The sequence below is a fragment of the Pseudomonas sp. GW456-L12 genome (assembly GCF_059424045.1).
The window spans coordinates 1-47,373 of the sequence record NZ_JBWKZA010000040.1 but is presented as its reverse complement, the minus strand read 5'-3'; the positions used below and the strand labels follow the sequence as shown (position 1 = coordinate 47,373).

Annotated in this window: 44 protein-coding genes and 1 tRNA gene; 20 read left to right on the top strand and 25 right to left on the bottom strand. The window is 62.4% G+C overall.

The annotated features are described in order from the left end of the window. Window positions 1-9: 9 nt before the first annotated feature. The 3 genes from AC07Y9_RS29345 to AC07Y9_RS29335 all read right to left on the bottom strand — a co-directional run bounded on the left by AC07Y9_RS29345 (window position 10) and on the right by AC07Y9_RS29335 (window position 4,412). Window positions 10-2,847 (bottom strand): TonB-dependent receptor, encoded by a 2,838-nt coding sequence (locus tag AC07Y9_RS29345; protein WP_102681351.1) that lies wholly within the window; start codon window positions 2,845-2,847, stop codon window positions 10-12. Window positions 2,848-2,943: 96 nt separating this feature from the next. Further along, complete coding sequence (locus AC07Y9_RS29340; protein WP_102681352.1) at window positions 2,944-3,909, bottom strand: FecR domain-containing protein; 966 nt, start codon at window positions 3,907-3,909, stop codon at window positions 2,944-2,946. Next, window positions 3,906-4,412: a sigma-70 family RNA polymerase sigma factor gene (locus AC07Y9_RS29335; protein ID WP_007922932.1), complete on the bottom strand. Its 507-nt coding sequence runs from the start codon at window positions 4,410-4,412 to the stop codon at window positions 3,906-3,908. Before AC07Y9_RS29335 ends, AC07Y9_RS29340 begins: the two co-directional genes overlap by 4 nt. A 283-nt stretch (window positions 4,413-4,695) precedes the next feature. Between AC07Y9_RS29335 and AC07Y9_RS29330 the strand changes: the two genes are divergently transcribed. Both AC07Y9_RS29330 and AC07Y9_RS29325 read left to right on the top strand, forming a co-directional pair. After that, a complete protein-coding gene (locus AC07Y9_RS29330; RefSeq protein WP_007922930.1) occupies window positions 4,696-4,998 on the top strand; it encodes a hypothetical protein in 303 nt (100 codons plus the stop codon). A 270-nt stretch (window positions 4,999-5,268) separates the two neighbouring features. Next, the gene (locus AC07Y9_RS29325) at window positions 5,269-6,021 is read left to right on the top strand and encodes a carbonic anhydrase (RefSeq protein ID WP_102681353.1); all 753 of its coding nucleotides are present in this window, start codon (window positions 5,269-5,271) and stop codon (window positions 6,019-6,021) included. 125 nt (window positions 6,022-6,146) lie between these two features. On the opposite strand, the gene AC07Y9_RS29320 is transcribed toward AC07Y9_RS29325, so the two are convergent. Beyond that, window positions 6,147-6,419, bottom strand: coding sequence for a hypothetical protein (locus AC07Y9_RS29320; protein WP_028682239.1), 273 nt, complete (start codon window positions 6,417-6,419; stop codon window positions 6,147-6,149). 670 nt (window positions 6,420-7,089) lie between these two features. On the opposite strand from AC07Y9_RS29320, the gene AC07Y9_RS29315 reads away from it, so the two are divergent. Beyond that, a complete protein-coding gene (locus tag AC07Y9_RS29315) occupies window positions 7,090-7,641 on the top strand; it encodes a hypothetical protein (protein ID WP_146021813.1) in 552 nt (183 codons plus the stop codon). Between the two features lie 252 nt (window positions 7,642-7,893). On the opposite strand, the gene AC07Y9_RS29310 is transcribed toward AC07Y9_RS29315, so the two are convergent. The 7 genes from AC07Y9_RS29310 to AC07Y9_RS29280 form a co-directional block, all read right to left on the bottom strand. Further along, complete coding sequence (locus tag AC07Y9_RS29310; RefSeq protein ID WP_102681355.1) at window positions 7,894-8,511, bottom strand: hypothetical protein; 618 nt, start codon at window positions 8,509-8,511, stop codon at window positions 7,894-7,896. A 114-nt stretch (window positions 8,512-8,625) separates the two neighbouring features. After that, window positions 8,626-9,492: a hypothetical protein gene (locus AC07Y9_RS29305; protein WP_173679818.1), complete on the bottom strand. Its 867-nt coding sequence runs from the start codon at window positions 9,490-9,492 to the stop codon at window positions 8,626-8,628. An 82-nt stretch (window positions 9,493-9,574) separates the two neighbouring features. Then, window positions 9,575-10,306: a hypothetical protein gene (locus AC07Y9_RS29300; RefSeq protein WP_102681356.1), complete on the bottom strand. Its 732-nt coding sequence runs from the start codon at window positions 10,304-10,306 to the stop codon at window positions 9,575-9,577. Between the two features lie 645 nt (window positions 10,307-10,951). Beyond that, window positions 10,952-11,500, bottom strand: coding sequence for a cupin domain-containing protein (locus AC07Y9_RS29295; protein WP_007922919.1), 549 nt, complete (start codon window positions 11,498-11,500; stop codon window positions 10,952-10,954). Between the two features lie 338 nt (window positions 11,501-11,838). Further along, window positions 11,839-13,119: an NAD(P)/FAD-dependent oxidoreductase gene (locus AC07Y9_RS29290; protein WP_173679819.1), complete on the bottom strand. Its 1,281-nt coding sequence runs from the start codon at window positions 13,117-13,119 to the stop codon at window positions 11,839-11,841. 210 nt (window positions 13,120-13,329) lie between these two features. After that, window positions 13,330-14,820, bottom strand: a complete 1,491-nt coding sequence (locus tag AC07Y9_RS29285) for an aldehyde dehydrogenase (protein ID WP_102681357.1) — start codon at window positions 14,818-14,820, stop codon at window positions 13,330-13,332. 33 nt (window positions 14,821-14,853) lie between these two features. Beyond that, entirely contained in the window at window positions 14,854-16,230 is a 1,377-nt protein-coding gene (locus AC07Y9_RS29280) for a glutamine synthetase family protein (protein ID WP_007922908.1), read from the bottom strand. Between the two features lie 265 nt (window positions 16,231-16,495). Between AC07Y9_RS29280 and AC07Y9_RS29275 the strand changes: the two genes are divergently transcribed. The 8 genes from AC07Y9_RS29275 to AC07Y9_RS29240 all read left to right on the top strand — a co-directional run bounded on the left by AC07Y9_RS29275 (window position 16,496) and on the right by AC07Y9_RS29240 (window position 23,519). Next, on the top strand, window positions 16,496-17,257 hold the full coding sequence (locus AC07Y9_RS29275; protein WP_087089293.1) for a gamma-glutamyl-gamma-aminobutyrate hydrolase family protein: 762 nt from the start codon (window positions 16,496-16,498) through the stop codon (window positions 17,255-17,257). A 249-nt stretch (window positions 17,258-17,506) separates the two neighbouring features. Then, a complete protein-coding gene (locus AC07Y9_RS29270; RefSeq protein WP_102681358.1) occupies window positions 17,507-18,649 on the top strand; it encodes an ABC transporter ATP-binding protein in 1,143 nt (380 codons plus the stop codon). A 41-nt stretch (window positions 18,650-18,690) separates the two neighbouring features. Further along, complete coding sequence (locus AC07Y9_RS29265; protein WP_173679820.1) at window positions 18,691-19,572, top strand: ABC transporter permease subunit; 882 nt, start codon at window positions 18,691-18,693, stop codon at window positions 19,570-19,572. Further along, a complete protein-coding gene (locus tag AC07Y9_RS29260; RefSeq protein ID WP_102681360.1) occupies window positions 19,569-20,465 on the top strand; it encodes an ABC transporter permease subunit in 897 nt (298 codons plus the stop codon). Before AC07Y9_RS29265 ends, AC07Y9_RS29260 begins: the two co-directional genes overlap by 4 nt. A gap of 164 nt (window positions 20,466-20,629) precedes the next feature. Next, window positions 20,630-21,742 carry a polyamine ABC transporter substrate-binding protein gene (locus tag AC07Y9_RS29255; RefSeq protein ID WP_101337460.1) on the top strand — a complete coding sequence of 371 codons (1,113 nt, stop codon included), beginning with the start codon at window positions 20,630-20,632 and terminating at the stop codon, window positions 21,740-21,742. Window positions 21,743-22,312: 570 nt separating this feature from the next. Continuing rightward, entirely contained in the window at window positions 22,313-22,753 is a 441-nt protein-coding gene (locus AC07Y9_RS29250; RefSeq protein WP_007930897.1) for a CBS domain-containing protein, read from the top strand. Between the two features lie 209 nt (window positions 22,754-22,962). Continuing rightward, window positions 22,963-23,193 (top strand): type II toxin-antitoxin system ParD family antitoxin, encoded by a 231-nt coding sequence (locus AC07Y9_RS29245; RefSeq protein ID WP_007930895.1) that lies wholly within the window; start codon window positions 22,963-22,965, stop codon window positions 23,191-23,193. Next, complete coding sequence (locus tag AC07Y9_RS29240) at window positions 23,190-23,519, top strand: type II toxin-antitoxin system RelE/ParE family toxin (RefSeq protein WP_102681361.1); 330 nt, start codon at window positions 23,190-23,192, stop codon at window positions 23,517-23,519. The genes AC07Y9_RS29245 and AC07Y9_RS29240 overlap by 4 nt, the downstream gene beginning before the upstream one ends. Window positions 23,520-23,630: 111 nt before the next feature. Here AC07Y9_RS29240 and AC07Y9_RS29235 read toward each other — a convergent pair whose 3' ends face one another. Next, window positions 23,631-24,533, bottom strand: a complete 903-nt coding sequence (locus AC07Y9_RS29235) for a LysR family transcriptional regulator (protein WP_102681362.1) — start codon at window positions 24,531-24,533, stop codon at window positions 23,631-23,633. A 128-nt stretch (window positions 24,534-24,661) separates the two neighbouring features. On the opposite strand from AC07Y9_RS29235, the gene AC07Y9_RS29230 reads away from it, so the two are divergent. The 3 genes from AC07Y9_RS29230 to AC07Y9_RS29220 all read left to right on the top strand — a co-directional run bounded on the left by AC07Y9_RS29230 (window position 24,662) and on the right by AC07Y9_RS29220 (window position 29,156). Beyond that, window positions 24,662-25,738, top strand: coding sequence for an AbrB family transcriptional regulator (locus tag AC07Y9_RS29230; protein ID WP_102681363.1), 1,077 nt, complete (start codon window positions 24,662-24,664; stop codon window positions 25,736-25,738). Window positions 25,739-25,960: 222 nt separating this feature from the next. Beyond that, window positions 25,961-28,186, top strand: a complete 2,226-nt coding sequence (locus tag AC07Y9_RS29225; protein WP_102681364.1) for an LTA synthase family protein — start codon at window positions 25,961-25,963, stop codon at window positions 28,184-28,186. Between the two features lie 130 nt (window positions 28,187-28,316). Continuing rightward, complete coding sequence (locus AC07Y9_RS29220) at window positions 28,317-29,156, top strand: NAD-dependent protein deacetylase (protein ID WP_102681365.1); 840 nt, start codon at window positions 28,317-28,319, stop codon at window positions 29,154-29,156. On the opposite strand, the gene AC07Y9_RS29215 is transcribed toward AC07Y9_RS29220, so the two are convergent. Further along, entirely contained in the window at window positions 29,153-30,058 is a 906-nt protein-coding gene (locus AC07Y9_RS29215) for a LysR family transcriptional regulator (RefSeq protein WP_102681366.1), read from the bottom strand. The two genes, AC07Y9_RS29220 and AC07Y9_RS29215, sit on opposite strands and share 4 nt — an antisense overlap. A gap of 267 nt (window positions 30,059-30,325) precedes the next feature. Between AC07Y9_RS29215 and AC07Y9_RS29210 the strand changes: the two genes are divergently transcribed. From AC07Y9_RS29210 to AC07Y9_RS29190, 5 genes are all read left to right on the top strand, one after another. Beyond that, a complete protein-coding gene (locus tag AC07Y9_RS29210; RefSeq protein WP_007920583.1) occupies window positions 30,326-31,024 on the top strand; it encodes a CoA transferase subunit A in 699 nt (232 codons plus the stop codon). Between the two features lie 32 nt (window positions 31,025-31,056). Further along, on the top strand, window positions 31,057-31,716 hold the full coding sequence (locus tag AC07Y9_RS29205; RefSeq protein ID WP_007920581.1) for a CoA transferase subunit B: 660 nt from the start codon (window positions 31,057-31,059) through the stop codon (window positions 31,714-31,716). Window positions 31,717-31,730: 14 nt separating this feature from the next. Beyond that, entirely contained in the window at window positions 31,731-32,909 is a 1,179-nt protein-coding gene (locus AC07Y9_RS29200) for an acetyl-CoA C-acetyltransferase (RefSeq protein ID WP_087088263.1), read from the top strand. 347 nt (window positions 32,910-33,256) lie between these two features. Continuing rightward, window positions 33,257-33,847 carry a hypothetical protein gene (locus AC07Y9_RS29195; RefSeq protein ID WP_102681436.1) on the top strand — a complete coding sequence of 197 codons (591 nt, stop codon included), beginning with the start codon at window positions 33,257-33,259 and terminating at the stop codon, window positions 33,845-33,847. A 22-nt stretch (window positions 33,848-33,869) separates the two neighbouring features. Further along, window positions 33,870-34,610 carry a hypothetical protein gene (locus AC07Y9_RS29190; RefSeq protein ID WP_102681437.1) on the top strand — a complete coding sequence of 247 codons (741 nt, stop codon included), beginning with the start codon at window positions 33,870-33,872 and terminating at the stop codon, window positions 34,608-34,610. A gap of 20 nt (window positions 34,611-34,630) precedes the next feature. Here AC07Y9_RS29190 and AC07Y9_RS29185 read toward each other — a convergent pair whose 3' ends face one another. Beyond that, window positions 34,631-35,836: an MFS transporter gene (locus AC07Y9_RS29185; RefSeq protein WP_102681438.1), complete on the bottom strand. Its 1,206-nt coding sequence runs from the start codon at window positions 35,834-35,836 to the stop codon at window positions 34,631-34,633. Between the two features lie 75 nt (window positions 35,837-35,911). Further along, complete coding sequence (locus tag AC07Y9_RS29180) at window positions 35,912-36,835, bottom strand: LysR family transcriptional regulator (protein ID WP_007932667.1); 924 nt, start codon at window positions 36,833-36,835, stop codon at window positions 35,912-35,914. Window positions 36,836-36,971: 136 nt separating this feature from the next. Here AC07Y9_RS29180 and lysA point away from each other — a divergent pair, with 136 nt between their 5' ends. Next, complete coding sequence (gene lysA / locus AC07Y9_RS29175; protein ID WP_007932666.1) at window positions 36,972-38,210, top strand: diaminopimelate decarboxylase; 1,239 nt, start codon at window positions 36,972-36,974, stop codon at window positions 38,208-38,210. Between the two features lie 159 nt (window positions 38,211-38,369). Here the strand turns inward: lysA and AC07Y9_RS29170 are convergent, their stop codons facing one another. From AC07Y9_RS29170 to AC07Y9_RS29125, 10 genes are all read right to left on the bottom strand, one after another. Then, complete coding sequence (locus AC07Y9_RS29170; RefSeq protein ID WP_007932660.1) at window positions 38,370-38,786, bottom strand: fascin domain-containing protein; 417 nt, start codon at window positions 38,784-38,786, stop codon at window positions 38,370-38,372. A gap of 347 nt (window positions 38,787-39,133) precedes the next feature. Next, on the bottom strand, window positions 39,134-39,427 hold the full coding sequence (locus tag AC07Y9_RS29165) for a DUF3144 domain-containing protein (RefSeq protein WP_007932658.1): 294 nt from the start codon (window positions 39,425-39,427) through the stop codon (window positions 39,134-39,136). 128 nt (window positions 39,428-39,555) lie between these two features. Then, window positions 39,556-40,185: a glutathione S-transferase family protein gene (locus tag AC07Y9_RS29160; RefSeq protein WP_007932656.1), complete on the bottom strand. Its 630-nt coding sequence runs from the start codon at window positions 40,183-40,185 to the stop codon at window positions 39,556-39,558. A gap of 43 nt (window positions 40,186-40,228) precedes the next feature. After that, window positions 40,229-40,447 (bottom strand): hypothetical protein, encoded by a 219-nt coding sequence (locus AC07Y9_RS29155; RefSeq protein WP_256581007.1) that lies wholly within the window; start codon window positions 40,445-40,447, stop codon window positions 40,229-40,231. Window positions 40,448-40,490: 43 nt separating this feature from the next. Continuing rightward, complete coding sequence (gene rtcA / locus AC07Y9_RS29150) at window positions 40,491-41,522, bottom strand: RNA 3'-terminal phosphate cyclase (RefSeq protein ID WP_102681439.1); 1,032 nt, start codon at window positions 41,520-41,522, stop codon at window positions 40,491-40,493. Window positions 41,523-41,530: 8 nt separating this feature from the next. Further along, a complete protein-coding gene (locus tag AC07Y9_RS29145) occupies window positions 41,531-42,319 on the bottom strand; it encodes a nucleotidyltransferase domain-containing protein (protein WP_102681440.1) in 789 nt (262 codons plus the stop codon). A gap of 71 nt (window positions 42,320-42,390) precedes the next feature. Next, entirely contained in the window at window positions 42,391-43,734 is a 1,344-nt protein-coding gene (locus AC07Y9_RS29140) for a HEAT repeat domain-containing protein (RefSeq protein WP_102681441.1), read from the bottom strand. 4 nt (window positions 43,735-43,738) lie between these two features. Beyond that, the gene (locus AC07Y9_RS29135) at window positions 43,739-44,965 is read right to left on the bottom strand and encodes an RtcB family protein (RefSeq protein WP_101337451.1); all 1,227 of its coding nucleotides are present in this window, start codon (window positions 44,963-44,965) and stop codon (window positions 43,739-43,741) included. A gap of 124 nt (window positions 44,966-45,089) precedes the next feature. Then, window positions 45,090-45,226 (bottom strand) — tRNA-OTHER (locus tag AC07Y9_RS29130). 433 nt (window positions 45,227-45,659) lie between these two features. Beyond that, complete coding sequence (locus tag AC07Y9_RS29125; protein ID WP_102681442.1) at window positions 45,660-47,210, bottom strand: TROVE domain-containing protein; 1,551 nt, start codon at window positions 47,208-47,210, stop codon at window positions 45,660-45,662. Window positions 47,211-47,373 lie beyond the last annotated feature (163 nt).

Below are 47,373 nucleotides of genomic sequence, written 5' to 3'. Positions count from 1 at the left end.
ACCCTGCCCTCAGAACTTCGTCAGCACCCCCACCCGCAGCGTCCGCCCCGGCGCCGGCATGAAGCTCTGCGCCAGCGGGTCCAGGTAGTAGCGGTCGGTCAGGTTCTGCAGCGAAACGTTGAGGTGGGTGTGCTCCTTCAACTTGTAGTTGAGGAACAGATCGAACAGCGCCACCTCGCGGTAGAGCAGCTGCGGCGTGGTCGCACCGGTCTGCCAGTTCTCGTCGGCCTTGACCGTCGGCCCCGAGCTGTAGGTGGCGCGCCCGCCGACGGTCAGGGACTGGTCAAAAAAGCGCAGGCCCGAGGTCAGGTTCGCCGAGAACCGTGGCGGGTTCTGGGTGTTGGAGTACGAGCCCATGAAGCTGCCCGGCGTGCAGTCCGGCGTGTTGCTCAAGTCCCGATAGCGATTGCTGCTGGCCCGCAGCCGCGCGGCGAAGGCCGAGTCGCAGGTTTCGGTCTTCAGGTAGTAGGTGGACGAAAAGTCCGCGAACACCCGGCCCGCGTCGTAGTACGATTGCAGCTCCAGGCCGCTGGTCTTGTAGCTGTCGGTATTGCTGAAGCGCATCTGGCCCATCAGGCCCGGGCTCGGGTCGTAGTAGCGGGTGATGTAATTCTTGATGCTGTTGTTGAAGTAGGCCAGCTTGATCGCCGCCGAGTCGTTGTCCAGCAGCAGGCCTTTGTGCAGCGTGCTGGCGCCGATTTCCCAACTGCTGGAGCGCTCGGGCTTCAGGCCTTTGCCCGGCGTGGTCTGCAACACGCCCTGGCTGGTTTCGAACAGCGAGGGCATGCGCAGGCCCTGGGTGTAGGACGCATAGACGAAGGTGTCCGGCAGCACCTCGACATTGATGCCGAAGGCCGGTGCAAAGGCGCCGCCGCTGTTGCTCTGCTTGCCGGAATAGTCATAACCGCTGACCACCTCGCCCACCTGCGACGGATAGACCGTCGAGTCGGTCGCGCCGAAGTCGTTGTAGCGGATGCCCTCGAACGGAAAGTTGGTGTTGTTGAAGACAATGCCATTGTTCCGGCGCGGGTCCGTGGCGTCGGTGTACTGCCCGTTCGAATCCGGGAACCACAGCATGTTGCCGGAGGTGTCCGCGTTCGAGACCCGCAGGTACCTCAAGTCACGCTCCTCCCAGCGCGCCGTCGCTTGGGCGACGTGGTCCTTGCTGCGGTAATAGGTATAACGACCGCCGCCCCACAGGGTCAGGCTGTCGACCGGTTTGTACTCCAGTTTGCCGTTCAGGCTGAACTCCTGCCGTTCTCCTTCGCGCAGCATGCGGTTGGCGTTGATGTCGTGCTGGGTGGTGACCACGCCCTTTTGCGGGCGCAAGTCTTCGACCTGGAACGAGCCACCCAGGTCCAGCTTGAAATCGCCATAGTCGCTCTGCAAATGCGAGGTGTTGGCCAGGTCGCCGCCGATGCGGCGGTCGGCCTGCCGGCTCCATTTGCGGTCCGAGCGATAGGCTTGTGAAGCCGGGGCCGCCACCGAGGTCAGCTGGCTGGTTTGCGCGTCGGTCATCCACAGGCTGGCCGTCAGGTCCACCAGCGGATTGCCGTCCGGCAGGTAGTGGTAGCGCGCGGTGTAGGTGTCGATCTTGGTATGGCCCAGGGGGTACTGGTAGATGCCGCCGGTGCCGAAACGGAAAATGTCCGACGGCATGATTTCGCCGATACGCCCGTCGTAGCGGCGGTAGCCGAGGTCGAAAGTGTGGCCGTCCACCGGGCGCAGGGTGGTCTTGAGCAAGAAGGACTCAGTCTCCGAAGAGGAGTTCAGCACCTCCTCGCCGGCGTTATAGGTGGTGGCCACACTCGTCTCTTCGTCGCCGTAACGGTCATAGGTGCGATAGCGGTCCTGGCCCTTCTTGCCGGCGAAATAGTTGCCCTGGTTGCGGTGGGCGTAGGCCGCCACCAGGTCAAAGAACTCATGGCTATAGGCGAACGCGGCACTGCCGGACTCGGCCTTCGAACCGAACAGTCCACCACGGCTGCGATGCGGCTCCGAGAACAGCTCCTCGGTCATCGAATGGCTATCGCGCGAGGCGGGAGCGACGCCGTTGTTCCACAGGTCGCCCTTCAAGCGCAGGCCGATGTTCTTGCCGTCCTGCAGGATGTCGTCGACGCCGAGGGTGCGCATCTTCACCGTGCCGCCGATGGCGCTGGAGGTCAGGCTCGGGCCCTTGTCGATGGCGATGTCGCTGATCAGGTCCGGGTCGATGTAGCTGCGTTGCTGGGTGCCGGCGTACCCGCGATAGACATCCAGCGCCTGCTGCGAGCCATCCACCGTCACCGCCACCCGGCTCTGGCCCTGGATGCCGCGGATGTTCACATCCAGGCCGCCGCCGTTGCGGCTGTCGCCGACCTGCACCCCAGGCTGGCCCTTGAGCACGTCGCCGACCGAGATCACGCCAAAGCGCTGCATGTCCTCGCCGGAGATGTACAGCGAGGAGCGCGGCGCCGAATACACCTCCTTCTGCTCCAGGTCTTCGCCGACGACTTTCTGCGACGGCAGCACCATATCCCCGCCCGCCCGATACAACTCGAAGCTGCCGTCAACCTGGCGCTGATAGCCCAGGCCGGTTCCCGCCAGCAACCGCGCCAGGCCCGCCTCGGTGCTGAAATCGCCTTGCAGGCCCTGGCTGCGCTTGCCTTCTGTCAGCGTGGCGCTGCCCGCCATATTGATGCCTGCCTGCACGCCAAAACGCGACAGCGCCTGGTCCAGCGGGCCGGCGTCGATGCTGTAGTGCTGGCGCTCGCCAGCCGCGAAAACGGCCGCGCCGCAGAGCGGCGGCAGGCTGAGGAAAAGCAGGCCAAAGGTGCGGGCACACAAGGCTCGGGCGGGGAAAATCATGCAAGGCTCCTAGGGGTTGGCACCCACCTGTCCCGGTGGGTCATACCTGAAGGCCAAGCCAGATCGAAAAAACTGCGCCCCGGGGAAAAAATATTTTCAGGCCGGCACCACAGTCACCCAGTAACGGGTTCGTCGCTCGATGCGCACCGGCAGCGTATTGGCCACCAGCGCCAGCGCGGCATCGGTGTCGTCCAGCTGAAAACTGCCGGTCACGCGCAAGGCCGCGACCGCTGCGCTGCAACGCAAAAAGCCCGGGCGGTAGCGCGAGAGTTCAGCCAGCAAGGTATCCAAGCGCATGCGTTCGGCCGGCAAGATGCCGCGCAGCCAGGCCTGGGCCATAAACGGATCAACACGGCTCGGCGCCGCGACGCCCTGGCTCTCGACCCGGGTTCGCCAACCGGCCTGCAGCGGCACCGGTAGCCAATGACGCCGCGCACTGACCTGCGCCAGACCGCGCAGCACCGTCACCTGGGTGCCCAACCGGTCATGGCGCACCAGCCAATGGGCGCCACGGCCGTACAACACCGCGTCCGGGGTCAGCAGTTGCAGCGATGCCGATTCCGCCGGCGTATCCAGTGCCAGCTCGCCCTCGACCAACTGCACACTGCGCCGCTGCGCGTTCAGCTCCAGGTTCACGGCGCTGGCGGTGTTCAGCCACAGCGAGCCACCGTCCGCCAGGGCCCAGCGCCGACGCTCGCCGATACTCGTGCGGTAAGCCGCCAGGGCCGAACGCATCAGGGTGGAATCCGCGCCTTGCCAGGCAACCCCGCCGAACAGTCCCAGGGCGAGCAGACACTTGAGCACCTGCCGACGCCGCTGCGGATCGGCCCCGGCCGACTCCAGTGCCCGCCGCGCCGTGGCATCGGCCAACAGACTGGCCCCAGGCTGCAGCATCAGCGGCAAGCTGCTGACCCGCTGCCAGGCGTATTCATGCTCGGCGCTCGCCTGCCGCCACTGCTGCAAAGCCTGATGCTCGACATCGCTCATCAGCCCGGACTGCGCGCGGACCATCCAGTCGATGGCGCTGTCCCGCACCCGCGGATCAACCACAGCGCCACTCATTCAAAACGGCTCGCGTAACAGACACTGAACGCCTTGCCCATGGCCCGCTGCACCTGGGCCACGCTCAGGTTCAACCGCGCGGCGATCTGCGGGTAGGTCAAGCCGTCGAGCTGAGACAAGAAGAAAATCTGCCGCACCCGCGACGACAGCCCCACCAGCAGCGAATCCAGCTGCAACAGGGTTTCGATCATCAAGTGCCGCTCTTCCGGCGAAGGCTCCTCGGCCACCGGCCGCGCCGCCAGCGCTTCCAGGTAAGCCCGCTCGATCGCCTGGCGCCGCCAGCGATTGATCAGCAAGCCATTGGCAATGGTCGCGAGAAACGCCATGGGCTGGCGCAGCTCGCGCACATCCTCTTGCGAGCGCATCACGCGGACAAAGGTGTCGTGGGCCAGGTCCTCGGCATCGGCACTGTGCCCCAGCCGCCGATGCAACCAGCCGCGAAGCCAGCCGTGATGGTTCGCATACAACCGGGCGACGGGCGAGGCAAAGCTGTCGTCGTGCATGTCAGATCCGCATTAATGATAATGCTTCTCATTTTAGAGTTTGACGCCAGGCGTTGTACAGCGCTGAGAAAGTGGCCCGGGTTTTAGCAGGGCCCTGAAATGCCCTCGGCATAGCACATTTGCCCTATATGCCCCCCCTCCAACGCCATGCTGAAATAAATCCCCCTATTGAGTCAGATTTAACAGGGGCCGGCCGTGCCAGATTCCCTGACTCCACGTTTCTGACGTGCCCCGTTGAGGATCGCTGATAACCAGGGCGAAACACTATTAAGGAAGATATGCCATGAACAAAAACCACCTCTTTGCCCCCGCGTTACTGCTTCTGGCGGGTACCTTGGCCGGTTGCTCGACCAATCCCAATGTCTTGCAAATACACAAAGTCACCGCGGAAACCATTGGCCTGGCCTCCACCGACGAACTCACCATGGGCCCCGTCACCAAAGGCAAGGAAGACTTCCTCGGCGGCTCGGAACTGACCTTCAAAGCCACCACCGCCAAGGGCCGCGTCTTCAACTGCTCGACCTTCATGACCCCAGGGATCCTGCTCGATCCGCCGAAGTATTCACGGCTTACTTGTACTAACTGAGCGGGTGGCAGCGGCTTGAAGCAAAAGGCCCCGACTTGTCGGGGCCTTTTTGTTTTGAGCGAGCAGTAGATTGCCAGGGTTTCACTTAGCCTGATCTCAGGCCCGACTGTGCGGCGATCTGTGGGTAGGTGATGTTGCCCCAACTGGCCGCATTCAAAGGCGGATACAACGACCCACACCGCACCGTCTAGACTCCAACACTCCAGGGCCGAAGGTTCCTGGCCCCCAACGGCAGTCATTCCCACCGAGTCGACCCGAGTACACAAAATCATGTGTGAATCATGTGATTCAAACTCCGCCGCAAACACCCACGATCGTCGTCGTTTTCTTCGCTTCGCCGGACTGGGGGCAGGCGCCCTGCTGATAGCCGGCGTACTGCCAAACAGGCTGGTCCATGCCGCCGAAAAAACCGCCGCGCCGCCCAAACCGCAAAACGCCATCAGCCCCGACCAGGCGCTGCAACGGCTGATCGAAGGTAATGAGCGTTATGTCAGCGGAAACTCAAAGACCCACGATTTCAAGGACGAGCGCGAAGCCCTAGTTTCCGGGCAGAACCCATTCGTGGCGGTGCTCAGTTGCTCCGACTCGCGGATCGCTCCCGAATACGCTTTCGACACAGCCCGAGGCGATCTTTTCGCCATACGCGTTGCGGGCAACTTCGTAACCGGCGAAGGCCTGGCCAGCCTCGAATACGCCGTCGCGGTACTCGGCGCCCCGCTGATCCTCGTACTGGGGCATGAGAGTTGCGGCGCCATCGAGGCCGGCATAAAAGCCGTAAAAGACCACGCCGTTTTTCCTGGGCATATCCAGAAACTGACCGATGCACTCAAACCCTCTATCGAGAAAGTGCTCAAGCAACCCGGGGCTCTTATGGAAAATGCCACGGCGCAAAACATCAAGGACTCGGTCGATAGCCTTAAACAGGCCACGCCACTGCTCACCGATGCGCTCGACAAAGGCAGGTTGAAAATCGTAGGCGGCATCTACCGCCTTGCCACCGGTAAAGTCGAGTTGATTGCCTGAACCGGACAGTGCGCATCGCCTACCGATAAGTCGAGAAAGAACCCTGCGCGCCGGCTGGGCTCTGCTGGTTTTCGCCGCCTGGATAAACGACCGGGCTTGCACTGCCCGGTCGTTGGTTGTCGAGATTAAGCGTTCAGCGCCTGAGACTTATCGCCCAAGGTACGCAGCAGATCGCAGCCGTCGCTGAGCAGCAGGCCGATGGCAAAACGGATCTGAGCGACATCTTGAGCGCCGGAAGCGCAGTCGAGAATTTCCAGCAGATTGCGGGCAGCGCCGATACGTTGTTGGGCGCAGGTGTAGAGATCGGATAGCGAGGCGTTGGCGTCCAGGTAGAGGACGGGGTGGTCGGTGTCGTTGCGGGTGAGTGGGACGAGGTTACAAATTTCTGTGCGGGTCATTGGTGAAGCTCCATGAGTATTTAAGCCCTGCCCCACCCCGCAACCAAGCAGGGAGTCAGTTGATGGATGAGGCGCTATGCACATAGTTTTTGGCCCGCGATGACCAGTCATCAGTCAGCAATGACGTGCTGAACTATAGAAGCGGTATCCGCTTGAGGACAGTTTTTAGGTGGAAGATTGTTCGGTTTATCGTTTCAAAAATATGCCGTGATCAGCTTGTGAATGGCTACCTTCGGCCGATTCTGTTGAAAAAGTCGGTTTTCCCAAAACGCTCGAACATTGATGGGTGAAAACACCTCTTTTGCACGCTGCTACGTGAAATCCGAGTCCTGAACCTTCTGCCAAAAACACAGATTTCAATCTCAGGCGCGTATTTTTCTGCCGTGGAAACCGAAGCCGACTTTTTCAACAGAATCGGCCAAAATCGATCATTCGAAGACGCCTATGAATCCAAGAGCGATTAATTTTGTTAAAAAAACACCAAGACTACACCTGAGACGAAAGTGGAGACATAGGCCTGGTCATCGTTTCTGGTAGCTGCAGTCGGAAAAATCATCATAGGCATTCAAGAAATCTTCTTTTCATGTTATTCATAAAACTGCACCCATTGGTGTGCGGAAGCTGAACTAGTAAAATACGGAATAGGTAAAAACCACGTAGGGACGGATTTATGATACCAATTTATGAGCAGGGGTCTGGCAACGGTATTGGCCATAGCGTTAAAACTTTTTTAGCCGAATTTGAAAAAATCGCTATTAATCATGTCGAAAAAGGCAGAGCGAAGTCTATCGCTTTCATTTTTTATGACTTTCAGGATCGCGATTTTAAGAGAGTTTTAAAAAGTGAAGGGGTGTTTACTCAGCTGGATAGACTTTCTGGGAAAGACCTAAGTATTTTCTATTTGCACTCAGGAAATGATCAGGTGCTTTCAAGTTTTAATTCTGTATTGCTCGCTGCCTTAGGCGCTGAAGCGGCTCGCAAACCGTGCGTTGTATTCTGTAAGGCGACTCAGGAAGGGCTTTCTGATATTTCTGTTGCTAATTTAGACAGCGCAGATTTGATTCATGGCTTTCATGAGCTCTACGGGGTGATTGAGTCGTTTTTAAATAGTCAGACTCCAGAAGTAAAGGCAATTGGCTGGGTTGCAAGTGGTGCAAAATTTCTATCGCTGGAAGTGGTTAAGGAGTTAATTAAGGCACTTATTAAAGCTGGTATGTTTTAATTTTTTGGTCTGCGCTGGTTACCGTATGCGGCTTAATTTGACGTGTTTGTTCAGTTGCTTCGACCCTTAGCTTCATAGGCCTCCTTATCGACTTTTTGATTGGGGCTAGCCACTCGTGAGCTTCCGCTCTGGCCGACTCCAGCCTGTCAACACTGGCAGAGGTCGGCCAAAAGCAGTCGGAGGCAATGGACTGCTTGCGGCCCAGTGTATGCAAAAACGCGCAGACGGTTTAACTCTGCAATTGGGGGCTAGCTACTGATTGCCAACTTCAAGCCTCACCATCTTCTTATCTTTGAAGCCATAAATCTTTAAGAGGTCTTCATTAAACATCAAACAAATGCTAAATCCGCTAACTAAGTCCTTAAGAGCTAGGCACTCTTCTACAGCCTCCAAAAAGCTATCTGCGGTATGCTCCAAGCGGTCAAGCCGCAATCCATTGGCTGTATTGGTAGCCTTGAACCCTTTTGCTTCGGAGAAGTCTTCCTGGTCCACACTAGCATAATCAATATGCCAAGTACCGTGCAGAAATTTATTGCGTTTTTTGTTAATTCCATCTATTCGAGAGCAAAGATTGGATAATAGATCTTTAATAATTGGAAGTTGCTCCTGACGTCCATAGCTTTCAAGCGACAAAAGAAGAATTGAGCGAAAGGTCCGCGCCAAAGGATCGGCAGTTAAGTCTGCGGTGAAAATATTTGCAATATGCTGCTGCCTCGCTTGATGGGGCGCAGGGACCTGAGCGACGTGCAGGCTGATCATCTGACGCATTGTCGCTACGAGCTCCTCAAAGCCTACTACAAACCGGCCAAGCCCGGCGTATAGGCTATCTGTCTGCGATTTGAATTTCTCTTTCCGTTCCTCTGGAGTCATCAATTTTTCTCTCAATACCAAAAAGTCGTAATACCGTATTAGATCAAGCCGGTGGTGATACATAGGTTAACTGTCACAGCACACGCTAAACTCTGCAGTGCGGAGTTGTATAATCTATACTTGGCCGTGACCCTCTCGGATTGTGATTAGTCGAGAGTTTAAATCTGCCTTCAGTTGTTCAATGCCCTCGCCATTATTGAGATATCGAATATTACGCAAATGTGCTAAGTCAAAGGGTATATCATTTGCGCTCTGCGTGATGAGAATCACTTCTTTGCCTAAGGCATGAGCTATTCCTATTTCATAGAATACGTTGGCATTCCGACCAGTACAATCGCAGACGATAACCGCTGATCTGTCAATTAATGCTACGATATCCTGAATGATTTCGTGGTGTTCCCAGATACTGTCAGCTCTTCTGGCTGTCATAATATTATTTTCAGCTACTTGTTGAATCGCATTCCATACAGAATCGAATCCTCCGAAGGGCATCATGACTGAGAGTAAGTTTAGATCAACGTTTTGTGCAGTTGAAATCCGGAATACTGTTGGAGATCTTTGATTACGTAAGGTCTGCGCTAGGAGAATTTGGTATATATCAATATCTTTAACAGACCAGTGCGTACGATTGTACGGGCCAAAACCTCGTGTAGACTGAACACCCAGTAAGGAAGAAAGCCTGACAAGCTCGCTCTGTGGCACCGGCGGAACAATCTGGTCGAAATGATACTCAAGGGTTATCTCGTCTCCTCCATTGTCAATTACTCTACTTATTTTTCCAATGCGCCCATATTGTTGGCGGCCACGACTGGTTTCCTCCATGAACAACACAGGGTGTTTGATTAGTGCCTCAAAATTTGGGAGGTTGCTTAAAGTGAAATGGGACTGAATGTCGCCGGATGTGTATTCAAAGATTCTGCTTTTCCAGAATATATCTCTTCCTTCACCCCATTCTGAAGGCTTGATTAACATATTGAACATGAGTTGCACCACCTTGAGGTGTAAGTGAGCGCCAGGACGTTGAAAGCTGCCAATAAGGCAGCTTTCTATAGCTAATTCAGATTTAGTTGATCATTCGTAGCTTTTTGACCAAGTCTTCCTCTAGTTTGGCCAGCCCCTCGCCGTTTTTGAGGTAGATTAGCGCTCGGTGATGCACCATGTCAGATGGGATGTCCTGCACGATTTGGGCAAGAGGAACTACAGTTTTCCCTAATGTATGCGCAATTCCGGTCTCATACATAACGTTTGGATTTTTACCTGAGAAGTCGACGATGACTATCTTTGCACGGTAAATCAGGCTAAAAATATCTTGGATGATAGAGGAATTGTCCCAGATATCGTCAGCACGTAGGCACCTGAATCCCGCTGTGCTGCAAGCATTTTTTATCGCTTCATAAACTCCATCGAATCCAGCGAAAGGCATCATGACCGTGACTAGATCATCCTCTACGTCACCGTCAGGGATAGAGAATACATTTGGTGCGAAAGATATCTTCCGCTCAGAGGGCTTAGCTGAGATATACGTTATGTTTTGATCTGGATACCATTGATCCAGATATTGCTTGAGCACGCTCAAGGAGTTTGGGTTGTGATCCGACATTGCTCTAAGAACACTTATGATGTTTCCACCATAGTCTTGATCGCCAAAGCTGAGGCTTCTCAACAGCCTGGGATGCCCAGTGACGATATGCGAACTATCTGTGAGCAATCCAACTTCTTCCCAATTACTCGATGTAAAATCCTCTTCTATGCGTCGCTTTAGCTCAAGAATCAAAGGTGCGTTGTATTGACTCATCGTTGCCATTCCTTGGGGGTGGGTGCGTTTGTGTACTGAATTTAGACTGCGGGATGGCCAAACGCTACCTCTTCCCTTTGTTTCTTAAGAATCGGCATCTCAGTTGAGTAGGGAAAGCCGTTTTCTCTCGGCTGCTAATTGAGCGTACAGGCAGTCATTGGCCCACTGGCACTTGAAACACCGATTGCGTCTATGACTTGATCATTGACTGGAATGGCTTCCCGCCGTCGAAAACCGCTAATCTAGGTTGCAGCCGCGGCCTGTCTGCATAGTTCGGGTGCAGTTTTTGAATCGTTCGGCCCACTCAGACGTCGAGCGACCAAAACTCGTATCGATGTTCGAGCTGCACTAGGAAGACGTCCTTCCATAAAGCATCCTCTTGTTCGATGGCCAAGGATGCACAATGACTCTCCGAGACTGAACACCTCGGGTCGTTCAAAAATATTATTTACATCAGCGTAGGACAATCTGGCTGAAAACTCAGAAGTCCGCTTCTGGCCGACAGCGGACGCTCCTCAACCAATCAGATATCTACATTACTCATCAGCATTCAAGAACCGAGAAATAGCTCAAGAGTGCCCCGTTAATCACAGCAGTGATAAGGGTAAGCAGCTATCAATAGCCGTTCAAGATTAAGAGAGCGCTTCAGAAGTTCGCCGGCGTATTCGCACTAATAATCTCCGCCTCATCCTGCCCAATATTGCGAAATTTATGCGGCAAGGTAGTCGGAAAATAATACCCATCCCCCGGGTTCAACACGCTCACCTGCCCGTCCACCGTCAGTTCCACGGTGCCACGGGTCACAAGCCCACACTCCTCCCCTTCCGCATGCACGATCGGCTCGTCGCCGGAGCTGGCGCCCGGTGCGTATTGTTCGCGCAGGAAGCGCATCTGGCGGGTTGGCAGGGCGGCGCCGATCAGCAGCAGGCGGGCGCCGTCGCGGCCGAGGTCGGGTTGTTCGTTGGCGCGGAAGACGTATTGGTGTTCGCGCGGGGGCTGGTCGAAGGTGAAGAAGTCGGCCAGGGACATGGGGATGCCTTCGAGCAGCTTTTTCAGGGAGCTGACGGAGGGGCTGACGCGGTTCTGTTCGATCAGGGAGATGGTGGCGTTGGTCACGCCGCTGCGCCGGGCCAGCTCGCGCTGGGACAGTTTGTAGCTTTCGCGAACGAGTTTGAGTCGAGTGCCCGTGTCCATAGCAGCCTTGTGTGAGGTGTACGTGAGGGTGTTGCGCGTTGGAGTGCGGCCGGTGACTTTTAGTTGCGAAGTTCGCCGATCCAGTGGCCCCGGAACCTGAAAGGCGGCTATTAAATCACGTTTGTGGGTGGAGCTGTAGCGGTGGGCGACGCGGGTGACCGGCCTTGCCGTGGGCGGTGCCAGGCGTTGAAAACCGGCGGTGTTTTTTCGGGCGCTGGAAGGGCCTGCGGCCCTTATCGCAGCCTGCGGCAGCGGCTACAGGTGAAGCGGTTGCGGCTGCGAATTCGGCTGGAAAAAAGCCCGCGCGAGCGCGGGCAAACGCAGGAACAGGGTCGCGATCAGATACCGAAGCGGTCACGTAGCGCGTAGTACGCGGCGCCCATGGCGGTCAGCGGGGCCTGGAAGGTGCGGCCGCCGATCATCGGCATGTGCGGCAGCGAGGCGAAGGCGTCGAAGCGTTCGGCGTCGCCACGGATCATTTCCGCGATCAGTTTGCCGGCCAGGTGCGAGCAGGTGACGCCGTGGCCGCTGTAGCCCTGCATGTAGTAGGCGTTCTTTTCGATGCGGCCGAATTGCGGCATGCGCGACATGGTCAGCAGGAAGTTGCCGGTCCAGCGGTAGTCGATCTTCACGTCCTTGAGCTGGGGGAAGGTCTTGAGGATCTTCGGCCGGATCAGTTGCTCGATGTCGTTCGGCTCGCGGGCACCGTAGACCACGCCGCCGCCGTACAGCAGGCGGTTGTCGGCGGTGAGGCGGTAGTAGTCCAGCAGGTAGTTGCAGTCTTCGACGCAGTAGTTGTTGCGGATCAGGCTGCGGGCCATTTGTGCAGGCAGCGGTTCGGTGACCACGATCTGCGAACCGCACGGCATGCTCTTGCGCGTCACCCGCGGGTCGAGGTCCTGCTGCAGGTAAGCGTTGCCGGCGATCAGCAGGTACTTGGCGCGCACCACGCCCTTGGCGGTGCGCACGATATTCGGCTCGCCGTAGGTGATTTCCAGCGCCGCCGACTGCTCGAAGATCTTGCCGCCCAGGCCGATGATGGCGCTGGCTTCGCCCAGGGCCAGGTTCAGCGGGTGAATGTGCCCGCCCTGCATATCCAGCAGGCCGCCGACGTAGGCGTCGGAACCGACTTCCCGGGCGATCTGCGCCTGGTCCAGCAGCTTCAGGTTTTTGTTGCCGTAACGCTCCCAGCTGGCCTTCTGTTCGGCCAGGCCCTTGAGCTGCTTCTTGTTCATGGCGGCGAAGATCCCGCCCGGGCGGTAGTCGCACTGGATGTCGTAGTGCTGGATGCGCTGGCGAATGATGTCGGCGCCTTCGAAGATCATGCTGCCCAGCACTTCGGCGCTTTTTTCGCCGTAGCGCGACTCGATCACGTCGACATCGCGGCTGTAGGAGTTGACCAGTTGCCCGCCGTTGCGCCCGCTGGCGCCGAAGCCGACCTTGGCCGCTTCGAGCACGGTGACGCTGTAGCCCGCCTCGGCGAGGAACAGCGCCGAGGACAGGCCGGTGTAGCCGGCGCCGATCACGCAGACGTCGCACTCGACCATTTCTTCCAATACAGGAAAGTCGGCGGTCTGGTTGCGGGTCGCGGCGTAGTAGCTGTTTACGTAGGTTTGCATTATCGAATTCCCCAGCAGGTGCGGGTCGTAGCCCGCCCCGCCGTTGTTATAGGTAGTCGTCTTAACGACAACTGTCTGCGCGTCTATCATGCTGCGTTAAAAACAGGCTCGGAATGCTCATGTAGGCCCCTACAGTCGAACGCGACCCCGGCCGTTCCTCGCCTGTTTTTGCCTTGCCTGATCGCCGCTCGACGAGTTTTCGTAAAGCGCCTAGAGCTTGATCCAGGTCGCTTTCAGCTCGGTGTACTTGTCGAAGGCATGCAGCGATTTGTCGCGACCATTGCCCGACTGTTTGAAGCCGCCGAACGGCGCGGTCATGTCGCCGCCGTCGTACTGGTTGACCCACACGCTGCCGGCGCGCAGGCCACGGGCGAAGCGGTGGGCGCGGCTGAGGTTGCTGGTCCAGACCCCGGCGGCGAGGCCGAAAATGCTGTCGTTGGCGATCGTCAGCGCCTCTTCCTCGGTGTCGAAGCTGATCACCGACAGCACCGGGCCGAAGATCTCTTCGCGGGCGATGGTCATGGCGTTGGTCACGCCGTCGAAAATGGTCGGCTCGACATACAGGCCGCCGGTGCTTTCCAGGGTCCGCGCGCCGCCGGCCAGCAGTTGGCCGCCCTGCTCCTTGCCGATGCCGATATAGCGCAGCACGTTCTCCAGCTGACGCTGATCCACCAGCGCGCCGACGCGGGTCGCAGGGTCCAGGGCATGCCCGGGTTTCCAGGCCTTGATAGCCTCCACCAGCAGCGGAATGAACTGCTCGCGAATCGAGCGCTCCACCAGCAGGCGCGAGCCAGCAGTGCAGACTTCGCCCTGGTTGAAGGCGATAGCGCTGGCCGCCGCTTCTGCCGCGGCGCGCAGGTCCGGCGCGTCGGCGAACACCACGTTGGGGCTCTTGCCGCCCGCCTCCAGCCACACGCGCTTCATGTTGCTCTGGCCGGAATACACCAGCAGTTGCTTGCCCACCGCGGTGGAGCCGGTGAACGCCAGCACGTCCACGTCCATATGCAGGGCCAGGGCCTTGCCCACGGTGTGGCCGTAGCCCGGCAGCACGTTGAACACGCCCTTGGGAATGCCGGCATCCAGCGCCAGCTGGGCGATGCGGATCGCGGTCAGCGGCGACTTTTCCGAAGGCTTGAGGATGAACGAGTTGCCCGCCGCCAGGGCCGGGGCGAATTTCCAGCTAGCCATGATCAGCGGGAAGTTCCACGGCACGATGGCCGCCACCACGCCCGAAGCCTCGCGAGTCACCAGGCCCAGTTGATCGTGGGGCGTGGCCGCGACTTCGTCGTAGATCTTGTCGATGGCCTCGGCGTTCCAGCGGATCGCGTTGGCGGTGGCCGGCACGTCGATGCTTAGGGCATCGCCGATGGGCTTGCCCATGTCCAGGGTTTCCAGGAGCGCCAGTTCTTCCTGGTGCTCGAGGATCAAATCGGCGAAGCGGATCAGCACGCGCTTGCGCTCGGCCGGGGCCTTGCGCGACCACACGCCGGACTCGAATGCCTGGCGTGCCACCTGCACCGCCCGGTTGGCGTCGGCCTCGTCGGTGCTGGCGACGTTGGCCAAAAAGCGCCCGTCCACCGGGCTGATGCACTCGAAGGTGGCCGCGCTGGCGGCGTGGCAATACTGGCCGTCGATAAAGGCGCGCCCTTCGAGGGTCAAGGACTGGAAGCGCTGCTCCCAGTCGCTGCGGGATTTAGTCATGGCAAATACTCAACGCAGGATAAGGAACGGCCATCAGACCGTGTGCAGGTACCAGTTGTATTCGAGGTCGGAGATCGAATTTTCGAACTCGGCCAGCTCGCTTTCCTTACAGGCGACGAACACGTCGATGTACATCGGGTCGATGTACTTGGCCATCACCTCGCTGTCGTCCAGCACGCGCAGGGCGTCGCGCAGGTTGCTCGGCAGGCTCTGCTCGTTCTGCTCGTAGGAGTTGCCTTCCACCGGCGCGCCGGGCTCGATCTGGTTGGTCAGGCCGTGGTGAATACCAGCCAGTACCGAAGCCATCAGCAGGTAGGGGTTGGCGTCGGCGCCGGCGACACGGTGTTCGATGCGTACGGCGTCGGAAGAACCGGTCGGCACGCGCACGGCCACGGTGCGGTTGTCGATGCCCCAGCTCGGCGAGTTCGGCACGTAGAACTGAGCGCCGAAACGGCGGTAGGAGTTGACGTTCGGGCAGAGGAACGCCATCTGCGCCGGCAGGGTTTCCAGCACGCCGCCGATGGCGTGACGCAGGGCGTCGTTGGTTTCCGGGTCGTCGCTGGCGAAGATGTTGTTGCCTTGCTTGTCGAGAATCGAGATGTGCACATGCAGACCGTTGCCAGCCTGACCCGGGTACGGCTTGGCCATGAAGGTGGTGTCCATCTCATGGTCGTAGGCGATGTTCTTCACCAGGCGCTTGAGCAGCACCGCGTAGTCGCAGGCTTTGATCGGATCGGAGACGTGGTGCAGGTTGACCTCGAACTGCGCCGGGGCACTTTCCTTGACGATGGCGTCGGCGGGGATGCCCTGCTCTTTCGCGCCTTCGAGGATGTCTTGCAGGCAGTCGACGTATTCATCGAGGTCGTCGATCAGGTAGACCTGGGTCGACTGCGGGCGCTTGCCGGAAATCGGCGAACGTGGCGACTGTGGGCGACCGTTCACGTTGTCCTGGTCGATCAGGTAGAACTCCAGCTCGAAGGCGGCGCAGATGGTCAGGCCCAGCTCGTCGAACTTGGCAACGACCTGGCGCAGCACTTCGCGCGGGTCGGCGAAGAACGGCTGGCCTTCGATCTCGTGCATGGTCATCAGCAGTTGCGCGGTCGGGCGCTTCTGCCAGGGCTCGACGCTGAGGGTGCCGGGGATCGGGTAGCAGATGCGGTCGGCGTCGCCGATGTCCAGGCCCAGGCCGGTGCTTTCCACAGTGGAGCCGTTGATGTCCAGGGCGAACAGCGAGGCCGGCAGGTTGATGCCCTTCTCGTACACCTTGTGCAGGGCGGTACGTTCGATGCGCTTGCCGCGCACCACGCCGTTCATGTCTGCAATCAGCAGGTCGACGTAGAGGATCTCGGGATGGTTCTTCAGGAAGGCGTTGGCTTCGTTGAGCTGAACGGCACGCAGTGGGACCGACATGATGCACCTATGTGTTAATTATTATGTTCAAAGCGGTTTCGTGGCAGCAGTCAATCCGAAAGGAAAAGTGAAGTCAATAGCGAACACAGGGCCCACAGCGTTAAATATTTTGCCCTATATGGCCGTGCAAGCAGGCAATAGACACACAGACACCGAATATCCGACGAGTTGCGTTTAGAATTTTTTACACGGAAGTTGTTAATTAAAATCAACGAGGATAAGCTCTGGAAAAACTCGTTCCAGCGTGAATTTCGAGGTGATAAAAATGGCATTCAAGCCATTGATCGGCGTTACTGCGTGCGTCAAAGAGATCGGGCTGCACCCCTACCACGTCAGCGGCGACAAGTACTTGCGTGCTGTCAGCAGCGCGGCCGAGGGCCTGCCCCTGATCATTCCTTCCCTGGCGGACCTCATCGATACCGAGGCTCTGCTGCAGAACCTGGACGGCCTGCTGTTCACCGGCTCGCCGTCGAATGTGGAGCCCTTCCACTATCAGGGCCCGGACAGCGAACCGGGCACCGCCCACGATCCCCAGCGCGATGCCACCACCCTGCCCCTGCTGCGCGCGGCGATTGCCGCCGGCGTGCCGGTGCTGGGTATCTGCCGCGGCTTCCAGGAAATGAACGTGGCCTTCGGCGGCAGCCTGCACCAGAAGGTGCATGAGTTGCCGGGCTACCTCGATCACCGCGAAGCCGACCACCCGGACCTGGCCGTGCAGTACGCCCCGGCCCATGCCGTCAGGGTGCAAGCGGGCGGCGTGTTCCAGGCCCTGGACCTGCCCCAGGAATTCCAGGTCAACTCGATCCACAGCCAGGGCATCGACCGCCTGGCCCCGGGCCTGCGCGCCGAGGCGCTGGCACCGGACGGGCTGATAGAAGCCGTGTCGGTGGAACACAGCACGGCCTTTGCCCTGGGCGTGCAGTGGCATCCGGAATGGCAGGTGCTGTCGAACCCGGTCTACCTGCGGATCTTCCAGGCCTTCGGCGATGCCTGCCGGCAACGGGCGGCGCAGCGCAACGGCCACTGATCAAAAGCTTCACCCACGAAATTGACTGCCACGCCCCCGGCCGGCGGCGGTGCGCCTTTGTGCGCCCGCCCCGGGCCGTGGGGCGGTTCAAGCCACACCCAGCACTACGAGAACCTGCTTTTAACAACAAGAACCAGCGTCAGGCCGCCAGGACGGCAGCGCCGAATAAACCCGCCACCGCGGGTTTGTCATCCATCTATTAAGCCGGGCCGCTTTGGCCCGACGACTGACATCTGTTGGGAGTTCCACATGGCAAACGCCTCCAGCACGTACAGAAAGGCTCTGGAAGGTCACCCGCAACCGCAGAAGGTGCTGGTGAGAGTCGACCGCGTGACCAAGAAGTTCGATGAAACCGTGGCCGTGGACGATGTGTCCCTGGACATTCACCAGGGCGAGATCTTCGCCCTGCTCGGTGGCTCGGGTTCCGGCAAGTCCACCCTGCTGCGCATGCTGGCGGGCTTCGAGCGGCCGACGGAGGGGCGTATCTACCTGGACGGCGTGGACATCACCGACATGCCGCCCTATGAGCGGCCGATCAACATGATGTTCCAGTCCTATGCGCTGTTCCCGCACATGACCGTGGCGCAGAACATCGCCTTCGGCCTCAAGCAGGACCGCCTGCCGGCCAGCGAGATCGACGCGCGGGTGGAAGAGATGCTGCGCCTGGTGCACATGACCCAGTACGCCAGGCGCAAGCCGCACCAGCTGTCCGGCGGCCAGCGCCAGCGCGTGGCCCTGGCCCGCTCCCTGGCCAAGCGGCCGAAGCTGCTGCTGCTCGACGAACCGATGGGCGCCCTGGATAAAAAGCTGCGCTCGCAGATGCAACTGGAGCTGGTGGAGATCATCGAGCGCGTGGGCGTGACCTGCGTGATGGTGACCCACGACCAGGAAGAAGCCATGACCATGGCCCAGCGCATCGCCATCATGCACCTGGGCTGGATCGCCCAGATCGGCAGCCCGATCGACATCTACGAAGCCCCGGTCAGCCGCATGGTCTGCGAGTTCATCGGCAACGTGAACGCCTTCGACGGCACCGTCATCGAAGACCTGGAAGGCCACGCGGTGATCCACTGCCCGGAGCTGGAACAGCAGATCTACGTCGGCCACGGCGTCAGCACCTCGGTGCAGGACAAGTCGGTGACCTACGCCATCCGCCCGGAAAAGATGCTGGTCAGCACCCGCCAACCCGAGCACCGCTACAACTGGTCCCGGGGCAAGGTGCATGACATCGCCTACCTCGGCGGGCATTCGGTGTTCTACGTCGAACTGCCCGGCGGCAAGATCGTCCAGTCGCTCATGGCCAACGCCGAACGCCGCGGCGCGCGGCCGACCTGGGACGACCAGGTGTACGTCTGGTGGGAAGACGACAGCGGCGTGGTACTGCGCGCATGAATACCTCCAGCATGACTCTCAATCAGCGTTTGTCCCGTGTGCTGCCCAGCGGTCGCAAGCTGGTGATCGGCATTCCATTCCTCTGGCTGTTCCTGTTCTTCATGCTGCCGTTTTTCCTGGTGATGAAGATCAGCTTCTCGGAAGCGGCCCTGGCGATTCCGCCCTACTCGGAGATCTACAGCTTCGCCGAACAGAAATTCCGGCTGCTGCTCAACGTCGGCAACTACGCGTTGCTGGTGGGTGACGAGCTGTACATCTCGGCCTACCTCGGCTCGCTGAAAGTCGCCCTGCTCAGCACCCTGATGTGCTTAGGTATCGGCTTCCCCATGGCCTACGCAATCACCAAGGCCAGCAAGGAAACCCAGAACGTCTTGCTGCTGCTGATCATGATGCCGACCTGGACCGCGATCCTGATCCGCGTCTATGCCTGGATGGGCATCCTCAGCAACAACGGTTTGCTCAACGGTTTCCTGATGTGGAGCGGCCTGACCTCGGAACCGATCGAGATCCTCAACACCAACACCGCGGTCTATATCGGGGTGGTATACGCGTATTTGCCGTTCATGGTGCTGCCGCTGTACGCCAACCTGGTCAAGCACGACCAGAGCCTGCTGGAGGCCGCGTCGGACCTGGGTTCGAGCAACTTCAACAACTTCTGGAAAATCACCGTGCCCTTGGCCAAGAACGGCATCATTGCCGGTTGCATGCTGGTGTTCATTCCCGTGGTCGGCGAGTTCGTGATTCCCGAGCTGCTGGGCGGCCCGGAGACCCTGATGATCGGCCGCGTGCTGTGGCAGGAGTTCTTCAACAACCGCGACTGGCCGGTGGCCTCCGCCCTGGCGGTGGTGATGCTGGCGATCCTGATTATTCCGATCTTGCTGTTCAACCGCAGCCAGGCCAAAGAGATGGAGGGACGGGCATGAAACGTTGCGGATTTTCCAGCCTGATGCTGGTGCTCGGCCTGGTGTTCATTTACCTGCCGATGCTGATCCTGGTGATCTACTCGTTCAACGCCTCCAAGCTGGTGACGGTCTGGGGCGGCTGGTCGGTGAAGTGGTACGTCGGCCTGCTGGATAACCAGCAGTTGATGGGCTCGGTGGTGCGCTCCCTGGAAATCGCCTGCTACACCGCGATCGCCGCGGTGGCCTTGGGCACCCTGGCGGCCTTTGTGCTGACCCGGGTCACCCGCTTCAAGGGCCGCACCCTGTTCGGCGGCCTGGTCACCGCGCCGCTGGTGATGCCGGAGGTGATCACCGGCCTGTCGCTGTTGCTGCTGTTCGTGGCCATGGCGCAGATGATCGGCTGGCCGCAGGAGCGTGGCATCGTCACCATCTGGATCGCCCACACCACGTTCTGCGCGGCCTATGTGGCCGTGGTAGTCTCCGCGCGCTTGCGTGAGCTGGACCTGTCCATCGAAGAGGCGGCCATGGACCTGGGCGCTCGGCCGTGGAAGGTGTTTTTCCTGATCACCATCCCGATGATCGCCCCGTCGCTGGCGGCCGGCGGCATGATGTCCTTCGCCCTGTCCCTGGACGATCTGGTGCTGGCGAGCTTCGTCTCCGGCCCGGGCTCCACCACCTTGCCAATGGAAGTGTTCTCGGCGGTGCGCCTGGGGGTGAAACCGGAAATCAACGCCGTGGCCAGCCTGATCCTGCTGGCGGTGTCGCTGGTGACCTTCCTGGTCTGGTACTTCGGCCGGCGCGCCGAAGCGGCCCGCAAGCGGGCGATCCAGGAAGCCATGGACTACACCGCCAACGAAGCCTGGCAGCCAGCGGCCGCCAGCAAACCTGCTGCACCAGCGCCTGCGACGGCCTAGGCCATCGCGTTCACGACACACGCCGGCGCCTGGATCGCCAGCACGCTCGCTCCTACAGACATGCACCGTCCCTGTAGGAGCCAGCTTGCTGGCGATGGCGCCCACCCTGACACACCGCATTGCGAATGCAGCAATTCTGCACAATAAGAAATGGAGTTGTAGTGATGAAAATGCTTGGCAGGACACTGTTCGCCAAAACCATGCTGACCCTGTCCTTGATGGGCACGATGGTGACCGGCGCTCAAGCCAGCGACAAGGAGCTGCGTGTCTACAACTGGTCGGACTATATCGCCCCGGACACCCTGAAGAAGTTCGAGGCCGAAACCGGCATCCACGTCATCTACGATGTCTTCGACAGCAACGAAACCCTGGAAGCGCGCCTGCTCACCGGCAAGTCCGGCTATGACATCGTGGTCCCGTCCAACAGCTTTATGGCCAAGCAGATCAAGGCCGGGGTCTACCAGGCACTGGACAAGTCGCGGCTGCCGAACTGGAAGAACCTCAACCCGGTGCTGTTGCAGAACGTCGCCGCCAGCGACCCGGACAACGCCCACGCCTTCCCGTACATGTGGGGCTCGATCGGCATCGGCTACAACCCGGACAAGGTCAAGGCGGTGCTCGGTAGCGACGCGCCGACCAACTCCTGGGACCTGCTGTTCAAGCCGGAGAACGCCGAGAAGCTCAAGGCTTGCGGCATCAGCTTCCTCGACTCGCCGACGGAAATGCTCCCCGCCGCCCTGCACTACCTGGGCTACCCGGTGACCAGCAAGGACAAGGCGCAGATCCTCGAGGCCGAGGCGCTGTTCATGAAGATCCGTCCTTCGGTGACCTACTTCCATTCCTCCAAGTACATCTCCGACCTGGCCAACGGCAATATCTGCGTGGCCGTGGGTTACTCCGGCGACGTGCTGCAGGCCCGCTCGCGCGCCGAAGAGGCCGGCAACAAGGAAAAGGTCGCCTTCAGCATTCCCAAGGAAGGCGCCGGCAGCTTCTACGACATGATGGCCATGCCCAAGGACGCGGCCAACGTCGACAACGCCTACCTGTTCATGAACTTCCTGATGCGCCCGGACATCATCGCCGAGGTCACCAACAGCCTCGGCTACAGCAACGCCAACGCCGCCGCCACGCCGCTGGTGGACGAAGCCATCCGCAACGACCCGGCCTCGTACCCGCCGCAGGCCGTGCTCGCCACCCTGTACGCGGTGCCCGACCAGCCGATCGCCATCCAGCGCGTGATGAACCGCGGCTGGACGCGGATCAAGCTCGGCAAATGACACCCCGCGCCCGCCATCGCGGCGGGCGCCGCTGCCCTCTTCCGTTCAGTCGCGCCTTACCACCGCGACACACCTGCGAACGGGCTCGCCTGGCTCCCTCGGTTCAGGTGACTCCTTGGCGCCCTCCTCGGGCGCCTTTTTTGCTTTTAGCCCCCACACAAAACCCTGTAGCCGCTGCCGCAGGCTGCGATCGGCCCAAAGGGGCACGGCGATCTCAAGACCCATGAAGGCCCTGCGGGCCTTATCGCAGCCTCGCAGGCTCGGCAGCGGCTACAAGGGCGCTGCCAGGCTTCATGTAGCCGCTGCCGCAGGCTGCGTACGCCCCGCAGGGGCGCAACGATCTCAAGACCCATGAAGCCCCTGCGGGCCTTATCGCAGCCTCGCAGGCTCGGCAGCGGCTACAGGGCACGCCCTTGGATGGGGCGTTTTCCGGGAAGAAACGATTCAGTGGCGTTTTTCCTTCTGTGGGTGCCGCTTTCAACCTTGCCCCTTCGTTCACTCTCTACGATTCTGTAGAGACCCCCTCGGGGCGGCGCCAGGCCGCCTTGGGCAAAACAACAGGAGCGCCCCATGAAGAGCGTCGCTGAAGTACTGAAGTTGAAGGCCAAGCACAACCAGCAAGTGCACACCATCGCGCCCCACCAGATGGTGCTCGAAGCACTGATGCTGATGGCCGAGAAGAACGTCGGCGCCCTGCCCGTGATGCAGAACGGCGAAGTGGTCGGGGTGATCAGCGAACGCGACTACGCGCGCAAACTGGTGCTGCACGGCCGCTCCTCGGTGGGCACGCCGGTCAGCGCGATCATGAGCTCGCCGGTGATCACCGTGGACTCGCACCAGAGCGTGGAAACCTGCATGGGCATCATGACCGACAGCCACCTGCGGCACCTGCCGGTGGTGGAGGACGGCCAGCTGCTGGGCCTGCTGTCGATCGGCGACCTGGTCAAGGAAGCCATCGCCGAACAGGCCGACCTGATCCGCCAGTTGGAACAGTACATTCGCGGCGAGTAAGCCCTCCCCTCACTACTACCATCCCCCCGCAGGAGCCGGCTTGCCGACGAAGAGGCCCACCGGCCGGCTCCTGCACAGCCAAACCATTGCAGCATCCCGCCGACGCGGTTCGGCGCAATCGGGCACCCTAGCATCACCCCTCATCGACTGTGGCAAGGCCAGGTTAGCGGCGTATACTTTGGCAAATTTTGTCAACAGTGGACAAAACCATGAGCACCATGAACATTTCCCTGCCAGAAGCCCTCAAGGCCTTCGTCGACGATCAGGTCAGCCAGCGGGGCTACAGCACCAGCAGCGAGTATGTACGGGAGCTGATCCGCAAGGATCAGGATCGACAGCACCTGCGCGGTCTGCTGCTGGCGGGTGCTGAATCGGCGCCTGGCGCTCCTGTGGATGATCGTTACTTCGACGCCCTTCGCGACAGGGTCCGTAAGGAATGAAGGCACAGCGGGTCATTCCAAGGGCCCTGGCCAATCAGGATGTAGAAGACGCTATCAATTACTACCTGGCTCAACAGGCCGAGCAGGCGGCCCTGGGCTTCATCGACGACCTGCAAGCCGCCTATGCGCATATCGCCCGGCATCCGGCCTCAGGCCTTTCCCGCTACACCCATGAGCTCGATTTGCCAGGGCTTCTCTACTGGCCATTGAGTCGCTATCCCTATCTGGTGTTCTACACCCGGCACGACGACCACATTGACGTGTGGCGCGTCCTGCACACCATGCGGGACATTCCCGCCTCGCTGACGCAAAGCCCAGCACACTGAACGACCAGCAGCGTTCAATTGCACCGGCCTTGCCGGCTATCGCGAGCAATCGAGCGTCGACCGGCTGCTCCTACGGAGGCACGCCATGCGTAGCCCCTTACCAGGCGCCGTTTAACCCGCGGTGAAAAACTGCCGCCCATCGCGCTTGAGCAAATCCAAAAGCAACTGGGCCGCCGGCGACAGGTAACCTTCGGTCCGCACCAGTACCACGATGCTGCGATGCATGCGGGTTTGCGCCAGCGGCACTTCCCGCAGGTGGGCGATGCCCTTGAAGTCGTCCAGGGTTTCCCGGGCCAGGAAGCTCAGCAGCCCGGTCTTGGCGATCAGCCGCGGCAGCAGGGAAATGGTGTTGGTCTCGATCTGCACCGCCGGTAGTGGCAGCTGGTGGCTCTGGAACACATTGTCGATCCAGCGGCGGGCCGAGACCCCGGTTCCCGGCAGTACCCAACGGTAGTCGCACAGGTCTTGCAGGCGCATCGGCGTGTCGAACACCGGATGGTCGCGGCTGGCCACCACCACGGCCTGGTCTTCGAACAGAGTGTGATGGTTCAGGTGCGGGTCACCCTCGGACAGCGGGCAGATCACCATGTCCAGGCGCCCCGAACGCAGGGACTCGCGGAGCACGTCGTCCTGGCCGATCACCAGGTTCAGGGTGATGTCCGGGGCGCGCTCCAGCAGCGTTGCGGTCATCTGCGGCAGCAAGTGCTCGGCCATGCTGGCGGCACAGCCCAGGCGGATATTGCCGAGCACGCCGCTGGCAAAATCGCGCACCTCGCGATGGGTCTCGGCGATGTTCTGCTGCAACTGCCGAGCGCGCTGTTGCAGCAACTGGCCCACCGCCGTCAGCTTGATCCGCCGCCCGTCACGCTCGAACAGCTTGGTGCCGAAGGACTCCTCCAGGCGCTGGATGCTCTTGGTCAGCGCCGGCTGGCTGCGATTGAGCTTCTGCGCCGCGCGCCCGAGGTGCCCGAGCTCGGCGATGGTTTCGAAATAGGTCAGGTCGCGCAGGTCCATGATCGATAAACCAGAGTTATTGGTTGATCACAATTAGAAACTGGACTTGATCAATTGCGCTATCAATAATTTGCTCCGAAGCGCTGGTAGCAACGGTCCCGCAACAGGAACGGCCAGCGCGCTGGAGAATGCCCTTGCCTCGTCCCTCGCCTTTGTCCCTGTCTGCCTGGCCCCTTGCCCTGCAATGGCTGGCGCTGCTGATCCTCGCCGGCAGCGCCGGGCAGTTGCTGAACCACTTCGAGGTGCCCGCCGGGCAGTTTCTCGGGCCGATGCTGGTGGCCATCGGTTTCGGCGTCAGCGGCGCCAGCATCCGCGTGCCGCGCCAGGCCTTTCGCCTCGGCCAGGGTTCGGTCGGGGTCCTGGCCGCCCACTCCATGACCATGGCCGTGCTGGCCTCGATGGCCCAGTCCTGGCATGTGATGCTGTTCGCCACCGTGCTCACCGTCTGCCTCAGTGCCCTGGTCGGCCTGGCGCTGGTGCGCCTCGGCGGTCTGCCACCCAGCACCGCGGCCTGGGGCACCGCGCCGGGGGCGGCCTCGGCCATGGTCGCGATGGCCGACGACTTCGGCGCCGACTCGCGGGTGGTGGCCACCATGCAGTACGTGCGAGTGGTCTGCGTGGTGATGATCGGCGCCCTGGCCGGCCACTGGATCGGCGTCCCGGCCGGCAGCAGCCAGGCCCACAGCACCGAGGTGGTCCTGCAGACCTTCACCCTGCTCAACCTCGGCCTGACCCTGGGCACCATCGTGCTCGGTGTACTGCTCGGCTCACGGGTGCCGGCCGGGGCCCTGCTGGTACCGCTGCTGATCGGCGGCGCCTTGCAGATCTCCGGGCTGCTGCACATCACCCTGCCCGGCTGGCTGCTGGCCCTGGCCTATGGCGCCATCGGCTGCTACATCGGCCTGCGCTTCGACCGGCCGACCGTGCGCTACGTCTGGACCCGCCTGCCGGCGATGATCTTCGGCGCGGTGCTGCTGATCGCCCTCTGCGCACTGTCGGCCTGGCTGCTGGCGCACTGGCTGGACAAGGATTTCCTCTCGGTCTACCTCGCCACCAGCCCCGGCGGCCTGGACGCCATGACGATCATCGCGGTGGACACCCACTCCGACGTCGGCCTGGTGCTGGCCATGCAGACCCTGCGGCTGTTCGCGGTGATCGTCAGCGGCGCTTTTTTCGCCCGGCTGATCATCAAGTGGTCGCGCTGAATCCTGGAGCCGCGCGTCTTTAAACACTCTGAAATAGTAAATCCAAGCGCTATCCGCCCTTCCCTGGCCCCGCCGCCAGGCGCCTGAATACGGGTTTCAAGCCACCGTCCTGCAGCACCCCGGGCCGTTTCGCCAGCGACCCGGGAGCTTATTTCCTTCTCGAATAAGAAACGTCTTGCCGCCGGCTGTTGTTACCATGACGCACATTTGCGTGAAGATTTAATGACTGGCAGGTTTTTCGTGAATTTCATCCGGCGTGTTTTCCATCATCCCCTGGCCCCCCTCGGCGCACTGCTGAGCCTGGTGCTGCTCGTGCCCCTGGTGGCGCGCGCGCTGCTCGGCTGGTCCGATCCCCTGGGCTATCTCTCCGACCTGGGCACCGCGGGCCTGTTGACCCTGCTGCTGTACCGCCGGCCCTGGTGGCTGGCCCTGCCGGTGCTGCTGGTGTGGAGCCTGCTGAGCATCGCCAGCGCCGAGCTGGTCAGCGCCGTGGGCCGCCTGCCCAATGCCTCCGACCTGCATTACCTGTTCGACCCGCAGTTCGTCGGCAACTCCACCGGCGGCGGCCTGGCTCATCCCTGGCTGGCGGCGGCGCTGCTGTCCGGGCTGGCGTTGTGGCTGGGCGTGCAATGGGCGGCCCGCGGCACCCGCGCCCCGCGCTTGCCGCGCCATGCCTGGACCGCCCCGGCGCTGCTGTGGCTGGCCCATGGCGGCATGCAATACCTGAACCCCAGCGAAGCCGATCAATGGCGCCTGTTCAACCTGCCGCACCAGTTGCTCGCGGCCGCCGCCGGCCAGGGCCAGGTACAGCTGGAGCAATGGCTGGAAGGCGATGTGCCCGAACTGCCGGTGCAGATGGCCGGCCTGACCCAGCTCGACCTCGACGGCGAGCCGCTGCTGGCCGCCCCGGGCCAGGCGCGCAACGTGCTGGTGATCACCCTGGAAGGCATTCCCGGGGCCTATATCAAGACCAACCGCGAGGCCCTGCACAGCCGCTACCAGGACAACCTGATGCCCAAGCTCAGCGCCTGGGCCGAACGCGGCATGAACACCCCGGACTATGTATTGCACAGCCACCAGACCATCCGCGGCCTGTACGCCATGCTCTGCGGCGACTACGACAAGCTCGACAACGGTACGCCCAAGGGCATCGAGCTGCTGACCCAGAGCCAGCGCAACCAGGCCTGCCTGCCGGCGCAGTTGCGCAAGCAGGGTTTCAACACCCATTACCTGCAAGGCGCCGGCCTGCGCTTCATGGCCAAAGACAAGATCATGCCGCACATCGGCTTCGACTCGACCCACGGCCTGGAGTGGTTCAGCAACGCCAACTACCTGGACTTCCCCTGGGGCAAGGACGACAAGGCTTTCTTCGAAGGCGCGCTGGACTATGTCGGCCAGCTGAAAAAGCAGAAGCAGCCGTGGATGCTCACCCTGCTGACCGTCGGCACCCACCAGCCCTACTCCGCGCCGGAGGACTACCTCAACCGCTTCGACACGCCCAAGCAGGCCGCGGTGGCCTACCTGGACGATGCCATCGGTGAGTTCATGGACCAGCTGGAGCGCCAGGGCGTGCTCAAGGACACCCTGGTGGTAATCACCTCGGACGAGTCCCACGGCATCGATGGCGTACGCCTGGCCTCGTCCTGGGGCTTCAACCTGATGCTCGCCCCGGAGCAGGCGCAGTTGCCCAGGCTCAAGTCCGGGACCTACGGTCATGTCGACCTGAGCGCCTCGGTGCTCGACTACTTCGGCTTCCAGGTGCCGGACAGCCTCAGCGGTCGCTCGCTATTTCGCGACTACGCCCTGGGCCGGGAGATCATGTCCTACACCAACGGCAAGCTGCGTTATCACGATGGCCAGGGCACCCTGACCGAGTGCGATTTCCAGCAGCGCTGCCGCTACTACTCAAGCACCGGTTTCATCGCCGACAGCGCCACCTTCAAGGGCCAGTACGGCGGCCTGCGGGCGCGCCAGATCAGCGCCCGGGCCGAGGGCCTGGACCGCACCCTGCTGCAATCGCCGCTGAACCTGCACTACCAGTTCGGCAGCCCGGCGATCATCCCGCTACAGGCGCAAATCAAGGATGACTGGGCCGACAACCTGATCGGCGCGCAGTACCTGGAAATGCCCAAGGGCTCGCTGACCCGCGTGCGCTTCACCGTGCGCTCGGCCGACCCACAGCAGAACGCCTACATCCTGCTCAAGGGCAAGGAGCGCGAGCAGGACGTGGCCCTGGGCCTGCCGGAAGAGATGCTGGTCACCCCCGACCAGCCGCTGGAAATGGACTTCAGCTTCGCCAACCCGGAATCGCGCAAGGCCTTCTCCTTCCACCTGCTGGGCTACGGCCTGGGCGCGGTGGAAGTCAGTGACTTCAGCGTGATCACCGAACTGCCGGGGCAAGAGCAAGACAGCGAAGAACCCCAGGACGACAACCCGCACGCCTCTTGAATCGCCGCTCCGGGACGCTGGGCGGCAGCACCACCGTCCAGCTCCCGCGCCCTTGTCTAAACTCCTCGTCAGGCACAAGGTATGGCCTCGCTGCGGTCCGCAGCGCCACCGCCGGAGTACGAGGACGCACATGACCGACACCCTGGACACCCCTCTGGAGCAGCTGCAGCGACTGATGGCCGAGCGCCCCTTCATGGTCCTCACTGGCGCCGGCATCAGCACCCCTTCGGGGATTCCCGATTACCGCGACAACGACGGCGTGCGGCGCGGCCAGCAACCGATGATGTACCAGGAGTTCCTGGCCGAGCCCAAGGCCCGGCGTCGCTACTGGGCACGGGCCATGCTCGGCTGGCCGCGGATCCGCCAGGCCCGGCCGAACGCAGCCCATGAGGCCCTGGCGCATTTACAGGCGCGGCAGAAAATCGCCGGCTTGATCACCCAGAACGTCGACACCCTGCACGACCAGGCCGGCAGCCGCGACGTGATCGAACTGCACGGCAACCTGCACCGGGTGGTCTGCCTGGATTGCAGCCAACACAGCGATCGGCAGGCGATCCAGCAATTGCTGGAACTGCACAATCCCTACCTGGCCGGCGTCGACGCGGTGCAGGCGCCCGACGGCGACACCCTGCTCGACCCGGTGTTCGAGGAACGTTTCCAGGTGCCCCGCTGCCCTCATTGCGATGGCGAGCGGCTGAAACCGGATGTGGTGTTCTTCGGCGAAAACATGGCCCAGGCCACCGCGGCCAAGGCCATGCACAGCATCGAGCAGGCCGCCGGCCTGCTGGTGGTGGGTTCGTCGCTGATGGCCTATTCGGCCTTTCGCCTGTGCAAGGTCATGGCCGACCAGGGCAAGCCGCTGATCGCCATCAACTTCGGCAAGACCCGCGCCGACGAGCTGCTGGACCTGAAGATCGCCGCCTCCTGCGAGCAACTGTTGCCGCTGCTGGCCGAGCGCCTGACCTCCTAGGCAACCCCCGACAGGCGCTCGGCCAGACCGGCCCCGCGCAGAATGTCGAACAGCGCCTGGGCCGCGCTGGACAGTTCATGCCCGGGATTGGTCAGCACGCCGATGGCGCGTTCCACCACCGGGTCGCGCAGGGTGATGCAGCGCGCGCCCAGCTCGCGCATCTGTCCGGCGCACAGGGCCGGCACCGCGCTCACACCGAGGCCGCTGGCGACCATGCGCCCCACCGTCGCCAGTTGATGGCTTTCGAATTCCACCGGCAGTTTCATCTCCCGTGCCAACAAATGCTCTTCAAGCATCACCCGCACCGTGGACGGCCGTTGCAGGGTAATGAAGGGCTGTTCCAGCAGCGATTGCCAGTCGATGTCCTTCAGGTCGGCCAGGGGCGAATCGCTGGGCACCACGGCGACGAAACGGTCGATGTACAGCGGGGTGAATTGCAGCGACGCGCTTTGCTGCGGCTCGAAGGCCACCCCCAATTCCACCTGGCGGTCGCGGACCATCTCCAGCACCTGCTCGTTGATCACGTCGTTGACCGTGACGTTGACCTGCGGGTAGCGCGCGCGAAAGGTCTTGAGGATCGGCGGCAGCAGGTTGCCGGCAAAGGACGGCATGGCCGCCAGGGTCACCCGCCCGCGCTGCAGGGTGAAGCGCTGGCGCAGTTCGTCCTCGGCGTTGTCCCAATCGGCGATCAGGCGCCGCGCCAGAGGCACCAGCGCCTCGCCTTCCGGGGTCAGGGCGACGTTGCGCGTATTACGGCTGAACAGCCGCCCGCCGAGGCCGTCCTCCAGGGCCTTGATGGTCAGGCTCAGGGCCGACTGCGACAGGTGCAGGCGTTCGCAGGCCACGGCGAAACTCAGGCTCTGGGCCACCGCCAGGAAGGCACGGATCTGTTTGACGGTCATCGAAAGCTCCAAGAGAGAGGCAGCTGCAAGTTGCAAGCTAGAAGCTAGAAGCGGCTTGTGGCTTGTGGCTTGTGGCTTGTGGCTTGTGGCTTGTGGCTTGTGGCTTGTGGCTTGTGGCTTGCAGCCAATTATTCTGTTTTATAAATCAATCAACCTTAAAAATAAACTTAACAAATGAATGCCTCGGCGCAACACTGCGGTTCACTCTCTTCATACGGCCAGCCAGCCGGCTGGCAACGCAAATACCAATAACAAGAGGATGTGCAGATGGCAGGTTTCGACAAGCGCGTAGCGTCCTATGAGGAAGCCCTCGAAGGTCTCAAGGACGGCATGACCGTGATCTCCGGCGGCTTCGGCCTGTGCGGCATTCCGGAAAACCTGATCGCCGAGATCAAGCGTCGCGGCACCCGCGACCTGACCGTGGTCTCCAACAACTGCGGCGTCGACGGCTTCGGCCTCGGCGTGCTCCTGGAAGACCGGCAGATCAGCAAGGTGGTGGCCTCCTACGTCGGTGAAAACGCCCTGTTCGAGAAGCAGCTGCTGAGCGGCGAAATCGAAGTGGTGCTGACCCCGCAAGGCACCCTGGCCGAGAAAATGCGTGCCGGTGGCGCCGGCATCCCGGCCTTCTTCACCGCCACCGGCGTCGGCACCCCGGTCGCCGACGGCAAGGAAACCCGTGAATTCAACGGCCGCGCCTACCTGATGGAAGAGTCCATCACCGGCGACTTCGCCATCGTCAAAGGCTGGAAAGCCGACCACTTCGGCAACGTGGTCTACCGCCACACCGCGCAGAACTTCAACCCGCTGGCCGCCACCGCCGGCAAGATCACCGTGGTCGAGGTCGAAGAGATCGTCGAGCCGGGCGAGCTGGACCCGACGCAGATCCACACCCCCGGCATCTACGTCGACCGGATCATTTGCGGCACGTTCGAAAAACGTATCGAACAGCGCACCGTGCGCAAGTAATCGCTCGCCCAACGACTGACGGAGAATAAAAAATGGCTCTTACCCGCGAACAAATGGCTCAACGCGTCGCCCGCGAACTGCAGGACGGCTTCTACGTGAACCTCGGCATCGGCATCCCGACCCTGGTGGCCAACTACATCCCCGACGGCATGGAAGTGATGCTGCAATCGGAAAACGGCCTGCTCGGCATGGGCGCCTTCCCCACCGACGACGAAGTCGACGCGGACATGATCAACGCCGGCAAGCAGACCGTCACCGCGCGCATCGGCGCGTCGATTTTCTCTTCCGCCGAATCCTTCGCGATGATCCGTGGCGGCCATATCGACCTCACCGTGCTCGGCGCCTTCGAGGTCGACGTGCAAGGCAACATCGCCTCGTGGATGATCCCCGGCAAGCTGGTCAAGGGCATGGGCGGCGCCATGGACCTGGTGGCCGGCGCGGACAACATCATCGTCACCATGACCCACGCCTCGAAAGACGGCGAGTCGAAACTGCTGTCGCGCTGCAGCCTGCCGCTGACCGGCGCCAACTGCATCAAGCGCGTGCTGACCGACCTGGCTTACCTGGAGATCGAGAACGGCGCGTTCATCCTCAAGGAGCGCGCCCCGGGCGTGAGCGTCGAGGAAATCGTCAGCAAGACCGCCGGCAAGCTGATCGTGCCGGCCCACGTGCCTGAAATGCAGTTCGCCTGAGGAGCAACCAGACCATGCAAGACGTCGTAATCGTTGCCGCCACCCGCACCGCGGTCGGCAGTTTCCAGGGTTCGCTGGCGAACATTCCCGCGGTCGATCTCGGCGCCGCGGTGATCCGCCAGCTGTTGGCCCAGACCGGCCTGGACGGTGCCCAGGTCGATGAAGTGATCATGGGCCAGGTGCTCACCGCCGGCGCCGGGCAGAACCCCGCGCGCCAGGCCGCGATCAAGGCCGGCCTGCCCCACGCCGTGCCGGCCCTGACCCTGAACAAGGTCTGCGGCTCCGGCCTCAAGGCCCTGCACCTGGGCGCCCAGGCGATCCGCTGCGGCGACGCCGAAGTGATCATCGCCGGCGGCCAGGAGAACATGAGCCTGGCCAATTACGTGCTGCCCGGTGCCCGCACCGGTCTGCGCATGGGTCACAGCCAGATCGTCGATACCATGATCAGCGACGGCCTGTGGGACGCCTTCAACGACTACCACATGGGCATCACCGCCGAGAACCTGGTGGACAAATACGCCATCAGCCGCGAAGCCCAGGACGCCTTTGCCGCCGCCTCGCAACAGAAGGCCGTGGCCGCCATCGAGGGCGGGCGCTTCGTCGATGAGATCACCCCGATCCTGATTCCCCAGCGCAAGGGCGAGCCCGTGGCCTTCGCCACCGACGAACAACCGCGCGCCGGCACCACCGCCGAATCCCTGGGCAAGCTCAAGCCGGCCTTCAAGAAGGACGGCACGGTCACCGCCGGCAACGCCTCGTCGCTGAACGACGGCGCCGCCGCGGTGATCCTGATGAGCGCCGCCAAGGCCCGGGCCCTGGGCCTGCCGGTGCTGGCGAAGATCGCCGCCTACGCCAACGCCGGGGTCGACCCGGCGATCATGGGCATCGGCCCGGTGTCGGCCACCCGCCGCTGCCTGGACAAGGCCGGCTGGTCCCTGGAGCAGTTGGACCTGATCGAGGCCAACGAAGCCTTCGCCGCCCAGGCGCTGTCGGTGGGCAAGGAGCTGGGCTGGGACGCGAGCAAGGTCAACGTCAACGGCGGCGCCATCGCCCTCGGCCACCCGATCGGCGCCTCGGGCTGCCGGGTACTGGTGACCCTGCTGCATGAAATGCTCAAGCGCGATGCCAAGAAAGGCCTGGCCACCCTGTGCATCGGTGGCGGCCAGGGCGTGGCGCTGGCCATCGAACGCTAACGCTTACCGCGCACCACGGCCGGCCCTCGGACCCACGACATCCGGCGGCTGGCCGGCAATACGCCCGGCGCACCCCATGGTGCGCCGGGTTCATTTTGCGGCCCGGCAGACGCCGGACAGAGGCCGCTGGCAGCCCCCCATCCGTCAGCTACATTCAACTCATGCGGCTGGCGAGACTCGTTTTCCGCTCCTTCCTGCCCACTGACTCACGGCTGAAACAGTCCAGGCCGGTGCGTGAAGCCTTATCCGTCGAAGCCGGATCACAGCGCTCAAGCCCGCATGGGCAGAGCCCGGTATGCCACCCAGTCCTTCGCCTGCTTCATCGACCCGATAACGAGGAGCGGAACATGCGCCCGATCAGATGCCTGCTCTACACCGGCTTTTGCATAGTGCTGGCGGGGCTGGCCAGCCTCCAGGCCAGTGCCGGCCCCTCCTTCGACGCGGACAGAAAAGGACTCGAGAAACTCTCGACCAACGCCGGCGCCGAGCTGCACCGAGGCTTGCAGAAATTCCACGAAATGCTGATGTACCTCGAACTGCGGGACACCCTGCATGCCACCGAGGCCAAGGCAGCGGCCCTGGAGCACTTCAACGAGTCGGTCGCCCTGTACAAGAAAGTCACTGCAAGCGCCCCCGAGCAGAAGATCCTCTACCAGCCCCGGGATGACAGTGAAAAAGACGCCATCAGCGCCTTCCAGAAGCGCTTGCAAGAGTTGGATATCGCGGTGCCCGACACCGAGAAGCAGCTGGCCAGCCTGGCGGTCACTGTGGTGACCCGGCATATCCATGCGCTGGAAAGGTCCAGCTTCAAGGCGACCAAGGCCGACTACACCCCCTTGCGCAAGGTCCTGCGCTCACAGGCCCTGTTGCTCGACCTGGGCATCCTCAGCTCGATTGTCTGGAGCCTGTCGGTCGACCAACCCGCTGGGGCCAGCTAAGTCACTGATCAAGGATCGAATCATGAAAAAAAGGATTGCTTCTGTACTTCTCGGCATCTTTCTCCTGAGCGTCTGCACGCTACTGGCCCTCTATTGGCCCACTGGCATAGAAACAAACATACGCAACGAAATAGGTAAATCGGCCCTGCATCTGTTGGTGGTATCGGTGATCGGCACGATTATTTCGCTGCTGGTCTTTGAATATCAGCGAGAACGACAAACTATCGATAGAAATGCAGAGCAGGCCCGTCAAGCCAGCGAAAAAAAGCGTGACCAGCAACAAAAGCACTTCGAATACCGCGAGTCGCTTTTGATCTCCGCGCTTTCCCGAACCGCGAACGCCTACAGCAGGGCCAAAAAAGCCCGGCGAGTGACCAGGGCGCATATGACGCTCACAGGAACGACACGCCAGCTTTCGCTGGCCCAATACGACAGTTTTTTTGACTTGATCAATGAGGCCCAACTGGATCTGGAGAACCTCAAGCGGGATATCCGGACCATTGCCAAGACCTTAAGCGCCCCTGAAAACCTGATTGAAAAACTGAACACAATGGATAGCTATCTGGGGGAGCTGATAACGGAATATGAAGACTCTCGACAGAAATTCATCGGAACGCTCCCCACCCTCCCTCTCAGTGACTTTCCGTTACTGGATAACTACGTCAGGCCAGCGAACAGCAGCTTCATGTCCGCAATGGTTACGCCGTACAGCGAGATCCAGGCCACCATTCGTAGCGACCTGCTTCATCCCAACCTGCCCTAAGCGGGCCGACCACAAGCCTTTCACTCCGTTCTCGGCTTGCCCATCAGCAACAGCAGCGACAAGCCGGCAAACCCCGCCCCGGCGTAGAACGTCAGCGCCGCGCCATGGGCCTGCCACAGCCAGCCGGCGATCACGCTGGCCAGCAGCAGGGCCATTCCGCTCAACAGGTTGAACACACCGAAGGCCGTGCCCTTGAGGTCGGCGGGCGTGGTGTCGGCCACCAGGGTGGCGAGGATGCCCTGGCTGAAGCCCATGTGCAGGCCCCACAGCGCGACGCCGAGCAGCACCAGCGGCACCGACTCGGCATAGGCCAGCACCAGGTCGGCGAGGATCAGCAACAGCAGGCCGACGCTGAGCAAGGCGCTGCGGTTGATGCGGTCCGACCATTTGCCGACCGGATAGGCCGAGACCATGTAGAACCCGGCCATGACCACCATCACCAGCGGCACCCAGGCGGCGGAGAAGCCCAGTTGCTGGGCCCGCAGCACCAGGAACGCCTCACTGAAACGGGCCAGGGTGAAGGCCGCGCCGATGGCCACCACCCACCAGTAATGCCGGGAAAACCGCCGCAGCGAGGCCAGCCGCAATGGCGACTGGAAGTGCCGGCTGCCGGGGGCGTGCTCGGGTTCGCGGATGGCGAAGACCAACAGCGCCACGGCCAGCGCCGCGGGAATCACCGCCAGCCACAGGACCTGGGCGATATCGTTGGCCAGCCACAGCATCAGGCCGATGGCCAGGATCGGGCCGAGGAACGCCCCCACGGTGTCCAGCGACTGGCGCAGGCCAAAACAGGCGCCGCGAATTTCCGCCGGGGCGACATCCGCCACCAGGGCATCCCGTGGCGCGCCGCGAATGCCCTTGCCGATGCGGTCCAGCAGGCGCGCGCTGAACACCAGTTCCGCCGAACTCGCCAGGGGGAACAGCGGCTTGGTCAGCGCCGCCAGGCCGTAACCCAGTAGCAGCAGTTCCTTGCGCCGGCCGATGAAGTCGCTGAGGGCGCCGGAAAAGACTTTCACGATCAGCGCCGTGGCTTCCGCCACGCCTTCGATGATGCCGACCGCCAGCATGCTGATGCCCAGGGTGCCGACCATGTACAGCGGCAACAGGCTGTGCACCAGCTCGGACGACACGTCCATGAACAGGCTGACGAATCCCAGCGCCCAGACCGTGCGCGGAATGCCGCGGCTCAGGGGCTTGCCGGTGTCGCTCATTGCAGGTTCCGACATGACAGACAGTCCTCAAGGGGTACAAATGCTACCGGTCGCTTCAAGCCTAGGCGCACAACGGCGGCCCTGCTGCCGTCACTCCCGTCGCAGCCGGCGCTCGAGGGCGGCGGCCAACACCGAGGCCTCCTGTTTCAAGGAGGCGCAGAAGGCCTCGACGAAAATCGACGACGGCCGAAAATCCGGGCGGATCAGCATGACCCGGTATGGCACCGACAACTGCAGCGGGCGGATCGCCAGGCCCCTGCCCGCCTCCTCCATGGCGCTCAGCGGGTTGATGATCGCCACCCCCAGCTGCTGGCGCACCATGGCGCAGACCGAGGCGGCATTAGTAGTCTCGATCACCACCCGGCGATCGACGCCGGCCTGGCGAAAATGCTCGTCGAGGGTCTGACGATAAATGTCCAGGCCTGACAGGTTGATGAAATCCACCCCGCGAAAGTCTTCGCTGTGCAGCAGCGGCTTGGCCAGCAACGGGTGCCCTTCCGGCAGGATGCACACCATGTCGGCGCAAAACAGCAGTTCGCCCTGGGTGCCCCGTGGCAGGTGTTCGCTTTCGGTCAGGCCCAGGTCGTGGCGCTGGGCGCTGAGGGACTCTTCCAGCAAGGGCGATTCCTGGGCGGTGATGCTCAGGCCGATGCCGGCGTGTTGCTCCTGGAAGTGCTTGCACACCCGCGGCAGCAAAGTCTGGGAGAACAGCGGCAGGCAGGTCAGGCTCAACTGGCCGTGCTCGAAGCGGCGGATCGATTGCGCCACGCTGTTGATCCGCTCCAGGCCGACATAGGCGCGCTCCACTTCTTCCAGCAACAGCATGGCCTGGGCGGTCGGCAGCAGGCGACCACCCTCGCGGTCGAACAGGCTCAGCCCGGACAGGCTCTCCAGCCGCGCCAGCTCGCGGCTGACCGTGGGTTGCGAGGTGAACAGCAGGCGCGCAGCGCCGGTGACGCTGCCGGCCTGCATGATGGCGCGGAACACCTCGATATGGCGCAGGGAAATGTCCACGGCTTGCTCCTCGGTTTGAGACGTTGATTCACACAAGCCATATCAGAACTGAATCGAGATACAAAGAATAGATATTTTATTGAATACGCCGCCCTCGGCATCATGCAGGCCTCTTTCCTCGCCACAGACGATTGCCATGGCCATTCCCTTTTCTCCCGAGCAACTGACCGCCGCCGCCCGCCAGTACGGCACCCCGTTGTGGTGCTACGACGCGCGGACCATCAAGGTGCGCATCCAGCAACTGAAGGCCTTCGACGTGGTGCGTTACGCGCAGAAAGCCTGCTCCAACCTGCAGGTGCTGCGCCTGATCCGCGAGGCCGGGGTGCGGGTGGACGCGGTGTCCCTGGGGGAAATCGAGCGGGCGTTGCTGGCTGGGTTCAGCCCGCAAGGCGATCCGGCCGGCATCGTCTTCACCTGCGACCTGTTCGACACCGCCACCCTGCAACGGGTGGTGGAGCTGAACATTGAGGTCAACGCCGGTTCCATCGACATGCTGCGCCAGCTTGGCGAGAAATCCCCGGGCCACCGCGTGTGGCTGCGGATCAACCCGGGCTTCGGCCACGGCCATAGCCGCAAGACCAACACCGGCGGTGAAAACAGCAAGCACGGCATCTGGCACGAACAGGTCGGCGAAGCCCTCGCGGTGATCCGCCAGTACGGCCTGAAGCTGGTGGGCCTGCACATGCACATCGGTTCCGGCGTGGACTACGGGCACCTGGAACAGGTCGGCGCGGCCATGGTGGCCGCGGTCAAGTCCCTGGACCACGACATCGAGGCCTTCTCCATCGGCGGCGGCCTGTCCACCCCGTACCGCGCGGGCGATGAGCCGGTGGACGTGCGGCGCTATGCCAATGCCTGGCGCCAGGCCCGCGAGGAAATCGAAGCCTGGCTCGGCCACGGCGTGCGCATGGAAATCGAACCCGGGCGTTTCCTGGTGGCCGAGGCCGGCTGCCTGGTCAGCGAAGTGCGGGTGGTGAAAGACGCCGGCAATCATCACTTCGTGCTGGCCGACACCGGCTTCAACGACTTGATGCGCCCGGCCATGTACGGCGCCTATCACGCCATGAGCCTGATCGACGCCAACGGCCAGGCGGTGCAGCGTCCACTGCGGCCCACCGTGGTCGGCGGCCCGCTGTGCGAATCCGGCGATATCTTCACCCAGGACGACGAAAGCCTGACCCCGCAGTTGCTACCCCAGGCCCGGGTCGGCGACCTGCTGGTGATCCACGACACCGGTGCCTATGGCGCCAGCATGTCCTCCAACTACAACAGCAGGCCACTGCTGCCGGAGGTGCTGTTCGAGGATGGCCAGGTGAGACTGATCCGCCGGCGCCAGCCGCTGGCGGACCTGCTGGAACTGGAGATGGGGTTGTAAGGGCCTGAGATGCAACGTCCCAGGTAAGCGGGGGGACGATCTGCCTGTCCCCCCTTCCAGACATCGCCCCTTGATCGACGCCGGGACTTCGTGGCCAGCCGCTGGAGTACTGGCCACGCCAATCAAAAAGCCTGCCCCGACGCCGGGTACCGCCTGGCGCTAGCCCTCGACCACCACCAGGAACTGGCTGTAGCGATCGATGCCGTCCTTGGACAGTTCAAGCCCGGTCTCGCCCATGCGCGACATCCACTTGCCGTTGTCGCCACGCAGGGAAATCTGCCCGCTGGCGGTATCGATGGCATAGGAGAACTGGCAGTACTGATCGATGCTGTCCTTGGACAGTTCAAGCCCCGTCGCCCCCATCCGCGACATGAACTTGTTGGTGTCGCCCTGCAATGCCAGCTTCTTGTCGTTGCCGATCTGGATCAGGGTGACCCTGAACTTGCAGTACTGGTCGATGGCGCCCTTGGACAGTTCGAGCCCTGTCGCGCCCATCCGCGACATGTAGTTGCCCGAGTCGCCGCGTAGCGAGATGACAGTACCGTTTTCAATCACACGTTGAGGAAGAACGATCATGTTTGGCACTCCTTGCTGATTGGGTAGGTTCCCTGGTGTAACCACAGGCGCAGCAATGCCTTGGCAACTCATGACCGCGCTCATCCCGGAGGGATATTCAACGCCTCTGGATTGCCTGCCGCAGGCGCAGTGTAGTCGAGCCTTTGCCGGCTCCCGGGGCGCCCGGGAGACAACTGGACCAGCGGTTGCCGCGGCCCCGCCGCCCTCAGATCAAAGCGCTATGCACGGCCAGATGCAGACGCCACGAGGCTATAAAAAACCGCGGAGCGCCAATGCTCCGAAGAGCCCGGAGTCGAGTGCCGGGACAGCTTCACAGCTGGGCTGTGAAGCCTGTCGGGGGGAAGGATTCAGTCTTGCTGGGGGTTCATGTACCGCGAGAAATTCTCGATGTAGTCGGTGAGGTTCTCTTCCATCATCAGGCGGAATTCCTCGACGAAATAATCCACCGCCTGCTGCTTGGCCGCCGCCAGTTCTTCGGCGTTGCGGCAACCGCAGGCGCTGACCCAGGCGGCGAAACGCGAGTTGGCGTACATCAGCGAGGCACTGGCCTTGCCGCGGCTGCTGTCGCCGATATGGGTGTTTGCCAGTTCGATGATGGCATCGGCGCGGTTGTAGAAATCCTGATCCGTTTCGTTGGCCAAGGGGCATTCCTCTTGAAAGTGGGCAGATGAGCGATAGGCAATGAAACATGAGCCTGAAGACAGCCGGCGAGTATAAGAGCCTCGCGCCCAACCATCGACGGCTTTTACTGCCTCGCGCCCTGCCGTATTCAGCCAGGCCAGTGCCGCGCCAGCACCTGCGCCACCTGCGGGTGGCGGTCGATGCGCTCCAGCAGATCGCAACACTCGGGGCGTTCGCGCCGCAGATGCTCGCGCGTGCCGCACCAGCGCGACACCACCGCCGCCTGGAAATCCAGGGCCGCCAGGGGTGAACCACTGGCGTACAGCTGCGTGGCGAACTGATCGGCGAACACCTCCCAGTTGCGGTGCAGGCGCTCATGGGCCGCGTCCCGCACCCGCGCCTTCAGCGCTTCATCGGCGCCCTGCAGCCAGCGCTCCGGGTAATCGATCACGCTGATCGCCGAGTAGCAATTGGCGGCGATAAACACCAGCCCGCGAATGGCCTGCGCCCGGGCGCCCTCATCCTCGGGCAGCAGCGCCGAGCGCGGATAACGCAAACCCAGCTCGATCAGGATCGCCGCGCTCTCGGTGAGGACACTGCCGTCCGGCAGTTGCAGGGTCGGGACCTGTTTCAGCGGATTGAGCCGCGCCAGCTCATCGGCTCCGGGCGACGGCGCCCAGGACGAGGCTTCGACGATGCGGTACGGCACCTGGCAACACTCCAGGGCGATCTCGACGATGGCCGAGCCGGAGCCTTGTGTCCCATAAAGTTGATACATGACCATCCCCTCGCTTGACTGGGCCTTGCATCTGACGGGTTGCTTACGCGGGTTGTTCACTCCAGTACCGGAAGTCCGCGAGGCGATAGGTCGGATGCTGATGGATAGCCTCGGCTGGCACGCGCAGCACGCTTCCACGGTAGCTCAAAAGGTAAAGGCTCAGCGGCTCGGGAACCCGCATGCGCCGCACCAGGAAATGGATCAAGCGATTGAGCATGCCAAAGCGCTCGATCTCCAGCCGCATCCCGGCCTTGACCAGCAAGAACTTGCCGCAAGCAGAGAACCGGGTCTGGTGAGGGACAAGCTCAATGACGCTGGGCTAGAACCTCGACGCGCAGCACCCCGTGAGCGCCCGTCGAACAGTCGATACGCACCGGTAAAAATGCCTCGATCACCCGGATATTGCTCTGCAGGTGCTCGCTCATGCGCGGGGTGGTGAAGCTTCCGCCGCCGGCCAGGGCCATGGGCAGCAACAGTTGATCGGCCAGGTGCTCGGCCACCGCCGCGCCGGAATCCAGCCACTCGCGGGCCTGGTCGATAGCGCGATCGGCCACGCTTTCGGCCCGCAGGCTGCTCTGGCCAAAACCGCTGAACAGCTCGGTCAGGTGCTCGAAGACAAACTCCAGCAACAACACGTTGCCCGGGCCGCATTGCTCATCCAGGCGCACCGGGCTCAGGTGCTCCCGAGGCAGCTCCAGGCGAGCGCCGACGCGGCGCAATTCGCGTTCCGCCACATGCTCCGGCAGGCCGGCGCTCAGGGCCCAGGCCCGACGCCCGAGCAGTTCGCCACGCTGTTCCAGGTGCAGGGGTTGCAGGGTCGAGGGCTGGATAAAGGCTTGCAGTTCGCCACCGCCGGCGGGAACGAAGCCATGGCGCAGCAGCTGCAACTCCACCTGCCCGCCCATACGCCGCAGTTGCGGCAGCCAGGCCTGCTGGAGGAAATCCACCGGCGGTGCCAGCGGGTTGTGGGTGCCGCCGCTGATGCTCACACGGCTGGGCTCCGGGGCTTGCATCAGGGCCGGCAGCAGGGTCTGCAACACCAGGGTGCAGCTGCCGGCGGTGCCGATGGCGAAACGGTAGTCGCCGCCGCGAATCGGTCCCGGCTCGAAGGTCAGCGCCCGGGAACCCAGCTCGGCGCCCGAGACCCTGGCCGCGCAGACCTGCGCGGCCGCCAGCACCGCGGTCAGGTGCTGGCGCAGCAACCCCGGGCGACTGCGCCGGGCCCGTATGTTGTGGATGCGCAGGGTCTTGCCGGTGAGCATCGACAGGCTCAGGGCACTGCGCAGGACCTGGCCGCCGCCGATGGCGCCGTCCAGTTCGATGACATCCTGTTTCATCACATTCCTCAGGCATAACGCCGGACGCTGTCTCGCAAGTAGGCGTCCAGCACAGCGTTGTCTTGATGGGTGCGCGCCAGCTTGGGCACCGGGCGTTCCAATTCGGCGGCGATAAAGGCATGCAGCGCCGGGCGCCGCGGCCCGTAAGCAGACTCGTCGGCGCTGCGTTTCAAGGCCAGCAACTCATCCACTTCGTCCAGCAGTGGCCGGTGGTCGACGGTGCCCAGCAGCTCGGCGAAGGTCATCGGCGGCCGGCCGCGCCCCTGATCGATCCAGCGCACCGCCAGCAACGGCCGAAGCACGTAGAAGTACTTCTTGAACCGCACGCTGTCGCCTTGCAGGTAGCCACGGAAGTTCTTCCTGGCCATCGACAGGTAGTGATTGCGTGCCGCCGGCGGACTGTAGAAGGCCTCCGCCAACTCTCGCAGGCGCGCGGTTGCTGCCGGCTCGCTGCGATACACCAGGGGCGAATCCAGCCACTCCAGCAGGGTCGGGTTGGACTTGCGCAGCAGCCCGAGGGTCTTGCGCAACTCCCAGCCGCTGATGTCCAGCTCGTCGTCCAGCGGCCGCTCGATCACGTCCCGCCCGGTGTCCACCTGGATGAACCACTCGGGCTTCTCCACATAGACGAATCGCACATCGTAATCGCTGTCGGTGGAGGCAAAGCCCCAGGCCCGGCTGCCCGATTCGCAGGCATACAACACCTGTACGTTACGCTCGTGCTCGATCCGCGCCAGCTCATCCAGTACCCGCTCGCGCATGGCGCTGCTCAGCGGGTAGCGTTCATTGAATTGCATGATTCCTTGTCCTGTTCAATCGACGATCGCCAGCACCTCAGCGCTGGCCTGATCGCCTTGTACATCGGTATTCACAACAGGCGCTTGAGCGATCCGCGAGGCACTTCACCGGCCTCCTCCATCGCTTGCAACCGCTGCGCCAGGGCTTCTCGCAGTGGCTTGGGGGTCACCGGGTCGAACATCGCGTAGCGGGCATCGCACCAACGGGCCAGGGCCTCGCGCCAATAAGCGGCTTCGCTGCCCGCCCGATCCAGGCGACACAGCAGGTATTGCAACTGGCGCCAGCCCGGCTTGAGCCCCAGCAAGGCCCAGCGACGCGCCTTCGGCAGCGCATGCCAGTGCTGGTCCAGCCGCTGTTCCAGGGCCTCCTCGAACGCCGCCCAGGGCTGCTCGCGCAGCAGGCCGAGGGCGCAGTTGAAGACCTTGTCCGACGGATCGTCCAGGGCCGCCAACTGCTGGGCCACGCCACGTTCGCCGAGGGTCTGCAGGGCCAGCAGGCGCACCGTCAGCGCCTTCGAGGCCAGGGCCTGTTGCAGCATGGCATCGGCCTGTGACTCCCGCAGCTCCCTGACCAGCCCCAGCAGGCCCAGCCACTCGCGCTTGTTGCCCGGAGCCGGCTGCTGCAACCGGTCCAGCAGCACTTGCCGTGGGTCCAGCCCATGGCGTGGCGCGGCCCAATGGGCCAGGCAACGCAAGGCCCCCGAAGGGTCGAGCAGGGCCTGCGCCAGGTACCCGCGACCATCGGCCAAGCGTGACAACAGCAGCCGCAACGCCTTGACCCGCACACTGGCGCCACAGCTGCGCATCACCGCTTCCAGCAAAGGCACCGCCTGCTCGTCGGGCAGTTCGGCGCAGGCATCTACCGCCATCTGCCGCACGCTGACCTCGGGGTGGCGCAACGCCATGACCAGCAGCGCCGGCCGGTCCTCGACGCCCTCGAGCAACAGCTCGAAGACAAAGCGCGCGGCCTTGCCCCGGCAATCGCCAAAGGCCCCTTGCACTTCGTCGCGCACCTGGGCCAGTTGCAACACCGCGGTGGCCCGCTCCAGAGTCGCGCCGTGGTCGGTCCGCTGCTTGCTGGCAAGGGCCAGCAACGGTGCCAGGGTCTGCAACAGCAGCCCGGCGTGCTCCGGCGCCCAATACGCCTCGACTGCCGCGGCCGCCTCCTGGCGAACCTGGGGCACCCAATCGTTGAGGCGCTCCAGCAAGGCGGCCAAAGCCTCGGCCGATGGCTGCGCGGACAATCCACGCACCGCCGCCTGGCGCACGAAACCGTTGCCGAAGCGGCTCAGTTCCAGCCAGGCGCTGTGCCTGTCCAGGGTGTCCAACACTTCCCGCACCCGGCGGGCTTCGTAGTCGCTCAGCTGGTAATGCCAGCTGGGCGGGGCCTCTATTACTGCGTCCATGTCGTGCATTGTTCTACCCCTTGACGCACACCACCTGACGCAGGGTGTGCAGCACTTCCACCAGCTCGCGCTGGGCGTGCATGACTTGGTCGATGTCCTTGTAGGCCATCGGGATTTCATCGATCACCGCGGTGTCCTTGCGGCATTCCACATGGGCAGTGGCGCGGATCTGGTCGGCCAGGGTGAAGGTGTTCTTGGCCTTGGTGCGGCTCATGGTGCGCCCAGCGCCGTGGCTGCAGGAGCAGAACGCCTCCTCGTTGCCCAGCCCGCGAACGATGAAGCTCTTGGCGCCCATCGATCCCGGGATGATCCCCAGCTCGCCCTTCTTCGCCGACACCGCGCCCTTGCGGGTCACCAGCACCTCTTCACCGAAGTGGCGCTCCTTCTGCACGTAGTTGTGGTGGCAGTTCACAGCCTCCAGCGCCACCTCGAAAGGCTTGTTGATCACCTTGCGGGTGGCCTGGATCACCAGTTGCATCATCAGTTCACGGTTGTGCCGGGCGAAGTCCTGGGCCCAGGCCACGGCCTCGACGTAATCGTCGAAGTGCTGGCTGCCTTCCTCGAAGTAGGCCAGGTCGCGGTCCGGCAGATTGGCGATGTGCTGGCGCATGTCCGCCTGGGCCAGGTGGATGAACAGGTTGCCGATGGCGTTGCCCACGCCACGGGAACCGCTGTGGAGCATGAACCAGACCCGGTTGGCCTCATCCAGGCAGACCTCGATGAAGTGGTTGCCGCCGCCGAGAGTGCCCAGGTGCTGGCGGTTGTTGCTGTTGGCCAGCGCCGGGTACTTGTCGGTGATCGCCTTGAAGCGTGGCTGCAAGGCCGCCCAGGCGTGGTCGGCCTGGCGCGGCACGTCGCCCCAGGCGCCCTTGTCGCGGCCGCTGCGCGGCGAGGTGCGGCCATGGGGCACCGCCTGTTCGATGGCGCTGCGCAAACCGTGCAGGTTATCCGGCAGGTCGGCTGCGGTCAGCGAGGTGCGGGCGGCGATCATGCCGCAACCGATATCCACCCCGACCGCCGCCGGGATGATCGCGCCCAGGGTGGGGATCACGCTGCCGATGGTCGAGCCCTTGCCCAGGTGCACATCCGGCATCACCGCCAGGTGCTTGAAGATGAACGGCATCTTCGCGGTGTTCATCAATTGCTGGCGGGCTTCGTTTTCCACGGGCACGCCCTCGGTCCACATCTTGATCGGCTTGCCGTTGGCGACTTCCAGCAGTTGGTAGGTCTTGTGTTCCATGTTCCTGACTCTTTTTTCTGTGGCTGAAAATCCAGCCTTGTTCGGTGGCCGGTGGTCCGGCATAAAACGGCGACCAGTGAAGGCGGAACATGCAGCGCGCTCTGCCACTGAGCTAGCCCCTTGCGGTTGGCGGGAATCGAACCCGCGACCACGCTGTCCTGTAGTTCCACCGGCATTCGCCGGGTCAATCGGTGCAGGCAGGGCCTGCGGGCAACGACAAGAAAACAGGCACATTTGCTCTACCGACTGAGCTACAGCCTTGCGGCTGGCGGGATTCGAACCCGCGACACGATGTAGTACCTGTGGCATTCGCTGCCATCCCGCTCGGGCGGGAGAAAAAACTGCGACGACAAGGGTCGATGAAACAGTGCACTCGTGTTCTGACCTTTGAACTACGGCGCCTTTTCAGGCACCGGCGGGACTCGAACCCGCATCACGAATCTGGAATGTAGTTCCATCAGCATTCGTCGCTGAAACCGCAAAAAAGGTGGCACGACAAAGGAGGTGACTGATCGCCGGAATCGAACCGGCATAACCATGATGTACAGCCACTGGCATTCGTGCCTTCACAGGCCCTGACAACATTTGCTGGGACGTCTTTGGATGTAGTCACAGCGGCATTCGGGGCCTATGAACAAAAATTCTTCGGCGTGCGCCGGGTGAGCGGCGCACGGTTTATCTCATGCCTTGCCGATCAGGGCGCCATCGCCTCGATCGCCTCGACCCAGTGCTGCGCACCGTAGTTGCCCGCGGTGAACTGCTGGATCACATCGAACACCGCGTCACTGAAGCCGCCGACGTTGAGGATGTCCTCGCGGTCCGGTGCCTGGGTGGTAGCCCCGGGTTGCATATCGATGCACACCAGCCGCGCCTGCGGGTTGATGGCCTTGATCCGCTCCCACTGGCGCAGGGTTTCGGTGGCGCCATGGCGCCGCGCATCGATCCACGACTCGTTGTCCGAGACCAGGATCAGGGTGTCCACCTTGCACTTGGCGTTGGCCAGTTGTGCCAGGGGCGCCGAGCAGTTGGTCCCGCCACCGCCGATGGCCGCCAGTTTCTGCGCATTGCTCATCACGCTGTCCCGCGGGTTGAGGCGGATATCCACCACCCCGACCTCGAACGGCATGACCCGCGCCGCCGGCTGCTTGCGCAACACCGCTGCCGCCACCAGGGCCGCCACATCGATGCAACGCACCGCGGTGGTGGCGCCCTGGCGATAACCGGTGACCGGGCTGTGCATCGACCCCGAGACATCCGGGCACACCACCACCGCGCCTTGCAGCGCCGGCACGTTGGCCAGCGACAGCTCCAGGGCATCCTGCAACGCCTCGCGCACCGACTGCGGCACCTCGTCCCCGGCCATGCGGTAGGCCGCCAGCAACTGGTACGGGTAGACCCGGGCCTTGGCCACCTCGGCGGCATCCGCCAGCCGCGCCGCCACATACTCGGTGCAGCCCGGCACCTGGAACGCGCCATGGCGGGCCAGGGTGTTGAGGTTCATGCGCAGCCCCTGCCAGCCCATATTGTGCGCCTGTTCGGCCCATTGCTCGCGGCTCAGGGTTTCGTTGCCGAGCAACTGGAACGGCACCTGCGGCACCGCCGTGGTCGCGCCGCTGCGAAAGGCCAGCAAGGCGCGGGTCAGCTCGGGCAGCGCCTGCGCATCCACCGGCTTGCCGATCAACCAGGCGAAGAAGGCTGCGCGCCAGGCCTCGCTCGGCTTGGGGTGAACCATCTTGACCACGTCCGCCAGCGACGGCTGGTTACCCACCGAGGCCTGCAACAGCTGGCGTTCGCTGGCGCTGTTCAACCAGTTCTGCACCAGGCGCTTGGGCTGCGACCCCAGGGATTTACGCCCGGTCGCCCCGCTGCGCAGGATCTGCACGAAGTTGCGCAGCATCTTGCCGTTGTCCACCACCTGGGCGAACAGCTCCGGCACCAGGGCCGAGCGTTGCGCGGTCAGCGCCGCCAGCAGCAAGGCCGGCATGTCTTTCATATGACCCTGTTGCCGAGCGTAACGAGCGGCCTGGGCGACGAAACGGCTGTCGACTTCGTTCACCAGTTGCAACACCGCTTCCAGCTGGCCTTCGGGCGAGGTGTAGAAGGTCGAGTTCAAGCAACCGGTCACCGCCAGTTGGGCCAGGCGATGCTTGGCGTTGTAGGCATAGGCCGGGGCCTGGGCGGCGTTCAGGGTGTTGCTCGCTGGCGCTTTGGCCTGTTGGGTGTTGAACAGCTGGAAGTTGGCCATCTTGGCGTCTCGCTCTGTTGTCTTGTTCGTTGCCAGAGAGATAGCAGCCGCTGTGCCAATTTTATTTTTCTCCGCGAATTATTTTTTAAATGATTGATTTATAACGATTTTATTTTTAGATGTTTTTTCCTTGGCGAGTCTGCGAGACAAAGCTGCTGATAAT

Coding starts and splice junctions, on each gene's coding strand:
- AC07Y9_RS29345 (WP_102681351.1), bottom strand. CDS start 2,847: ATGATTTTCCCCGCCCGAGCCTTGTGTGCCCGCACCTTTGGCCTGCTT.
- AC07Y9_RS29340 (WP_102681352.1), bottom strand. CDS start 3,909: ATGAGTGGCGCTGTGGTTGATCCGCGGGTGCGGGACAGCGCCATCGAC.
- AC07Y9_RS29335 (WP_007922932.1), bottom strand. CDS start 4,412: ATGCACGACGACAGCTTTGCCTCGCCCGTCGCCCGGTTGTATGCGAAC.
- AC07Y9_RS29330 (WP_007922930.1), top strand. CDS start 4,696: ATGAACAAAAACCACCTCTTTGCCCCCGCGTTACTGCTTCTGGCGGGT.
- AC07Y9_RS29325 (WP_102681353.1), top strand. CDS start 5,269: ATGTGTGAATCATGTGATTCAAACTCCGCCGCAAACACCCACGATCGT.
- AC07Y9_RS29320 (WP_028682239.1), bottom strand. CDS start 6,419: ATGACCCGCACAGAAATTTGTAACCTCGTCCCACTCACCCGCAACGAC.
- AC07Y9_RS29315 (WP_146021813.1), top strand. CDS start 7,090: ATGATACCAATTTATGAGCAGGGGTCTGGCAACGGTATTGGCCATAGC.
- AC07Y9_RS29310 (WP_102681355.1), bottom strand. CDS start 8,511: ATGACTCCAGAGGAACGGAAAGAGAAATTCAAATCGCAGACAGATAGC.
- AC07Y9_RS29305 (WP_173679818.1), bottom strand. CDS start 9,492: ATGTTCAATATGTTAATCAAGCCTTCAGAATGGGGTGAAGGAAGAGAT.
- AC07Y9_RS29300 (WP_102681356.1), bottom strand. CDS start 10,306: ATGAGTCAATACAACGCACCTTTGATTCTTGAGCTAAAGCGACGCATA.
- AC07Y9_RS29295 (WP_007922919.1), bottom strand. CDS start 11,500: ATGGACACGGGCACTCGACTCAAACTCGTTCGCGAAAGCTACAAACTG.
- AC07Y9_RS29290 (WP_173679819.1), bottom strand. CDS start 13,119: ATGCAAACCTACGTAAACAGCTACTACGCCGCGACCCGCAACCAGACC.
- AC07Y9_RS29285 (WP_102681357.1), bottom strand. CDS start 14,820: ATGACTAAATCCCGCAGCGACTGGGAGCAGCGCTTCCAGTCCTTGACC.
- AC07Y9_RS29280 (WP_007922908.1), bottom strand. CDS start 16,230: ATGTCGGTCCCACTGCGTGCCGTTCAGCTCAACGAAGCCAACGCCTTC.
- AC07Y9_RS29275 (WP_087089293.1), top strand. CDS start 16,496: ATGGCATTCAAGCCATTGATCGGCGTTACTGCGTGCGTCAAAGAGATC.
- AC07Y9_RS29270 (WP_102681358.1), top strand. CDS start 17,507: ATGGCAAACGCCTCCAGCACGTACAGAAAGGCTCTGGAAGGTCACCCG.
- AC07Y9_RS29260 (WP_102681360.1), top strand. CDS start 19,569: ATGAAACGTTGCGGATTTTCCAGCCTGATGCTGGTGCTCGGCCTGGTG.
- AC07Y9_RS29255 (WP_101337460.1), top strand. CDS start 20,630: ATGAAAATGCTTGGCAGGACACTGTTCGCCAAAACCATGCTGACCCTG.
- AC07Y9_RS29250 (WP_007930897.1), top strand. CDS start 22,313: ATGAAGAGCGTCGCTGAAGTACTGAAGTTGAAGGCCAAGCACAACCAG.
- AC07Y9_RS29245 (WP_007930895.1), top strand. CDS start 22,963: ATGAGCACCATGAACATTTCCCTGCCAGAAGCCCTCAAGGCCTTCGTC.
- AC07Y9_RS29240 (WP_102681361.1), top strand. CDS start 23,190: ATGAAGGCACAGCGGGTCATTCCAAGGGCCCTGGCCAATCAGGATGTA.
- AC07Y9_RS29235 (WP_102681362.1), bottom strand. CDS start 24,533: ATGGACCTGCGCGACCTGACCTATTTCGAAACCATCGCCGAGCTCGGG.
- AC07Y9_RS29230 (WP_102681363.1), top strand. CDS start 24,662: ATGCCCTTGCCTCGTCCCTCGCCTTTGTCCCTGTCTGCCTGGCCCCTT.
- AC07Y9_RS29225 (WP_102681364.1), top strand. CDS start 25,961: ATGACTGGCAGGTTTTTCGTGAATTTCATCCGGCGTGTTTTCCATCAT.
- AC07Y9_RS29220 (WP_102681365.1), top strand. CDS start 28,317: ATGACCGACACCCTGGACACCCCTCTGGAGCAGCTGCAGCGACTGATG.
- AC07Y9_RS29215 (WP_102681366.1), bottom strand. CDS start 30,058: ATGACCGTCAAACAGATCCGTGCCTTCCTGGCGGTGGCCCAGAGCCTG.
- AC07Y9_RS29210 (WP_007920583.1), top strand. CDS start 30,326: ATGGCAGGTTTCGACAAGCGCGTAGCGTCCTATGAGGAAGCCCTCGAA.
- AC07Y9_RS29205 (WP_007920581.1), top strand. CDS start 31,057: ATGGCTCTTACCCGCGAACAAATGGCTCAACGCGTCGCCCGCGAACTG.
- AC07Y9_RS29200 (WP_087088263.1), top strand. CDS start 31,731: ATGCAAGACGTCGTAATCGTTGCCGCCACCCGCACCGCGGTCGGCAGT.
- AC07Y9_RS29195 (WP_102681436.1), top strand. CDS start 33,257: ATGCGCCCGATCAGATGCCTGCTCTACACCGGCTTTTGCATAGTGCTG.
- AC07Y9_RS29190 (WP_102681437.1), top strand. CDS start 33,870: ATGAAAAAAAGGATTGCTTCTGTACTTCTCGGCATCTTTCTCCTGAGC.
- AC07Y9_RS29185 (WP_102681438.1), bottom strand. CDS start 35,836: ATGTCGGAACCTGCAATGAGCGACACCGGCAAGCCCCTGAGCCGCGGC.
- lysA (WP_007932666.1), top strand. CDS start 36,972: ATGGCCATTCCCTTTTCTCCCGAGCAACTGACCGCCGCCGCCCGCCAG.
- AC07Y9_RS29170 (WP_007932660.1), bottom strand. CDS start 38,786: ATGATCGTTCTTCCTCAACGTGTGATTGAAAACGGTACTGTCATCTCG.
- AC07Y9_RS29160 (WP_007932656.1), bottom strand. CDS start 40,185: ATGTATCAACTTTATGGGACACAAGGCTCCGGCTCGGCCATCGTCGAG.
- rtcA (WP_102681439.1), bottom strand. CDS start 41,522: ATGAAACAGGATGTCATCGAACTGGACGGCGCCATCGGCGGCGGCCAG.
- AC07Y9_RS29145 (WP_102681440.1), bottom strand. CDS start 42,319: ATGCAATTCAATGAACGCTACCCGCTGAGCAGCGCCATGCGCGAGCGG.
- AC07Y9_RS29140 (WP_102681441.1), bottom strand. CDS start 43,734: ATGCACGACATGGACGCAGTAATAGAGGCCCCGCCCAGCTGGCATTAC.
- AC07Y9_RS29135 (WP_101337451.1), bottom strand. CDS start 44,965: ATGGAACACAAGACCTACCAACTGCTGGAAGTCGCCAACGGCAAGCCG.
- AC07Y9_RS29125 (WP_102681442.1), bottom strand. CDS start 47,210: ATGGCCAACTTCCAGCTGTTCAACACCCAACAGGCCAAAGCGCCAGCG.